This is a genomic window from Sphingomonas sp. 22176 (assembly GCF_052045505.1).
GTDB lineage: Bacteria > Pseudomonadota > Alphaproteobacteria > Sphingomonadales > Sphingomonadaceae > Sphingomonas.
In genome coordinates this window covers 839688-894522 of sequence record NZ_JBQEPL010000001.1, presented here as the reverse complement: position 1 = coordinate 894522, position 54835 = coordinate 839688, and the positions used below count along the sequence as shown (strand labels likewise).

The window sequence follows — 54835 nt, the reverse complement described above, 5'->3', positions numbered from 1 at the left end:
TCAGAACTTCAGCTTGACGCCCACCGCGTAGCGACGGCCCAGCGCGTCGTACGTCGACGGATAGGTGTTGCCACTGTTGAACGAGGTCGATCCGATCGTATTGCCGACGACCGGCGGCTTACGATCGAACAGGTTCGTCACCGTGAACGTGAAGTCGAAATTGTCGGTTGCCGCAAAGCGCGTCGCGAGATCGAAGTAATGCGCTGCCTTGATGTGGCGGAACTGCTGCGCGGGCGGATCGGTATCGTCGTTGTTGTCGTTCAGCAGCTCCTGAACGGCGAGCGGCTCATAGTCCATCTTGCCGATGTAACGCCACAGCAACGACAGATCGATCCGCGAGAAGCTGAGCGTCGTGCGCTGGTTAAAACTGAACTCTGGCTGGATCGAACCACGGAAGTTGATGCCAGCCCCCGGGCTGCCGCAGCTGTTCGAATAATAACCTACGCATTCGCGGATGACCGAAACCGGCGTGGCCTGGAACTTCGACGAGTGAGTCCAGTTACCCGAGAAGTTCAGGTCGAGTTTAGCGAAGTTCAAGTCGCGGCGATAATTGACCGTCAAGTCGACGCCATCCGTCCAGATGCGGCCCGAGTTGGAATAAGGCAGCGGGACAAAGGCAGAAGCCGTGCCGAACAGCGCGCCCGTGGCGGGGTTGCGACGGATCGCGGTGCAGGCGGGGTTGTTCGGGTTCAGGCCAGGATTGTTGGCAGTGAGGAAGCAGGCGTTCAGCGCATCACCGAACGAAGGCTGGCTGATCGCGTCGCGCACGCGGATATTGTAGTAATCCGCCGTGATGGTCAGACCCGGCACGAAGGTGGGGTTCAGCACCACGCCAGCCGTCCACGTCGTCGCCTTTTCAACGCCCAGGCGGAGATTGCCGCCGGTGCGATTGTTCGGCTGCGCCGAGGGTTCCGCTTCGATGCTGCCGATCGAGGAAGCCGGGGCACCCTGCGCTATACAGATCGCTCGAAGCTGCGCATTGTTCACCGGCGCCGCGCCCTGGCAGGGGTCGGTGGCGAAGTTGTCGAGGCCGGTCACCTGCGGGCTGAACAGCTCGCCGATGTTCGGTGCACGCGCGGCCTTCTGATAATTGCCGCGAACCTTTAGCCAGCTGGTCGGCTCCCAGTTACCGCCTGCCTTCCAGGTCCAGTTGGTGCCCGAGATCGAGTAATCCGAATAGCGCGCGCCGAGTTCAAGGGTCAGGTTATGAAAGAACGGCTTGTCCTGAACCAACGGAGCGATGAGCTCCGCAAAGGCTTCCTTGACGTTGTAGGTGCCACGTGAATCCGGGTTGGCAGCGCCTGCACCGAGCACTTCGTCCGGTGTCTGGCTCGAAAGATCGGAGCTGCTCTCGGCCACGTAGCGCCGGTATTCGCCGCCGATAGCGAAGCCGATTGCGTCGTTTGCACCGGGCACCGCGACCCCGACATCACCAGAGACGACTCCCCGAACGGTGGCGAGCGACGTCTTCGTGGCCGAGCTGGTCGGGATGTTCAGATAGGCGAACATCTGCGGCGTGATCGATCCGGCCGCACCGAACAGATTGATGGGCACGCAGTCCGAGGCGCCGTTGGCACAGCTCTGGGTGTTGTTCGCAAGCAACGCCGACTGCACGCGCGAGAACAGGCCCTGTCCTGTGCTGCGCGAGGTGTTCTCGCTCTCGCCGTAGCTGCCCGACAGATCGAAGTTGATCGTGTCGGTGATGTCGCCGCGAAGGCCGGCACGCAGCTGGAACAGCTGCGTCGTATACTCCGAAGTGCGCGAGCCGCCCTCGACGAAACGGCGGGACAGCGTGGCGCCGAACGTGTTCTGGCCAATAACCGGCGCCGCCGTCGACGAAGCTGCCGCGGCGCATGCCGCCGCATTTAGTCCGTTGGCGGCGCAAGCCGCGTTGCGAACAGCGGCGGGGAGGTACGGGTTGTTGTACGGGATCTGATAGGTGAGACCGAAGGTTCCCGAAGGCGCGATGATCGTCGACACCTTGGTCTTGGAGAACAGCCCTTCCGCATAGGCCTCGATCCCGTCCTTCACTTCGTACCGGCCGGTGCTGTACAGGCTATAGCGCTCGAACGGCGTCTGGAAGACGTTGTACGGATTGAAGTTGAAGAGCGCGAAGGTCGGATCCAGCGTACCCGAGGCCGGGTTGAACTGCTTGGTGCCGTTGCCGTCGCCCAGATTCAGGCGGATCGGAACGGTCGTGCCGGATCCTGCTTCTTTACCGCTCACCGAGTCGATCTGCGCAACCGAAATGGCGCGATCACCCTGATAGACTGGATTGGCTTTTTGATAGCCGAGGCTAAGGGTGACATTCCCGCGCCCGTCAGCAAGATTAGCGCCGGCCGTCAGGTCAACGCGGAAGACGTTACCGTCGCCACGCTCGGCGAGCTGCTCGGAAGCATTGACTTCCACACCCTTGAAATCCTTGCGGGTGACGAAGTTCACCACGCCTGAGACCGCGTCGGCGCCGTACGTAGTGGTGGCGCCGCCGGTCAGCACGTCTATCCGCTCAACCAGAGCGAGAGGAATGATGTTCAGGTTAACCTGCCCGTTGAAGTCCGCCGGCACAAGGCGCGAACCATTCAGCAGTACCAGGTTGCGCTGCGGGCCAAGGCCCCGAAGATCGACGAAGGAAGAACCGCCATTGCCGTTGTTCACCGACGAACCGATGCTAGGAACGACGCCCGGCAGCGACCGCAGCACTTCCTCGGCGACGTTGCTCTGGCGCAGGGACAGTTCCTGCTGCCCCACAACGTTAACGGGGCTGGAGGACGTGAGATTGGGATTGCGGATGAGCGTTCCCGTGACGACGATTTCGCTGCCGGTATCCGCAGCCTGGGCAGGCGCCGCATCGGCAGGTGCAACCGTCGCGTCACTGCGGGGCGCGGGCGCGTTCTGCGCCGCCGCCGGCATCGCTCCGAACGCGCTCGCGACGGCAACTGCGGACAACGCAATCCCACCACGCAACTTACTATACGTTCTTTTCATTGGATTCCCTCACTCTGCCCTTCCCGTTATTCATGGGTAAGGAATGCCTCCCCGCACCCAGCCGTAGGCGGGCTGGATGGAGATGAAGGGCAAGGAAGCAAGTAAGCTAGCAAAGTGTAAAGTTGCGATTGCAAAAGACCCACACGGTTTCCTGTGCATGTCTCTAAAACGCAACAGCTTTAATCAAATATGTCGCGCAGGTTTATGGGCAGGCAATAAAGTTTCTGTCGGCTTGGCATGTTGCCGAGAAACGGGGCACAACCGATTTCACCTTCGAAGCGCCTGACGCCGCCGCACTGCAATTCGCAACGCGAATCATGCAAACTCCGGGAGGTATCGATCCTTATATCGATCGGAACGGCATCGCCCCCGCGGCCAGTAGCGGGTCAATCCGCGCGCCGCGCCACATCATCCCCCAGTGCAAATGCGGCCCCGTCGCACGGCCGGTCGCGCCCACCGCACCGAGCAGCTGGCCCTGATGGACCATCACCCCCTCGCGCACGTCGATCCGCGACAGATGCAGGAACGCGCTCGACAGGCCCATGCCATGATCGAGCATCAGCAAATTGCCCTCCAGCGTGAACGGCGCCTCGGCAGCGAGGATCACCACACCGTCGGCGGGGGCTCGGACCGGCGTGCCGGTGGGCAGGGCAATGTCGATGCCGGAGTGATAGGCACCCGGCTCGCCCGCGTAGATACGCTGCGAACCGAACAACGTGGAAATGCGGCCCGTGGCCGGCCATGCGAAGTGTTGGCGCCAGCCTTGTGCCGCGGTCTGCAACGCACGCGCGGCCTTGATGCGGGTGAGTTCGGCGGGACGTCTCTCTTCGAACTCGGCGCTAGGCACCGGGTATTTGGGCAGACGGTCCAGCCGCGAGATGTTCCAGGCGCGCGGCGCAATCTGCAGTTCCTCGCGCGTCGTACGCCCGTCACTGGCCTTTGCCTCCAGCAGCGCGGTGGGCGGGGCATCGCGATCAAACGCGATCAGGAAGCGACGGTCGGCGGCGAAGGGGATCGGCTGGCCGTTGAACTGGAGCTCGGTCGTGTCGGGCGGCACCTGCCCTCGCGCGATTCCGCCCTGCTCGAAGCTGCCGTCCAGCGCGAAGGGATCCCCGCCCGCGCGTGCGGTGCGCGCCACCAGCGTCGTCGCCAGCATCGCCGCGGCGAAGCGCCGCCGGTCGATCATGCCTCGAGCAGCGCCTTGGTGGCCGCCTCGGGCGTGGCATAGGCTTCCTGCCGCGCCACGCTCCAGTAACGCAGCGAGTCGACGGGGATGCGCTCGCCGGTGACCGCGCACAGCACATGGTCGCCGGGCGAGAGGACGCGGAAGCCATTGGCCATATAGTGCAGCTTGGCGACGCGGGCGGTGTTGGACATCAGCATGGGCGGCGCCATTCCTGCTTTCGAGTGGGTTGGATGCGCCTCACAGCAGCGTCGGCTGTTCGGGCTTGGGCGGATCATAGGCCTTGCCCGCGCCGCGCTCAACCCGGGCATCCACCGATCCATCGGCGAAATGCAGCGTCACGGCCTGCGCGGCGCGCGCGTCCCCGGCCGAGGCAACGACTTTGCCGGTGCCGCGCCCCTCCACCCAAGCATAGCCCTTCTTGAGCGGCAGTTCGGGATCGAGCAGTTCCAGGTGTCGCCCCATCGCCGCCAGCCGCTCCGAGGCGGTGGCGAAGCGGCGTTCGAGCGTCGCCAGCTTGAGCCCCTCGGCGGGTCGGGCGAAACGCTGGCGAAGCGCGGCCAGCTCGCGATCGGCGGCGCGGTCGAGCGCGATGCCGCCCAGCCGCTGGCGCGCGGTTGTCAGCCTTTGTTCGAGCGCCGCCGGACGGAGCGCCGCGCCGGCGCGATCCAGGAGACCGCGCGCCACCGTCACCCGCCGTTCGAGCGCGAGGCCGAGCCGCGCCCCCGCGTCGTCGAGCCGCTGGCGCTGCGGCCCCAGCAGCGCGTCGCGGCGCGGCAGCACGCGGACCAGTGCCGCCAGCTGCTCGCCGGCACGCTGGTGATAGCGGCGCACGCAGCGTTCGGTACGATGCGCCAGCGTGGCGATGCCGTGACGGACATCCGCCAGCACCGGCACTGCGATTTCGGCGGCCGCCGTGGGGGTCGGCGCGCGCAGATCGGCGGCGAAATCGCACAAGGTGGTATCGGTCTCGTGGCCAACCGCCGAGATGATCGGAATCGAACATTCCGCCACCGCCCGCACCACGACTTCCTCGTTGAACGACCAGAGATCCTCGACCGAGCCGCCACCGCGCGCGACGATCACCAGGTCCGGACGCGGCACGGGACCGCCAGGCACAATCGCATCGAAGCCGCGCACCGCCCGCGCAATTTCCTGCGCCGACCCGTCGCCCTGCACCTTCACCGGCCAGACCAGCACATGGCTCGGAAAACGGTCCTCCAGCCGGTGCAGGATGTCCCGGATCACCGCGCCGGTGGGCGAGGTCACCACGCCGATCACCTTGGGCATATAGGGCAGCGGCTTCTTCCGCCGGGCATCGAACAGCCCCTCGCCCGCCAGTTTGGCCTTGAGCTTTTCGAGCAGCGCCATCAGCGCGCCCTCGCCGGCCAGCTCCATCCGCTCGATGACGATCTGGTATTTGGAGCGGCCGGGATAGATGGTGAGCTTGCCGGTGGCGATCACTTCCAGCCCGTCCTGCGGCTGAAAGGGCAGCGCCGAGGCAGCGCCGCGCCAGATCACGCCGTCGATCACCGCGTCCATGTCCTTCAGCGCGAGATAGGCGTGACCCGATGCGGCGCGCTTCCAGCCCGAAATCTCGCCGCGCAGCCGGACATGGCCGAACTCGCCCTCCACCATGCGCTTGAGCCGGCCGGAGAGTTCGCTGACGCTCACCGGCGCCGCGTTGTCCCCGGGCACCGCCTCGGCTACGAGCCGCGTCGATGAAGTCTCGAAAAGGGGGTCGGCCATGAACGTCCTGCTATTGGGTTCGGGGGGTCGCGAACATGCGCTCGCCTGGAAGCTCGCACAATCGCCGCTGCTGACGCAGCTCTTCGCCGCACCGGGCAATCCGGGCATAGCGGCGCATGCCACGCTCGTCGACCTCGCAGCCACCGATCCGGCGGCGGTGCTCGCCTTTGCGCAGGCGAACGGCATCAGCCTGGTCGTCGTCGGGCCCGAGGCGCCGCTGGTCGCAGGCGTGGGCGACGTGCTGCGCGACGCCGGCGTGCCCGTGTTCGGCCCCAACCGCCTGCCGGCGCAGCTGGAAGGATCGAAGGGCTTCACCAAGGATCTGTGCGCCCGCGCCAACATCCCCACGGCGGGCTATGTTCGCGTCCACGGGCTCGACGAGGCGCTGGCCGCGCTGGAGCCGTTCGGTCTGCCGGTGGTGGTGAAGGCCGACGGCCTCGCCGCGGGCAAGGGCGTCACCGTCGCGATGACCCGCGACGAGGCGATCGGTGCGCTGACCGCAATTTTCGCCGATACAGGCGCGAGCGCGGTGATCGAGGAGTTTCTCGACGGCGAGGAAGCCAGCCTGTTCGTCATCACCGACGGCACCAGCGCGGTGCCGTTCGGATCGGCGCAAGACCATAAGCGCGTCGGCGAAGGCGATGTTGGCCCCAATACCGGCGGCATGGGTGCCTATAGCCCCGCCCCGGTGCTCACCCCGGCGCTGGAACGCGAAGCGATGGAGCGGATCGTCAAGCCGACCATCGCCGCGCTGGCGGCCGAGGGCATCCCCTATTCGGGCGTGCTCTATGCCGGGCTGATGCTGACGAAGCACGGCCTCAAGCTGATCGAGTATAATGCCCGCTTCGGCGACCCCGAATGCCAGGTGCTGATGCTGCGGCTGGAGGACGACCTGCTCGAGCTGCTGCTGGCAACCGCGCGCGGCGAGCTTGCCGGATGCCCCGCCCCGCGCTTCCGCCCCGATACCGCACTGACCGTGGTGATGGCAGCGCGCGGCTATCCGGGCACGCCTGAGACAGGCGGCAGCATCGAGGGCATCGAAGCGGCGGAGACCGGCGGCGTGCAGGTGTTCCATGCGGGCACGAAGCGCCAGGGCGACACGCTGGTGGCGAGCGGCGGCCGAGTGCTCAACGTGACGGCGATCGGGCCGGACATCGCGACGGCGCAGGCTGCGGCCTATCGCGGCGTCGACGCGATCAACTTCCCCACCGGCTTCTGCCGGCGCGACATCGGCTGGCGCGAGTTGGCGCGCCGCATCTGATCCCTGCGCGGCGCGGCGGCACCTGCCGCCGCGTTCCGTGCGGGACGCGCGAACCGCCGTCGCCAGAGGCAATTGCGGTCGTTTGACGATGGTAGTGGAAAATGGTGCGCCCGGAACGATTCGAACGTCCGACCCTCAGATTCGTAGTCTGATGCTCTATCCAGCTGAGCTACGGGCGCATTGGAGGTGCGGCGCCTAACCGAGGTTCGCGGGTAGCGCAACCCCTTTTTGCACCCGCCCCTCAATTATCGCGATAGGGCAGCATATCCTCGTCGAACGAGCGCGGCTGGTTGAGCTGCCAGGTCTCGCCGTCCCAGCGATCTTCCTGGTCGTCATACTGGATCAGCGTGCCCTCGGGGCAGCCCAGCGAGGCCAGCTCGTCGCGGCAAAAGGCACGGCCGAGGTCGAGGTCGGTAAGGTCGACGTCGAGGATCGCGCAGGCGGGGCGCCACTGGCCGGCATCGTCGAGCGTCTCGATCAGCGTACCGCCGCCGCAGGTGCCGAGCCCGGCGATGCGCAGCTCGGCATCGAGGAACACGCCGTAGCGGCCCTCGCGCTCATGCGGATCCATGTCGCCGGGAAAGGCTACCGACACCGAATGCGTGTCGAGCGGCTCTGCCAGAAGGGCGTCGAGCCCGGGTAGGAACCGCTCGATCATCGCATCATCCTCGCAGGGTTGCGCCAAGCTTCGTCGCCGCCGCGACGACCTTGTCGGCCACTGCCTTCAGGTCCGCGTCGGTGAAGCTCTTTTCGCCCGGTTGGAGCGTGACTTCAATGGCCAACGACTTGTGCCCTTCCGGCACGCCCTGGCCGGTGAACAGGTCGAACAGCCGTGCGTCGACGATAATGCCCTTGTCGGCACCCTTCACCGCGCGGACGAGATCGCCCGCCGCGAGGGTGGTCGGAACCAGGAAGGCGAAGTCGCGGGTCACCGCCTGCAGCGCCGGAGGCGTGAAGGCCGGACGGGTGAAGCCGGCGGCCTTCTTCGCGGGCAGCGCGTCGAGATGGATTTCTACCGCCGCCACCGCACCGTCGAGGTCGAACGCCTTGAGCACGCTCGGATGGACCATGCCGAAGCTGGCGAGCACCGTCTTGGGGCCCAGCCGCAGCGTCGCCGACTGCCCGGGATGGTAGGCGGCACCCGCCTCGCCCATCACCTGCAAATTGGCGACCGGCGCACCGGCGGCCTCCAGCAGCGCCAGCGCTTCGGCCTTGGCGTCGAACGCAGTGAAGGGCTGGGCCTTGCCGGCCTGCCAGCCGCGCGCGGCCTTGGAGCCCGCCAGCACGACACCCAGCGTCAGCCGCTCCTTGTCCGCCAGATAGCGGCGGCCGACCTCGAACAGGCGGACGCTGGTGGCGCCGCGCTTGAGGTTGCGCTCCGCCGCCGCCAGCATGCCGGGCAGCAGCGAGGGGCGCATGACCTTCATGTCCTCGCTGATCGGATTCGCCAGCGTCCAGGCGCCGCCACCGAACACCTCCGCCTGCGACTCGGGCAGGAAGCTCCAGGTGATCGCCTCGTTGAGCCCCCGGGCGGCGGCAGTGCGGCGCATCCGGCGCTCGAGCTTCTGCTCGGGCGTAGCGGTGGGCGTCGCGACGCCGGGGGTGCGGGGCAGCGGCACCGACGGCACGTTGTCGATGCCGGCGATGCGGATCACTTCCTCGACGATGTCGGCGGGGCCGTCGATGTCGCGGCGCCAGCTCGGTGCGGTGACGCGGAGTGCGTCGAAGCCTGCGTCCAGCGCGACCGGATCGCCATTGCCGTCGAGCGGCTGCACGACGAAGCCGAGGCTTTCGAGGATCTCCACCTGCTGTTCCGCGGGAACGGCGAGGCCGCCCAGCGTTTCGGCCAGCTTGGGATCATAGCCGACGACCGCGCCGACCTTGGGCGGGGTGCCGCTGCGGGTGACCTCGCTGGGCGTACCGCCGCACAACGCCAGCACCAGCCGGGTGGCGATCGCAAGCCCTTCGTCCAGGAACGCCGGATCGACGCCGCGCTCGAATCGGGTGCGCGCATCGCTGGTCAGCAGCAGCTTCTGGCCGGTGCGGGCGATATGCTCGGGGTCGAAATAGGCGCACTCGATCAGCACGTCGCTGGTGTCGTCCGAACAGCCCGAATGCTCGCCGCCCATGATGCCGCCGATGTCGTGCACCGCCGCATCGTCGGCGATCACGGTCATCGAGTCGGTCAGCGTGTAACTCTTGCCGTTCAGCGCGAGCACGGTCTCGCCGTCCTTCGCCTTGCGCGCGACCAACCCGCCCGAGAGCTTCGCCATGTCATAGACGTGGAGCGGACGGCCGAGCCCGAACATCACGAAGTTGGTGATGTCGACCAGCGCGGAGATAGGCTTCTGGCCCACTGCCTTGAGACGCTGCTGCAGCCAGTCCGGCGACGGCCCGTTCTTCACGCCGCGCACGATCTGGCCATAGAAGGCCGGGCAGCCCGCAACATCGTCGGTGCGCACGTCCGGACCCGCGCCCTGCGGCACGATCGCCGGCAGGCTCGCCACCACCGCATCGAGCGGCTTGAGCGTGCCGAGGCCTCCTGCTGCGAGGTCGCGCGCGATGCCGCGCACGCCCATGCAGTCCTGGCGGTTGGGCGTGATCGACACGTCGATGACCGGATCGTCGAGGCCGGCATAGTCCGCATAGGCGGTGCCGACCGGCGCATCGGCGGGCAGCTCGATGATGCCGTCATGGTCCTCGCCGAGCTCGAGCTCCATCGTCGAGCACATCATGCCGTTCGATTCGACGCCACGGATCGCCGAGACCTTCAGCTGCATGCCGTTGGCCGGCACCACCGCGCCGGGAAGACCCAGCACGCCGACCAGCCCGGCCCGTGCATTGGGTGCGCCGCAGACGACCTGCAGCACGCCGTCGCCGGTCTCGACGCTCAGCACCTGCAGCTTGTCGGCCTGGGGGTGGCGCTCGGCGGTCAGCACGCGGGCGACGCGGAAGCCGTTCAGCCGCTCGGCGGGGTTCTCGACGCCCTCGACTTCGAGGCCGACACGAGTCAGCGCCTCGAGGATCTCCGTCAGCGACGCCTCGGTCTCCAGATGCTCCTTGAGCCAGCTCAGGGTGAACTTCATGCGCCGACTCCCCCGCTCAGCGTGGGCACGTCGAGCGCCGAGAAGCCGTAATGCTTGAGCCAGCGCAGATCGCCGTCGAAGAAGGGGCGCAAGTCGTCCATCCCATATTTGAGCATCGCCAGCCGGTCGACACCGGTGCCAAAGGCGAAGCCTTGCCATTCATCGGGATCGAGCCCGCAGGCCTCGATCACCCGCCGGTGCACCATGCCGCTGCCCAGCACTTCCATCCAGCCGCCGCCGGGCGCGTCGCCGCTGCCGCCGATCACGCGCTTGCCGTCCTTCCAGGTGAAGCCGACATCGACTTCGGCCGAAGGCTCGGTGAAGGGGAAATAGCTGGGGCGCAGGCGCAGCACGATGTCGTCGCGCTCGAAGAACGCCTTGAGGAAGGTCTCCAGCGTCCACTTCAGGTGGCCGAGGGTGATGCCCTTGTCGATCACCAGGCCTTCGATCTGGTGGAACATCGGCGTGTGCGTCGCATCCGAATCCGAACGATAGACGCGGCCCGGCGCGATGATGCGGATCGGCGGCTTCTGGCTGGTCATGGTGCGGATCTGCACGGGGCTGGTGTGCGTGCGCAGCACCATCGGCCGTTCATGCTCGCCGGCGATGTAGAAGGTGTCGTGCATCGCGCGCGCCGGATGCGTCTCCGGAATGTTGAGCGCGGTGAAATTGTGCCAGTCGTCCTCGACCTCGGGGCCGGTGGCGACCGCGAAGCCCAGATCGGCGAAGATCTCGGCGAGCTCGTCCATCACCTGGCTGACCGGGTGGACCGACCCCGGCGCGACGCCGTCGACCGGCAGCGTCATGTCCACCGTCTCGCTGGCGAGGCGCGCGTCGAGCGCGGCCTGTTCCATGGCGGTCTTGCGGGTGGCGAGCGCCTCGGTGACCGCTTCGCGCAAGGAATGGATGCGCGGGCCCTGTTCCTGGCGCTCTTCGGGGGTGAGCTTGCCGAGCGTCTTGAGCAGGCCGGTGATCGCGCCCTGCTTGCCGAGCGCCTGAACGCGCACCGCCTCCAGCGCATCGAGCGCGGTGGCGGCATCGATCGCGGCAAGCAGCTCGCCGCGCAGGGTATCGAGATCGGTGGTCATCGTTTTCCGTTCACTGTGCGAGATGGCTGGAACCCCAGACGGGGCCCTAGGTCAAGGCGTTTGAGGGACCGCTACACCCGGCTGCCGAGCAGCGCCGCCCCAAAGGCGACGAAGACGCCGCCGGTGACGCGGTTGAACATCCGCTGCCGCGATGCCGGTGCTAGCCATGCCGCGAGCGAACGGCCGCCCAGCGCATAGGCCGAGAACCAGAAGGCCTCGATCACCGCGAAGGTGGCAATGAGGATCGCCAGCTGCGGCAGGAACGGGCGGTGCACGTCGAGGAACTGCGGAAACAGCGCGGCGGCGAACACGATCAGCTTGGGGTTGGACAGCCCCGTGCCGAGCCCGGTCAGATAGCGCGCCCGCACCGTCTGGCGGGCGGGCGGCGGCGCATCGGCGTGGGCCTCCTCCACCGGCGCGCGCCAGGCCTTGATGCCCAGCCACAGCAGATAGGCGACACCTGCATAGCGCAGCACGTCGTACAGCCCCGGCGACGCCTTGAGCAGCGCCCCCAGCCCCGCTGCCGAGGCAATGAGGCAGAACAGGTTCGCGCTCATCAGCCCCGCGGTGGTCGGCAGCACGCGGGCGGCGCCCTCGCGGATGCTCTGCACCATCACGTGGAGCATGTTCGGCCCCGGCGTCATCGACACGAAAAACACGGCGGTGACGTAGAGCCACCAGGTCTTCATCGCCACGGGAACCTCTCCCCCGGTTGGAATGAAAAAGGGCGCCGAAGCCGCAGCTTCGACGCCCCTATATCAGCTTGCGCGCAGGTCCGCTCAGGCGGCCTGGGGCAGTGCCGCCTTCGCCTGCGCGATGATGGCGCTAAATGCCTCACCTTCGTGCATCGCGATGTCGGCCAGGACCTTCCGGTCCAGTTCGACGCCCGCCAGCTTCAGGCCGTGCATGAACTGCGAATAGGTCAGGCCTTCGGCGCGCACACCAGCGTTGATGCGCTGGATCCACAGGGCGCGGAAGCTGCGCTTCTTTACCTTGCGGTCGCGATAGGCGTACTGGCCGGCCTTTTCGACGGCCTGGCGCGCGATGCGGATGGTGTTCTTGCGACGGCCATAATAGCCCTTCGCCTGATCCAAAATCCGCTTATGCTTCGCCTTGGTGGTCGTACCACGCTTCACTCGTGCCATTTTTCAGGACTCCCTTACTTCAGGCCGTACGGCGCCCACGCGACAACGCGCGCGACGTCTGCATCGGCCAGCACGGAGGTGCCGCGATTGGTACGGATATACTTCGAATTGTGCGAGATCAGGCGGTGACGCTTGCCAGCGACGCCGTGCTTGACCTTGCCGGTGGCGGTGAACTTGAAGCGCTTCTTCACACCGCTCTTGGTCTTGAGCTTGGGCATTTTCGTCTCCTTTTGGTTCGACGATTGCAGACAGCCGCGGCAGCCCTATTAGCCGGACGGTCCCTCGATCGCGGAAAGGCGGCCCCTTAGCCGATGGTTTGGCGATATGCAACCACCGGGGAACCGCGGGACCGCAGGGGATTTTGAAGACCATGGCCGATCTCGACGTCCCCGTCCACGCCGCCGAGCAGGCACCCCCGCCGCCCCGACCGGCGCGCGCCATGGGCACGCCCCTCGCCGCGACGATCGCCGTCGTCACCAGCCTGGTGGGCCTTGTCGTCCTCGCCTGGGCGGTGCTGTTCGTCACCAAGGGGCGGTTCCTCAAGGGCACGTTCGAGTCGATCGCGAGCAGCAGCGTGCATCGCAAGGTACGCGTGGCGGGCGACTTCCAGCTCTATTTCGCGCCGTTCAACCTGAAATTCGTCGCCGAAGGTCTCAGCGTCGAGAACCCGGATTGGGCCGGCACCAGCCCCTTCTTCACCGCGAAGCGAATCGATGCGCGAATCGCCACCTTCTCGCTGCTCGCGGAGCAGAAACGGTTCCAGTGGCTCGGCCTCACCGACGGGCGAATCGACCTGCAATGGGATCGCGACGGCAAGCAGAATAGCTGGACCTTCGGCAGCGGCGGCGGCAAGCCGCTGACCATGCCGCTGATCCAGCGCGCACGAATCGCCGGCACCCAGATCCGCTATCTCGATCCGCGCCACCAGCTCGATGCGGCGATTCGGGTCGACACGGTGGCGGCCGAGGACAATCGCTTTGCCGACACGATCCGCTTCGACGGCAACGGCACCGCGCGCGGTGCCCGCTTCACGCTCGCGGGCGCGCTGCTCTCCTCCAACAAGACGCTGGCCGGCGGCGAGAACCGGCTGCGGCTCCATGCCGAGGGGATGCGCAGCCGGGTCGACATCGCAGGCACCCTGCCGGGCGCCACCGTGCTGGAAGGCGCCAAGCTCCACATGGACCTGCGCGGGCAGAACCTTGCCGACGTGTTCCTGATCGCCGGCATCGCCGTGCCCGATACGCGCACCTATCGCCTGACCTCGATCGTCACCAAGGCCGGCTACGAATGGCGCTTCACCGGGATGAAGGGCCGCTTCGGTGACAGCGATCTCGCCGGCAAGTTCACGGTGAAGCTCGGCGAGCCGCGCATGCTGGTGACCGCCGACCTGTTCACCCATGTACTCGACATCGTCGATGCCGGGCCGTTCATCGGCTACAACCCCAATGCGCTGGCCGCCCAAGGCGCGCAGGCCGCGGTGACCCAGGTCTCCGGCACCCCGCGCCTGCTGCCGGACGCGCCGCTGCGGATCGACGCGCTCAAGAATTTCGATGCCAAGGTGCAGTGGCAGGTCCGCACCGTGCGCGCGCCCAACCTGCCGGTGTCGAACATCGAGCTGGGCCTCGACCTCAATGACCGGCTGCTCAAGCTGAGCCCGCTCAACTTCAGCCTCGCGCGCGGCACGGTGACGTCCGACATCAGCATCGACGCGCGCAAGGCGCCGGTGTTCACCACCTACGATATCCGCCTTTCGCCGACACCGATGGGCGTGCTGCTGGCGGGCTTCGGCGCCGAGCAGTCCGGCACCACGGGTATGCTCAAGGCACGCATCCAGATGAGCGGCAGCGGCAACAGCGTGCGCGATTCGCTGGCCAGCGCCAACGGACGCATCGCGGTGATCCTGCCCAAGGGCGATTTCTGGACGCGCAACACCGAGCTCGCCGAGTTCGACATCGGCACCTTCGTCCAGAAGATGTTCGAGAAGAAGCTGAAGGAGCCGGTGCAGATCAATTGCGGGCTGATCGGCTTCACGGTGCGCGACGGCATCGCCGCGGCGGACCCGATCCTGATCGACACGCAGAAGAACGTGATGCTCGGCCGCGGCGGGTTCAGCTTCAAGAACGAGACGATCGACCTCGCCTTCCGCGCCGATTCGAAGCGGTTCAGCCTGTTCTCGGGCCAGTCGCCGGTGGGAATCGGCGGCTATTTCGCCAAGCCTGGGATCAGCGTGATCAGCCCGGAGCTGGTCGGCCGTGCCGGCGTAGGCTTGGGGCTGGGCGTCGTCGCCTCGCCGCTGACTGCCGTGCTGGCCTTCGTCGACTTCGGCGACGCCAAGGCAGCGGATTGCGGACCGGTGCTCTCGGGCGCCACCGCCGCCAGCCAGCGCGACGCGAAGGGCCGCCCGCGCGACGATGTCGGCCGCGGCACCACCGCAAAGTCGGAGAGCGGCAAGACGAATGCGGGCGAAGTGAAGAAGCAGCGCAAGAAGTTCCTCGGCATCTTCTGATCCGCTTGCGGGCATATCGAGGCAGGCGCAGGATCGGTGCGCGATGCTGCGCCTCCTGATCCTCTCCGCTGCGCTCGCCATGGCGGGCGACGTCCGACCGCCGCAGCGGGTAACGATCACGCCCGCCGCGCCGGGGGCGGAAGAACGTGTACCTGTCCATATCGGCGGGCGGGTCGAGGTCTCCGCTGCCGACTATCGCCATCAATGGCCGGGGATCTATTTCGAAGCGCGCTTTCGCGGTCCTCGGGTGGTGCTGCGGTTCGACGACGCGATCAACGAATGGCGCGCAAGCATCGACGGCGCTCCGCCCGTGACGATCGACCGCCCGGGCAAGGCCGATGTGACGATCGACGGCCTCGCGCCCGGCACGCACCGCATCCGGCTCGACAAGGTCACCGAAAGCGCCGCACCCGCGCGCTTCGGCGGCTTCTTCGTCGCGCACGGAGAGGGGTTGCCCGCTCCCCAGCCGCGCCGGCGGCAGATCGAGTTCATCGGCGATTCGTCGATGGCGGGCTATGGCGCGCGGGCCGATCGGATCGACTGCACCCAGGCGCAGGTCCGCGCCACCACCGACACGCCCGATGCCTTTGCCGCACTTGCTGCGCAGCATTTCGGGGCCGACTATCAGGTGAATGCGATCTCCGGCCGCGGGCTGATCCGCAACTTCGGCGGCACCGCGCCGCAGGGCACGATGGAGCAGCAATGGTCGCGCCGCCTGCCGGCCGAGCCCGCGCCCTACGATGATCCGCGCTGGCAGCCGCAGATCGTGATGCTCAAGCTGCAGGCCGATTTCGTCGGCTTCCACCCCGATGCGCGCTGGTCAACCCTGGACGCGCTCGTCGCCGACTATGCCGCGCACTACGGCCAGTTGCTCGCCCGGCTCCATAGCCGGTATCCGCGTGCGGTCTTCATCCTGTGGTGGTTCGACACCAGCGGTGCGCCGCCCGAGCAGGCCGCGATGCTGCGTACCGCCGAAACGCGGATCAGCACCGCAGCCCGGGCGGCCGGCGCGCGCGACATACTGTTCCTGCCCTTCCCCGCCGCGGAGTTCCGCGCAACCGCCTGCCACGGCCATTATGGCCTCGAAGCGCAGCGGCAGGTCGCCGACTGGCTGACACGGGCGATCGCGGCGCACCCGGGCTTCTGGGACGGCCGCTAGCCGGGGCTCAGTGGCCCCGGCAGTCCATCGCCTCGAGAATGTCGTCGATCCGCGCCGGGTCGCCCGCGGCGATCACCTCGCCCTTGCTGCCGGCATGGAGCGGATCGCCCTGCCAGTCGCACATCCGCCCGCCCGCGCCTTCGATCACCGGGACCAGCGCAGCGAAGTCGTGCAGCTTGAGCCCCGCCTCGACGACGATGTCGAGCCAGCCGCTCGCGACGCAGCCATAATTGTAGCAGTCGCCGCCCAGCACCGTGCTCATCACCTTGGCATCGAGATGCTCGAAGGCGTGCAGCTGGCCGTCGTCGAACAGCGCGGGCGAGGTGGTGGCGAGGATCGCTTGGTTCAGCTCGCGGCAGATGCGGGTACTGGCGGGCTTGCCGTTGAACAGCGTCTGGCGGCCGGTGACGCCCAGCCAGCGCTCGTTGATGATCGGCTGGTCGATCACGCCCAGCACCGGCCAGCCATTGTCGACCAGCGCGATCAGCGTGCCGAACACCGGCCGCCCGGCAATGAAGGCGCGGGTGCCGTCGATCGGATCGAGCACCCATTGCCGGCCGCTGGTGCCTTCGCGCACCCCGAATTCCTCGCCGATGATGCCGTCCATCGGCCGCTCGGCGATCAGCAGCTTGCGCATCGCCTCCTCGCCGGCGCGATCGGCGAGGGTGACGGGCGACTGGTCTTCCTTCGCCTCGACGCCGTGCTCGGCGCGGAAATAGGGGCGGATCGCGGCGCCGGCGGCGTCGGCGAGGCGGGCGGCAAGCGCGATGTCGGTTTGGGAAACGGCCATGTCCCAGCCCTACCGGCCCGAATTTGACTCGCCAAGGTCACAAACGCCTGCCACTTCGCGGAATATGCGTGGTTTCGCCGCTCTTCCCCTGCTCGGCCTCAGCTTTGTCGCCGTGCCTGCGCTGGCACAGGTGCGTGCGGTGCCGGCCCAGCCCGCCTCGGAGCAGGCGGCGCTGCGCGGCGTCGAGGTGTTCCTGGTCAACGAGGGCGAAGCGCCGATCGCCGATGCCGGCCCACGCCAGATCGAGATCACCGCCGCCGACGGCACCCGGCTGATGCTGGAGCGCACCCCCGGGCCGACGCCCACCATCGCCCCGCACGGCTTCGCCAAGGCGCGCTATGTGCCGGTGGGCGTCGCCGGGGTCGCGGTGCCGCCCGCTGCACAGCACAAGCCGGCCGAAATGCCCGAGCAGGAGACGGTGGTGCAGAGCTCGACCGGCAGCTCGAGCGGGCTGCTCGCCCGGTTCGAACCGCACGAGCCGATCTACGGCGCTTTCGGCACCGACGATGCGGGGGGCAAGGTGCAGGTCAGCTTCGCGGTCCGTCCCTTTGCCGAGAACGCCCCGCTCCAGCTCGGCAATCTCCGCTTCGCCTATACCCAGACGATGTTCTGGGCGGTTAACGAGCCCTCGGGCCCGTTCCGCTCGACCAACTACAGCCCCGAACTCTATGCCGATGTTCCCGTCGACGAGACGACGCGGGTAGCCCTAGGCTGGCGGCACGATTCGAACGGGCGCGGCGTCACCGATTCGGTCGACCTCAACCGCATCTTCGTGCGCGGCGAAAAGAGCTTCGACATGGGCGGCGACTGGCGGGTCGACGTCGCACCGCAGGCCTGGTTCTATGTCGGCAGCAGCGGCACCTTCCACGATATGAAGAACTATTACGGCTACACCGCGCTCGCCGCGTCGATCGCGCAGAAGGACGGCATCAAGCTTGCCCTGACCGCGCGCGGCAATGTGAAGACCGGGCACGGCGCGGCCGAAGCTTTCCTATCCTACCCGCTGCGCCGGCTGGGCGGGGGCCTGGGCATCTACCTCTTCGGACAGGCATTCACCGGCTATGGCGAAGCGCTAGACCGCTACAACGTCAACGACACGCATGCGCGCATCGGCATCGCCTTCACCCGCTAGCCGCCGCCCGCGCTGTGGCGTAGACACGGCCAACTATCCTGGGAGTTCGATATGCGCCTGAAGCTCGCCCTTGCCGCCCTTGCCCTGCCCTTCGCCGTGATGCCGGCCAATGCGTCGCTCACCACTGGCGCCAAGGCGCCCGTGTTCATTGCCAAGGGCGCGGTGGCCGGCAAGCCGATCACCGTCGACCTCAAGGCTGCGCTGAAGAAGGGGCCGGTCGTGCTCTACTTCTTCCCGGCCGCCTTCACCTCGGGCTGCAATGCGGAGGCCCATGCCTTCGCCGAGGCGCTGCCCGATTTCACCAAGGCCGGTGCGACCGTGATCGGCATGACCGCGGGCAATGTCGACCAGCTCGAGCAGTTCAGCAGCCAATATTGCGCGGGCAAGTTCGCCGTCGCCGCCGCGACGCCGGAGGTGGCAGCGGGCTATGACGTGGCAGCCAAGAAGCCCGACGGCACCGTCGCCAAGTTCACCAGCCGCACCAGCTATGTGATTGCGCCCGACGGCAAAGTGCTGTTCGCCCATTCGGATCCGAACCCCGCCGACCACATCCGACTCACCCTGGCCGCAGTGGAGAAGTACCGCGCGACTCACCGGAACTGACGCGCACCCACGACGATTTCAGCGCTTTCTTTCGCACCGATCCGGACGGTATTAATCCTCCGGATTGGTGCAAACCGGCCGTTTTCCGGCACCAAGCTCCTGAATTCTGCCTCCAATGTGGGGCGGCGCTGAAACGACCCGCCGCGAGGGCGTTCAGGATGAACGCAGCGGCAACTCAATATTAGCACTCTCTGCTTATTCCTTCTGCGCAACATAGCGGCCGTCATGCCGTGATTTGCACGGGGGTTAGGAGCGTATGCGCATCGCGCGTGCCATTCGTTCAGAGATGGATGGGGAGGAGGGCCGAGCGCTTTTCGAGCAGATCGGCGCGTTCCTTCTCGACCAGCGGCTGGCACCGACGCCGACCAACTATGCCTTTGCCCACCGGCTGTTCACCGAACCCGACGATGCGCTTGCCCGTGCGGTGGAGCTGATCACCGAACGCGGCGTGCGAATAACCCCGCGCGATATCCAGACGCTCACCGCCGACCACAGCCCGGAAGACCCGAACGACGGCCATGCCGACCTGAAGGCACGTACCGAAGGCCTGGTCGCGCGCACCCAGATGCAGGTCGAAGGCTTTGCCGACATGGTGACGGCGATGCGCGCCGAAACCGCCGATTTCGGCCGCGACCTGGCAGCGAGCGCCGAGGCGATGTCGAGCGCCGGCGATACGCCCCAGGCAAATGACGACGTCGTTCGCATCACCGCCGCGATGCTCCACCGGATCCGCGTTGCCGAGGAGAAGCTAGAAAGCACCACCCGCGAGGCGAACGACCTGCGCGAGAAGCTGGAAGAAGCGCGCGACAATGCCCGCCGCGATCCGCTCACCCAGCTCCCCAATCGCCGCGCCTTCGAGGAAGCCTTCGCCGCACAGGAGGCGACCGGCGGCGCCATGTGCATCGCGGTGTGCGACATCGATCACTTCAAATCGGTCAACGACCGCTTCGGCCACGCCGTGGGGGACCGCGTACTGCGTGTGATCGCCGACGCGCTGAGCCTGTGCTGTCGCGGGCACCTGGTGACGCGCTACGGCGGCGAGGAGTTTGCAATCCTCTTCACCAACGTGCCGCTCGATCAGGCACGCGCGGTGCTCGAACATGCCCGCGGCACCGTGCAGGCCAAGCGCTACAAGCTGCGCGACAACGATGCGCCGCTGGGCGAGATCACCTTCTCGGCCGGCCTGACGCCGGTGGAGCCGGGCGAGATGCACCAGACCGCATTCCACCGCGCCGACCGGCTGCTGTACCTGGCGAAGCATGAAGGTCGGAATCAGGTGAAGACCGGCAGCGCGAGCTATAGCGAATTTCGCCGCTGAGTGGTGAAATTCACCAGATCATTTCGCGAAATCCGCCTACTTAATCGCGGCAAATTAGACCATTCACAGGAATTACAGCCACTTAGTGAAGTTGGCACACTCCCTGCAAAATAGCTGGCATCGGCCGCCGGATGGTCTGCCAGCCGAACCACAGGGAGTAATTACCATGACCGCTCGTCTCGCTTCGTTGCACCAGACTGTCGCCATCAGCGCCGCCATCCTGCTCACCGCCGCGCTCGTCCTGTTCTCCACGCCCGTGATCCCGATCGCATGAACGCGCTCGCATCCATGGAGAAGATCAGCATGTTCCGCAGCTTTCTCATCGGCGTCGCGTCGTTCGGCATCACCAGCGTGATGATCCTCGGCAGCGGCCTGCAGGGCACCAGCCTCCTCGGCTGACCCTGCCGGCCGCCCCGGCGGTCCCTTTTTCCGGAACTTGGGCCCCTTGCGCCCGGTTCTTTCGGCACCCCTCCCCAAGACCCAGGAGCCGTGCCGATGTCCGAAACCCCTACCATAGATCGAGTCCGCGAGGATGCGCTTCCCGGTGAGGAGCGCACGCTAGATCCCAAACCCGAGTGGCAGCCGCGCTATCGCGGATCGGATCGGCTGAAGGACAAGGTGGCCATCGTCACCGGCGCCGACAGCGGGATCGGCCGCGCGGTCGCCGCGCTCTACGCCCGCGAAGGCGCCGATGTCGCCATCGTCTATCTGAACGAGCATCGCGATGCGGAGGACACCGCGGAAGCCGTCCGCGCCGAAGGCCGCCGCGCGATCACCATTGCGGGTGACGTGGGCGACAAGGCATTCTGCGAGGAAGCCGTGCAGAAGGTGATCGCCGAATTCGGCCGCATCGACGTGCTGGTCAACAATGCCGGCGAGCAGCACCCGGACAAGGACATCGTCGACATCACCGAGCAGCAGCTGCGCCGGACCTTCCAGACCAACATCTTCGGGATGTTCTTCATGGTCCAGGCCGCCTCGCCGCACCTCAAGCAGGGCGCCACGATCGTCAACTGCACCTCGGTGACGATGTACCAGGGCGAGCCCGAGTTGCTCGACTACAGCGCCACCAAGGGTGCGATCACCGCCTTCACCCGCAGCCTGTCGATGAACCTGATCGAAAAGGGCATCCGCGTGAACGCCGTGGCGCCCGGCCCCATCTGGACCCCGCTCAATCCCAGCGGCGGCGCTTCCCCCGAGAAGCTCGAGCATTTCGGCGAGGACGTGCCGATGGGCCGCCCGGGACAGCCCAACGAAGTCGCCCCCGCCTTCCTGTTCCTCGCCTGCGAGGATTCGAGCTACATGTCCGGCCAGGTACTCCACCCGAACGGCGGCACCGTCGTCAACGGATGAACGCGCACCGCGCCGGTCTCAGACCGGCGCGGTTTCGCCCACCAGCCCCGTCGGGGCTTCCTCGCCGCGCGAATAGACGCCGGTGAGCAGCCCGGCGGCGAGCACATGCCCCGCCATCGCCTTGACCAGCGCGCTGCGCCCGGGATTCTCGCCGATCTCGCAGCCGCCGCCCAGCGCGAACAGCTGGAAGGCGTAATTATGGGGACCATGCCCGGTCGGCGGATCGGGCGGCAGCCAGCCTTCACCGAGATAGCTGTTGCGGCCGACATCCTTGCCCTCGGCATCGCCAGCGCCATCGGCGCGGATCGCGCCTTCCTTCAGATCGCCGTCGATCGGCAGCCCCCAGACCACCGCATGGACCAGCGGCTGCGGCGCCGGCGCATCGGGATCCTCGACGATCAGCGCCAGGCATTCGGTGCCCTCGGGCACGTTGCTCCAGAAAAGCGGCGGCGACACGCCGTCACCGTCCGCGGTGAAGCGCTCGGGGAGGCGACCACCGTTCGCAAAGGCCGGGCTGGCGAGGTGCAACACCTCGAAGCTGCCGAGTTCAGGCTGGACGATCGCCAGCTTGTTGGCGCCCGCGCGCAGGCCTTTCAGCGCGCTTCCCAGCCAGTGCGGTATGTGTTCGAGCATCGCGGTCTCTCTCCCGTTTGGCAGCCAAACGCGCCTGAGCCCGCGATTATCCCGATCTTAGAGGTCGAGCTTCTCGTAATCGGCCGGCGGCGTGATTCCCTCCATCCGCTCGGCGAGCAGCTGGCGGAAGCTCGGGCGGCTCTTCATCCCGATATACCAGCGCTTGGCGAGCTCGTGGCTCTTCCAGTCGATGCCGCCCAGATAATCGGCGACCGAAATCTGCGCCGCCGCGGTGATGTCGGCAAGGCTCATCGTAGCCCCCGCCAGCCAGGTGCGGTGGTCGAGCAAATAATCGATATAGTCGAGATGCCCCACCGCCGCCTTCATCGCGTCGCGCAGCACCTTGGCGTCGGGCGGCTGGCGATAGACGATGCGCTTGATCATCCGCTCGTGGAGCAGCGGCGCGGTGATGTCGCTGTAGAAGTTATTGTCGAACCACACCACCAGCCGGCGAATCTCGGCGCGATCGACCGCCGAGCCGTTGAGCAGCGCGTTCTTGCCCACCGTTTCCTCGAAGAATTCGCAGATCACGGTGGAGTCGATGAGGGTCACATGGCGCTCGGCATCGATCATCACCGGGGTCTGGCCGGTGGGGTTGAGGTCGAGGAACTCGTCGCGCCGCAGCCACGGCGATTCGCGCACCGGCTCATAGGCGATGCCCTTCTCGCCCAGCAGGAGCCGGACCTTGCGCGAGAAAGGACAGAGCGGGAATTGAAGGAGCTGCCACATGGGGAAAGCCATAAGCAGCGGAAATGGGCCGGGGAAGACTCGTTGTAGCGCCAGGCACAATTCTATATTTTGAACAGCATCCTAGAATGGAGCCGCACCATGGCGCTCAGCATCAAGTCGTACGGGTCCAATCGACCCGCACCGCTGCCGATGCGGGCTCGGCGCTGATCGCCAAGCCGCCCTTCGTGATCGTGCCGTTCGGCGAGGATCACCTGCAGGTCGCCGCCGACGCGTTCGAACGCTTCGGCAAGGGCCGTCACCTCGCCCGTCTCAACTATGGCGACTGCATGGCCTATGCGGTCGCCGCCCTTGCGGACTGCCCGCTGCTCTTCAAGGGCGACGACTTCAGCCATACCGACATGGTCGCCGCCCTCGATTGAGGCTTACTCCGCCGCCACCGCCTCGACGGTGTCATTGATCGGATGCGGCAGCCGGGTGAGCATTTCCTTCGGCACCACCTGCCAGAACTTGCCGACTTCACGGTCCCAGTCCTCCAGTAGGCCCTTGGACCATTTGCTGTCGGTTTTCGCGGCATGCGCCTCCACCAGCGACCGGAGCTTGGTTTCCCAATGGCTGGAGGCCAGCCGGTTCCAGGTGATGTTCTCCGGGTTGGCGTGGCGTTCGAAGCTGCCGTCGACGTCGTAGACGAACGCCATGCCGCCGGTCATGCCCGCGCCGAAGTTCATGCCGACGCGGCCCAGCACCACCGCGGTGCCGCCGGTCATATACTCGCAGCCGTTCGCGCCGCAGCCTTCGACCACCACGTCGGCGCCCGAGTTGCGCACCGCGAAGCGCTCGCCCGCCTGGCCGGCGGCGAACAGCCGTCCCGAGGTCGCGCCATAGAGCACGGTGTTGCCGATGATCGTGTTGTTCCACGATTCAATCGGCGAGCTGACCATCGGCCGCACGACGATCACGCCGCCCGACAGGCCCTTGCCGACATAGTCGTTCGCGTCGCCGAAGACCTCGAGCGTGATGCCCTTGCACAGGAACGCCCCGAGCGACTGGCCGGCCGAGCCGCGCAGCCGCACACGGACATGCCCGTCCTGCAGCGCCGACATGCCGAACGTGTTGGTCACCTCGGACGAGAGCCGCGTGCCCACCGCACGGTGGGTGTTCCGCACCGAATAGGTCAGCTGCATCTTCTCGCCGCGCGCGAACACGGGGGCCGCATCCTTGATCATCTGCGCGTCGAGGCTATCCGGCACGTCATTGCGGAAGGTGCTCAGGCTGAAGCGCCGCTCGGCATCGTCCGCGTCCACCTTGGCGAGGATCGGGTTGAGGTCGAGATCGTCGAGATGCTCGGCGCCGCGGCTGACCTGGCGGAGCAGCTCGGTACGGCCGATCACTTCGTCCAGGCTCTTGAAGCCCAGCTTGGCGAGGATCTCGCGCACTTCCTCGGCGATGAAGGTCATCAGGTTGATGACCTTCTCCGGCGTGCCGACGAACTTGGCGCGCAGCTTCTCGTCCTGGGTGCAGACGCCCACCGGGCAGGTGTTCGAGTGGCACTGACGGACCATGATGCAGCCCATCGCCACCAGGCTCAGCGTGCCGATGCCATATTCCTCGGCGCCGAGAATCGCGGCGATCACGATGTCGCGACCGGTCTTCAGGCCACCATCGGTGCGCAGCTTGATGCGGCCGCGCAGGCCGTTGAGGGTGAGCGTCTGGTTCACCTCGGACAGCCCCATTTCCCAGGGCGTGCCGGCATATTTGATCGAGGTGAACGGCGACGCGCCGGTGCCCCCATTATGGCCGGCGACCAGGATCACGTCGGCATGCGCCTTGGCGACGCCCGCCGCGACGGTGCCGATACCGGCCGAGCTGACCAGCTTCACGCACACCCGCGCGCGCGGATTGATCTGCTTCAGATCGTAGATCAGCTGCGCCAGATCCTCGATCGAATAGATGTCGTGGTGCGGCGGCGGCGAGATCAGCGTCACGCCCGGCGTCGCATGGCGCAGCTTGGCGATGAACTCGGTGACCTTGAAGCCGGGCAGCTGCCCGCCCTCGCCGGGCTTGGCGCCCTGCGCCACCTTGATCTCGATCTCGTCGCAGGCGTTGAGATATTCCGCCGTCACGCCGAACCGGCCCGAGGCGACCTGCTTGATGCTCGAATTGGCGTTGTCGCCATTCTCATAGGGCTTGTAGCGCGCCGAATCCTCGCCGCCCTCGCCCGAGACGGCGCGCGCGCCGATCCGATTCATCGCGATCGCCAGCGTCTCGTGCGCCTCGGGGCTGAGCGCGCCCAGCGACATGCCGGGCGTGACGAAACGCTTGCGGATCTCGGTGATCGCCTCGACCTGGTCGATCGGCACGCCCGTCTCCGGGAAGTTGAACTCCAGGAGATCGCGCAGATATACCGGCGGCAGATCGCGCACCCCACGCGCAAAGGCGAGATAGCTCGAATAGCTGTCGTTCGACACTGCGGTCTGCAGCTGGTGCATCAGCTGTGCCGAATAGGCATGCGCCTCGCCGCCCGCACGCTGGCGGTAGAAGCCGCCGACCGGCAGCGTCGCGACGCCCGCATCATAGGCCGCCTCGTGGCGCATCATCGCCGAGAGGTGGAGCGAGGCATAGCCCTCGCCCGAGATCTTGGCCGGCATGCCGGGGAACAGATCGTTCACCAGCGCGCGGCTGAGGCCCACGGCTTCGAAGTTGTAGCCGCCGCGATAGGAGCTGATCACCGCGATGCCCATCTTCGACAGGATCTTGAGCAACCCTTCGTCCACGGCCTTGCGATGGCGCTTGAGGCAGTCGGCCAGGCTGATCTCGCCGAACAGGCCGCGCGCATGGCGATCGGCGATCGCGGCTTCGGCCAGATAGGCGTTCACCGTGGTCGCGCCGACGCCGATCAGCACCGCATAATAATGGGTGTCGAGGCACTCGGCGGTGCGGACGTTGACGCTGGCATAGGAGCGCAGGCCCCGGCGGACGAGATGCGTGTGCACCGCCGCCGCCGCCAGCACGCCGGCGATCGCCGCCTTGTCCGGGCCACTATGCTCGTCGGTGAGAAACAGCTCGGTGCAGCCGGCGCGAACCGCCTGCTCCGCCTCGTGGCGGATGCGCTTGATCGCGAGCTTCAGCGATTCCGGATCGCCGTCCGCCGCGAAGGTGCAGTCGATCTCGGCGGCATTGGTGCCGAAATGCGCGCGCAGGCGGTGCCAGTCGGCATTGGTCAGCACCGGGCTGTCCAGCACCAGCACCGGGCTCCCCGCCCCCTCGGTGTCGAGGATGTTGGCGAGATTGCCGAACCGCGTCTTGAGCGACATCACATAGCGCTCGCGCAACGGATCGATCGGCGGGTTGGTGACCTGGCTGAAATTCTGCCGGAAGAACTGGCTGATCAGCCGCGACTTGGACGAGATGACCGCGAGCGGTGTGTCGTCGCCCATCGAGCCGATCGCCTCCTTCGAGGTCTCGACCATCGGCGCGAGGATCAGCTCCATGTCCTCCAGCGTCTGGCCGGCCGCGACCTGGCGGCGCGACAGTTCGGCGCGCTCATAATAGGTCTCGGCGGGGGCCGCGGGCAGATCGTCGATCGACAGGAAGCCCTGCACCATCGAAGCATAATCGGCCTCGCCGGCGATCTGGTCCTTGATCGCGCGGTCGTGGAGCAGCTTGCCCTCGTCGAGGTCGACGGCGATCATCTCGCCCGGCCCGAGCCGGCCCTTGGCGACGACGTTCGCCTCCGGCACCGGCACCATGCCGGTTTCCGAACCGACGATCAGCAGACCGTCCGAGGTCTGGGTATAGCGCAGCGGGCGCAGCGCGTTGCGGTCCATGCCCGCCACCGCCCAGCGGCCATCGGTCATCGCCAGCGCGGCAGGGCCGTCCCACGGCTCCATCACGCTCGCGAGATACTGGTACATCGCGGCGTGCGCGGGCGGCGTATCCTCGTCCTGCTGCCAGGCTTCGGGCACCAGCATCAGCTTGGCGGTGGGCGCGTCGCGGCCGGAGCGGCAGATCGCCTCGAACACCGCGTCGAGCGCGGCGGTGTCCGACGCGCCGGCCGGGATCACCGGCTTGATGTCCTCGCTCTGCTCGCCGAACGCGATGCTCGCCATCTTGATCTCGTGGCTGCGCATCCAGTTCTGGTTGCCGCGGATCGTGTTGATCTCGCCGTTATGCGCCAGACAGCGGAACGGCTGCGCCAGCCACCATTGCGGGAAAGTATTGGTGGAATAGCGCTGGTGGAAGATCGCGACACGGCTCTCGAAGCGCGAATCGGTGAGGTCCGGATAGAAGTCGGACAGCGATTCGGCGAGGAACAGCCCCTTGTAGATGATCGAGCGGCACGACAGCGAGCAGATGTAGAAGCCGCCGACCTGGGCGGCGATCACCCGCTTCTCGATGCGGCGGCGGATCAGGTACAGCTGACGTTCGAACTCGGCAGCGTCCATCGCGTCGGGCTGCGGCCCGGCGATCATGATCTGCTCGATCTCGGGCCGCGTCGCCTGCGCCTTCATGCCGATCACCGAGACGTCGACCGGCACCTGGCGCCAGCCATAGATGGTGTAGCCGGCTTCGATGATCTCGCTCTCGACGATGGTGCGGCAGGTTTCCTGCGCCCCCAGATCGGTGCGCGGCAGGAAGATCATGCCGACGGCGAGGCGGTTCGGCAGCACGCGGTGCCCGCTGCCAACGATCTGCTCGTCGAAGAAGCGCAGCGGCAGGTCGACATGGATGCCGGCGCCGTCGCCGGTCTTGCCATCCGCATCCACGGCACCGCGGTGCCACACCGCCTTCAAAGCATCGATCGCCGACTGGACGACGCGGCGCGACGACTGGCCGTCGGTCGCCGCGACCATGCCCACGCCGCAGGCATCGCCTTCATATTCGGGGCGATACATGCCCTCGCGGGCGAGGCGCTCGCGCTCGGATTCCAGGGTCTTGGCCATCACTTCTTGTCCTGTTCTGCGGCGAGCTTCGCCACCATCGCCTGTGCGCGCTCCATCGTGCCGCGGATCGACTTTTCCATCACGGCGCGCTGCGCGGCGAGAATATCGGGATCCGCCATCACGGTCGGCGACTGTTCGGCGTAGAGCTTGCCCGAAGGCGTATCGAAAAAGGCGCTGACGTCGTTCAGCTGCGCGACGGTGAAGCGCCGCGCATAGGCCCGCGCCATGGCGTCGAGCATCGTCGGCATCGACTCCTTGGTGGTTGCGATCGCGTGTTTGAGCTCGTCGTCTACGAACGCGTCGAGCGCTGCTTTCGCCTGCGGATTCTTGGCGAACGCCGCCTGCATCTCCGGCGTCTGTGCCATCGCGTTGCGGAGGTTTTCCATCATCGGCCGCATCATCTGGTCGATCATCGCGTCGACCCGCTCGGGCGGCATCACCTTGGCGATCAGCGCCTTGGCGGCGGCAATCCGGGCAGGCTCGGGAGCCTGCGCGACGGGTGCGGTCTGCGCCGACGCTTCCGCCGGTGCGGCGACGGCGATCAGCAGAGCTGCTGCGAGCGTCTTCATGCGACGCTCGCTTCGCGCTTCGCCGCAGCCGGCGCCTTGGCGTGCGCCTTCATCCAGGCATGCATGTGCGCCGCCACGTCGCGGCCGTCGCGGATCGCCCAGACGACCAGGCTGGCGCCGCGGACGATGTCACCGGCGGCGAACACGCCGTCCATGCTGGTCATCATCGTCTTGCCGTCGGTACGCAGCGTACCCCAGCGAGTGACACCCAGTTCCTCGGCGCCGAACAGCTTGGGCAGGTCCTCGGGCTCGAACCCCAGTGCCTTGATGACGAGATCGGCGGGCATCTGCAGCGCGCCGCTGGGGTCGACTTCCGGTGCGCGGCGGCCCGAAGCGTCGGGCGCGCCGAGGCGCATCTTGGAAGCGCGGACGCCGCTCACCTGATCGGTGCCCTCGAACGCCTCGGGCGCGGAGAGCCACACGAACTCGACGCCTTCCTCTTCGGCATTGGCCACTTCGCGCTGCGAGCCCGGCATGTTAGCCCGGTCCCGGCGGTAGAGGCACTTAACCGAGGCCGCGCCCTGGCGGATCGCGGTGCGCACGCAGTCCATCGCCGTATCGCCGCCGCCGACGACCACGACATGCTTGCCGAGCGCGTTGAGGCTGCCATCGTCATAGGCAGGCACCGCGTCGCCGAAATTCTTGCGATTCGACGCGGTCAGATAATCCAGCGCATCGACCACGCCCTTGGCGCCGACGCCCGGAGCCTTGATCGCCCGCGCCTTGTAGACGCCGGTGGCGACCAGGATCGAATCGTGGCGCTGGCGGAGTTCGCCGAGCGTCGAGTCGCGACCGACCTCGAAATTGCGGTGGAAGACGATGCCCGCCTTCTCGAGCCGGTCGACGCGGCGCATCACCACGTCCTTCTCCAGCTTGAAGCCGGGGATGCCATAGGTGAGCAGCCCGCCCGAGCGATCGTAGCGGTCGTAGACGTGGACGTCATACCCGTAGCCACGCAGATATTCGGCGGCGGCGAGCCCCGCGGGCCCCGCACCGATGATGCCGACCGACTGGCCGCGGTCGCGCCCGACCTGGACCGGCTCCACCCAGCCCTCGGCCCAGGCGGTGTCGGTGATGAACTTCTCGACCGAGCCGATCGTCACCGCGCCGTGGCCGGAGAATTCGATCACGCAATTGCCTTCGCACAGCCGGTCCTGCGGGCAGATGCGGCCGCAGATCTCGGGCATAGTCGAGGTGCTGTTGGAGAGCTGATACGCCTCCTGCAGCCGCCCCTCGGCGGTCAGGCGCAGCCAGTCCGGGATGTGGTTGTGGAGCGGGCAGTGCACCGAACAATAGGGCACGCCGCACTGGCTGCAGCGCCCGGCCTGCGATTCCGCGTCGGGTATCGCATAGCGTTCCGCGATCTCGCGAAAGTCTTCCGCGCGCAGGGGGGCGGGGCGCTTGGCCGGATACGCCTGCGGGCGTCCGACGAATTTGAGCATGGGATCGTCAGCCATGCCGCTCCCCTACAGGAGAGCGACAGAGCGATAAAGACAGCAATGCTTACCTATATGGGTTCAGAACCCGATTTTTAGTCCTGCCAGCCTGAAAATACAGCCATGAAAGGTCCGATTCGGCCTTAACGCATAGATAGCCAAATCAGTGCAGCGGTTCCCGCAACAATACGATAGAGCGCAAAGGGGGTGAAGCCATGCTTGCTCACGATCCCGACGAACCACTTGATTACGGCAAGTGCGACTACGAACGCGACGACAAACCCGACGCCGATCTCGCCCCAGCCCACGCCGCTGGTCGCCAACATCTCGCGGTTCTTGAGCAGCTCGAGCGCGGTGGCGCCGAGCATCGTGGGGATGGCGAGGAAGAAGCTGAACTCGGCCGCCGTGCGCCGCTCGACGCCGAGCGACAGCGCACCCATGATCGTCGCGCCCGAACGGCTGACCCCCGGCACCATCGCCAGGCACTGGACGAAGCCGATGCCGAGCACGCGCACCACCGGGATTTCGGCAATGCCGTGGATTGTCGCGGACTTGACCAGCCGCTCGATCACCAGGATCGCGACGCCGCCGACGATCAGCGCCCAGGCGACCACCTTGGGCGCACCGAGCAGTGCCTCGATATGCTTGTGGAGCGCGAGGCCGATCACAGCGGCGGGAATGAAGGCGATCAGCAGGTTGCGCACGAACCGGATGGACACGGGGTTGAGCTTCAGCAACCCGTCCAGCACCGCCCAGAAGGTGCGCCAGTACAGCACCACCACCGCCAGGATCGCGCCCAGCTGGATGACGACGTTGAACATCGCCCAGCGCGCCGAATCATAGCCCATCAGCTCGCTGGCGAGGATCAGGTGCCCGGTCGAGGAGACCGGCAGGAACTCGGTAACGCCTTCAACGATGCCGAGCAGGATCGCCACCAGCAGCGTGGTCATGGACAGACTCCTTCAGGGGGTCGCGCCGGGCGACCCCCTGCAAGGCGCCGCCCGGCAGGGGGAATGGGATTAGGCGGTCGCGCGGAAGCGGCTGAAGCGGCCGGCCTGGCGGAAGCGCACCAGCCAGCTCGGCGCCACCGTCGCCATCGGCGTGGGCTGCACGCCCAGCGCGGCGAGGCCCTCGGCACCCGCCGGCACGACATTGTCGGCTTGCAGCATCGCGAACTGGTCGCGCGTGATCGGCGTGCCCGGCAGCGACGCCACCAGGCTGGCCAGCGAATCGGGGAGTTCCACGAAGTGCGGCTTGCGGCCGATCGCGCCGGCGATCCAGTGGAGCAGCGCCGACATGCTCAGCACGTCCGGTCCGCCCAGCGTGTAGGTCTTGCCGCCATGCGCCGCCGGATCGGCCAGCGCTGCGGTGATCGCCTGGGCGACATCGGTCACGAACACCGGCTGGAACTTGGTCTCGCCCCGCACCACCGGCACGATGTTGAGCGGCGCACCCGCGATCATACCGGCGAAGCGATTCACGAACGCATCCTCGCGACCGAACACGATCGACGGACGCAGGATCGTGGCACCCGGGAAGGCAGCGAGCACCGCCTGCTCGCCAGCCGCCTTGCTGCGGCCATAGGCCGAGGGCGAACCGGCATCGGCACCGAGCGCCGAGATATGGACCAGCGCGCCGGCACCGGCGGCCTTCGCCGCCTCGGCAACGTTGCGCGCGCCCTGGACATGGACCTTGTCGAAGTCGCCCGACAGGATCCCGACGAAGTTCACCACCGCGTCGCTGCCCTGCAATGCGCGGGCGAGCGTCTCGGGCTTGGTGATGTCGCCGACAACGAGCTGGGTCTGGCCCAGATTGCCCTGGGTCTTGAGGAACCAGGCATCGCGCGGCTTGCGCTCGACGACGCGGACGCGCGCGCCGGCGGCGAGCAGCTCCTGCGCTACGTAGCGGCCGAGGAAGCCCCCACCGCCGATCAGGGTTACCAGCCTGTCCTTCATCTTCCGCCTCACTGCCTGCGCGAACCTTGCGGCCCCAATGCCGTGGGAAGGGCTAAACGGCAAGCGCGACGCGAAGTCCAACATTTTTCGAAAAAAGGTCGTTGACAGCCCCGCCGATCCTCCCCTAGAGGCGCCGGCCTACCCCGTGCCCAGATGGCGGAATTGGTAGACGCACCAGCTTCAGGTGCTGGCGATCGCAAGGTCGTGGAGGTTCGAGTCCTCTTCTGGGCACCACTTCTTCCCTTTTGGGGAAGAAGGCCAAAATCTAGATCTACCAACGATGTGGCGCTGTAGTCTTGTGACTGGCAGCGCTTCGTCGCGTTCGGCGTACAGGCGACGCGATGGCCCCCGCACCATCAGGTGCGAGGGCCGACGCGAGGCTCAGCGGCGGGCTGCGGCGCTGGGGGTCGGTGCGGGTGCCGGAGGCGGCGGGACGGCCGCACCGGGGGCCGGTGCAGCGCCTGCCGAGGGCGGCGGGGCTACCGCGCCTGCGGGCGGCGGCGGCACTGCGCCAGGGGCGGGCGGCACCGCGCCCAGTGGCGGAGGCGGCGGGGCGCCGGCACCCGGAGGCGGGGGCGGGGCGCCCGGCCCACCCGGCGGCGGGGGGGGCGGCGGACCATGCGGGCCACCTGGCGGGGGCGGCGGGGCGCCAACCGCCTGCACATTACCCTGCCCGTCGACGAGATAGGAGGCGTGCAGCTGGCCATCGAGATACCGCCCCTGCACCGTCAGCGCCGCGCCGGACTGCACGTCGGCAGCCCCCCGGCCGGCATCGACCAGCGTCCGCCCCGAACCATCCTGCAGCACGAAGCGATCGCCATAGGTCTCGGCAACGCGCCCCTTCACGGTCACGATGCCGCTGCTCTGCGCGAGCCTCGCTACCGCGGTCGGCGCCGTCGGCGCCATTTCCACGGTCGGGCGGGTGAGCTGCACCGCGCCTGCGCCGCCCGCGGCACCCAGTGCCAGCAGCGCTGCGGCCGCCACGGCAAGGCGATTGCGCGGCAGGGTGTTCTTCCAGTCGGTCATTCCATCAACTCCTCTTGGGTGTTCGATGGCACCGGTCTAGCGAGTCGCACCCGACTCCCGCTGAACCTCGCGGTTCAGTTTGGGTTTAAGCGGGGGAGCTAGGCGACGAGCATGCGGATCCTGCTGGTAGAAGACGACCCCGATCTCGGCCCCGCCATCGCACGGGCGCTGCGAGCGGAGCATTGCGCCGTCGACCTCGCCGCTGACGGCATCGACGCGCAGCATCTCGGCGAGACCGAAGCCTATGACGCGGCGGTGCTCGACCTGGGACTGCCGGGCAGGACCGGCGCCGAGATCCTCACCGCGTGGCGGGCGAACGGGCGCGCGCTGCCGGTGCTGGTGCTCACCGCACGCGAGGCCTGGGCGGACAAGGTCACGGCGTTCAAGGCGGGTGCCGACGATTATCTGACAAAGCCGTTCCGCGTCGAGGAGCTGATGATGCGGCTGCGCGCGCTGGTCCGCCGCGCCGCGGGCCATGCCCAGACCCGGATCGAATGCGGCCCGCTCGCCTTCGAGAGCCAGACCGGCCAGTTCGAGCTGGACGGGCTGCCGCTCAAGCTCACCGCGTTCGAATGGCGGGTGCTGTCGCAGCTGATCCTGCGGCGCGAGGTGGTGATAGAGCGGCTGGAACTGCTCGAGCGCGTCTATGAGGGCGACGCTGATGTGGATTCGAACAGCCTCGAGGTCATCATTGGCCGGCTGCGCCGCAAGATCGGCGCCGAGCGGATCGAGACGGTGCGCGGCCGCGGCTATCGGCTGACCTGCGGCGAGCAACCGGCATGACGCGCGGGTCGCTGCGCGCGCGGATGATGCTGTTGTCGGCGCTGGTCACGCTGGTGGCGCTGGGGCTCGCGGGGTGGACCATGGCGGGCGTGCTCGATCGGGTGGTGACCGGCGGGGTCGACCAGCGACTCGATTCGCAACTCGCCGTGCTGGCCAGTGCGGTGCGCCGCGACGGCAGCGTCGATCGCGACCGGCTGGCGGCACGGCAGGGTGCGCTTGCCGCGGGTCCCGGCTGGCGCTGGCGGATCGAAGGTCCGCGCGAGACACTCGGCAGCGCCGATTTCCCGACGCTGCGGCCGCCCTTCCCCGGCCCTGCCGAGGCCGTGCGGGCAGCGGGGCCGCCGACACCGCTCGACGGCGAGGATGCCAAGGGCCGCATTCATGCCCGGCGGCTGGTGGTGGAAAGCAGCGCCGGCACGGTAACGCTGACCGCCGCCGCCCCCGGTCGCGTGATCGGTCGGCCGATCCGCGATGCGCTGGTGCCGCTCGCCAGCGTGATCGTGCTGCTTGCGGCGATCTTTGCGGCGGCGGCCTGGGTACAGCTGCGATTCGCGCTGCAGCCGCTGGCGGCATTGGTCTCCCAGATCGGTGCGATCCGGCGCGGCGAACGCGCGGCAGTGGACGAAGCCCAGCCCGCGGAGCTGCAACCGCTTGCCACCGAGCTCAACGCCCTCGCCGCCGCCAATGCCGCGACGCTGGCGGCTGCGCGGCAATCGGCGGCCAACCTCGCCCATGCGCTGAAGACGCCCGTAGCGACGCTGGCACTCACGGTAGCACCCGACACTCCCGAAGCCGCGCAGGTCCGCCGGATCGAAGGGGTGATCCGCCATACCCTCGCCCGTGCCCGCGCCGCTGCGGTGAACCGGCGGGCGAGCACCGCGATCGCGCCCGTCGCGCGCGATGTGGGCGCCGTGCTGGGTACGCTCTACCCCGCCACGGCCATGCGGCTGGAGATCGCGGCGGACGCGCGGATCGCGATCGACGCGCACGATCTCGCCGAGATCCTCGGCAATCTGCTCGACAATGCCGCACGGCATGCCCGCAGCAGAGTCGTCGTATCGAGCGCTGCCGAGGCGCCGGACCACATCACCCTGACGATCGACGATGACGGCCCCGGCATCCCTGCCGACCACCGCGAGCAGGTGCTCCAGCCGGGCGTGCGCCTCGACGAAGGCCCGGCGGGCGATGGGTTCGGGCTGGCCATCGTTCGCGATCTGGTGGCACTGTACGGCGGCACGATGGCGCTGGAGGGTAGCCCCTTGGGTGGCCTGCGCGTGCGGCTCACCTGCCCCGACGGCACGACCGCCTAGCGACCCTTCGGCGGCGCGGCGGTGGAGCTGCGCTTGACGATTTCATGCTCCAGCACCCGATCGCGACGGGTCCGCGTCTTGGCCGATGCACCGCGCGCTTCGTCCGCCACCAGTGCCAGCGCCTCGGCAGCGAGGCGGCGCACCGGCTGGTGGATCGTGGTGAGCGGTGGCCACAAGGTCACCGCCGCCGTCGTATCGTCGAAGCCGACCACGGTGAGCTGGCTCGGCACGTCGAGCTGGCGGCGATGCGCGACCGAGACGATCGCGGCCGCCATGTCGTCGTTGCTGGCGAACACGGCGGTGGGCGGCGCAGGGCCATCGAGCAGCTGCTCGCCGGCGGCCAGCCCCGAGGCATAGCTGAAATCGCCCTGCACCAGCTGCACTCCGGCATCGGGGAAGTCGCGCATCGCATCCTCCACCCCGGCGCGGCGCTCGGCGCTCGCCGCCTGGTCGGGATTGCCGACGACGAAGCCCAGGCGGCGATGGCCGAGATCGAGCAGATGGCGCGTCATCTCATAGGCGGCGCGGCGGTCGTCGATCCGGACGCAGGTGGCGCCGGGCACATGATAGGCGCCGATCGCGGCGATCGGCACGCCGGCGTTCTTGAGCGTCCGCAGCACCACCGGCGCCTCGCCGAGCGGCGGGGCGAGCAGGATGCCGGACAGGCCCGAGGCCGCAAAGCGCGCCAGCTCCGCCTCGGCCGGCGGCCGCCCGCCCTCGCCCTTGAGGAGCACCAGTCGCGCGCCCCAGGTCGAGGCTTCCTCGAACACGCCGGTGAGCAGCTCGCTCATGAAGGCGGCGCTGGGATTGGAATAGACCACGCCGATGCGCAGCTCCGCCGAGGTGACCAGGCTGCGCGCGGCGACATTGGGGACATAGCTGAGCTCGGCGATCGCCTGCTCCACCGCCTCGCGCGTCGCGGCGCTCACCCCGCTGCGGCCGTTGATCACCCGCGACACGGTCATGGCGGAGACGCCCGCCTTCGCCGCCACGTCGATGATCGTCGCCCCCTGCACCGGCTTGCCCGCCTTCGCCACGTTTCTCTCCCTGCCCCCGGATTCGGCAGGACGTACGCGATGCGGGCGGATCGGAAAAGCCGCGATGCGGTGCCGGCTTGTGCCGACGCAGGCCGCAGCTATGCAGGCCCTCACGAAGGAGAGGGTTCCGATGCGCCACGTCCTGTTGCTCGATTTGAACGATGATCCGGAAGCGATCGCCGCCTATCGCCACTGGCACCGCCCGGGCGGGCCGCCCGCCGCCGTCACCCAGTCGATCCGCGACGCCGGCATCGAGGCGATGGAGATTTGGCACGCCGGCGACCGGCTGGTGATGGTGATGGAGACCGGCCCGAGCTTCGATCCGGAGGCCAAGCGCGCGCGCGACGCCGCCGATCCCGACGTCCAGGCCTGGGAAACGCTGATGGACGGCTTCCAGCGCCGGCTCGCCTTTGCCGCACCCGGCGTGAAATGGGTGCCCACCGAACAGATCTTCGCGCTCGCCGATCAGCCCTGACCGGCGAGCCCGCGGTCAGAAGGCGACAATCGCCTTCAGCACATGATCGGCCTCTTCGATCAGCGCGGGCAGGCGCTGGGGAAGGTCGTCGGCATCGACGCTGTGGGTGTGGAGCTTGTCGGTGGGCACGTCGCCCGAGCGGATCGCGGCGATTACCCGCTGGAAGTCGCTGGCGAGCGCGTTGCGGCTGGCGATCAGCACCGCCTCACGCTTGTGGAATTCGGGGTCGGCGAAGCTGAGGTCGCCGGGCGCCACGCCGACCAGCAGCAGCGCGCCGCCATGGCCGACGAAATCCAGGCTGCGACGCATCGCCGGCAGCGAGCCGGTGGCGTCGATCACCACGTCGAACCCGTCGCCGTTGGTGCGGGCCGCCAGCCGTTCCGCCAGACCTTCGTCAGCGACTTCGCCGTCGAGGCCGAGCTGTTCGCGCGCAAAGGCGAGCCGCTGGGCGCGCTGGTCGACCAGGGTGACGTCGAAGCCGTCGAGCCGCGCGAACAGCGCGCTGGCGATGCCGATCGGGCCGGCGCCGACCACCAGCATCCGCCCCTCGCCGTCTTTGGGCACGCGCGACACGGCGTGGGCGCCGATCGCGAGGAACTCGATCATCGCCGCCTGGTCGACGCTCAGCCCCTCGGCATCGATCACCGCGCTGGCCGGGACCACCAGCAGATCGGCCATGCCGCCGTCGCTGTGGACGCCGAGCACGCGGATATTGACGCAGGCATTGGGCTTGCCCTTGCGGCAAGCGACGCAGTGGCCGCAGGCAAGGTACGGGTTGATCGCCACGGTCTGGCCGAGCGCTAGTGTGGTACCCTCTCCCAGCGCGACCACTTCGCCGCCGAGCTCATGCCCCATCACGCGCGGATATTGCAGGAAGGGGTGGCGACCGGCGAAGATATGATAGTCGGTGCCGCACAGGCCGACGCGGTGGATGCGGATCAGCACCTCGCCCGGGCCAGGCGTGGGGGCCTCGCGCTGGATCTGGGTCAGCTCGAACGGCGCGTTGCAGAGGATGGTACGCATGGCATGGTCTCCTGTCCAAGCCCTGCCATGACCGTTCGCATATATGCAAGCCGGTTTTCCTAAGCGCTAAATTCCAGGGCGTAGGCGCGGACCGCGTTGCCGCCGAATACCGCCGCTTCTGCTGCCGGGCAATCGCGCGCGACATAGTGGGCGATGAGGTCCTGCGTGTCGGCATAGCGGCCGGCCAGTTCGCAGACCGGCCAGTCCGAGCCCCAGAGGATGCGATCGGGGCCGAAGCAGGCGAAGACATGGTCGAGATAGCGCTCGAAATCGCCCTGCTGCCAGTCGCGCGCGGCCTCGGTGATCAGGCCGGAGACCTTGCAGAACAGGTTCGGGTAGCGCGCGGCGGCGGCGATCTGGTCGGCCCAGGGCTGCCAGGCGCCCGCGGCGATGTTCGGCTTGGCGGCATGGTCTAAGATCAGCCGGCCCTCGCCGACGCGATCGAGAAAGGCGGGCACGCTGCCGAGCTGCGCAGCGTTGACCAGCACGTCGTAGCTCAGCCCCGCCGCGAGCACCGCGCGAACCCCCGCGACGAACGCATCGCCCAGCAGGAAATCGGCATCGGCCTCATCCTGCACGACATGGCGATAGCCGAGGATCGGCCCCGCCGGCCGCGCGGCGATCCGGTCGGCGATGTCGGGCGCGCGCAGGTCGATCCAGCCGACCACGCCGGCGATCCGCGGCTGGCGGGCGGCGCAATCGAGAAGGAAAGCGGTTTCCGCCTCGCTTTGCCGGGCCTGTACCGCGATGGCATGATCGATGCCGGAGGCCTGCATCTCGCGGGCGAGATCGTCGGGACCGAAGTCCCGCGCGATGGCGCTGCCGGTTTCGATCCAGCCAAACGCTTCGGGGGTATAGTGCCAGAGGTGGTGGTGGGCATCGATCCGCATGCCCCTGCATAGCCCACCACGGCGCGTTTCGGGAAGCGCTGCGGCCGGCGCGGCAAGGCTTTGTTTTGAAGGGCTTGCAACCGCTGCCCCGCAATCCGGTTAGTCCAGCGAGCGGCCTCGCCCGCACCTTCTGTCCCGGAGACCGTCCATGGCGAACAGCCAATCCCCCCGCACTGCCGTTATTACCGGCGCCTCGAGCGGCATCGGCCGCGCCACCGCCGAGCTTTTCGCCGAAAACGGCTGGCGGCTGGTGCTTGCAGCGCGCGACGCCGAGGCGCTGGAGGCGCTCGCCACGGACCTGCGCGCGCGCGGCGCGGCGATCGCGGTCGTGCCGACCGATATCGGCGACAATGCCGCGGTGCTGGCGCTCGCCGAGGCGGCGCAGGCGTTCGGCGGTACCATCGACCTGTGGTTCGCCAATGTCGGCGTGGGCGCGGTCGGGCGGTTCGAGGAGGTGCCGATCGAGGCGCACGAGCAGGTGCTGCGCACCAACCTGCTCGGCCATCTCTATGAGGCGCATGCGGTGCTGCCGATTTTCCAGCGCCAGGGCCGGGGCGTGTTCGTCAACATGATCTCGATGGTCGGCTTCGCCGCCGCGCCGCTGGCCGCCGCCTATTCGGCGAGCAAGTTCGGGCTGAAAGGTCTGTCCGAGGCATTGCGGGCCGAACAGGCAGCGCATCCGCACATCCATATCTGCGATGTCTATCCGGCGCTGGTCGACACCCCCGCGCTCGACCATCCGGCCAACTATACCGGCAAGGCGATCCATCCGCCGCTGCCGCTGGTCGATCCTCGGCGGGTGGCGGCGGCAGTGGTGCGCCTCGCCGATCATCCGCGCGCGACGACGATCGTGGGCGCGCAGACCTGGCCCGCGCGGATCGGCCATGCGCTGGCGCCGACGCTGAGCCTCAAGATCATCGACCGCTGGTTCGAGGGCTATTTCGCCCAGGCGCGGCCGGCGGCAGTGACGTCGGGCAACCTGTTCCAGCCGCCGGGCGACCGGCCCCGCATCAACGGCGGCTTCCGCAAGCCGGTGACGCGCCGACTGCCGTTGCTGCTGGCCGGCGGGACATTGCTGGCGCTGGGCGGTGCCGCGCTGCTCCGCCGTGCATCGCGGACGGAACCAAGCTAGGCTATGTTCGTCGCCTGGACGTTGAGAGAGGAATGCCGATGACGACCAATCCGACGCGCGACCGTACCGACACCGAACGCCACGCCCACCAGGTCGACACGCAGGGTGCCCCGCCGCGCGACGGGCGCGTGGATGCGCTGGCCGGCGAGGACCCGGACGGCATCCCGATGACGGGGGAGGAAGACCCGTTCGTCGAAGCGGAGCAATTGCCCGCCGCAACCGGCGACGACGCGGAAGCGGAAGCGCATCCGTCGTAGCGACCCTTAGCCCCTCCCCTTCAGGGGAGGGGTTGGGGTGGGGCAGTGTCTCACCGAGACCAACCCACGTTCTGGAATCCCTCCACCCCAACCCCTCCTCCAAGGAGGAGGGGCTTAAGAATAGGTCACAGCACCACATCCACCGCGTGGATCGCCACGCCAACCAGCCCGCCGACCACGGTGCCGTTGATCCGGATATATTGCAGATCCCGCCCCACCGCATTCTCCAGCCGCGAGGTGACCGTCTGCGCATCCCAGCCGCGGATCGTGTCGGAGACCAGCCGGACGATGCCGTCGCCATAGTCCGACGCCGCCCCCACCGCGGCGCGCCGCACGAAGCGGTTGATCGTCCGCGCGAGCCTGGCGTCGGTCTGCAGCGTGCCGCCGAACTGGCGCAGCGCCTCGCCCATCCGACCGCCAAGCGCCCGCTCGGGATCGCGCGCCAGCCGCAGCATCGCCGCGCGGCTCTGCTCCCACAGCCCCTCCACCCAGCGCTGGAAGCCTTCGTTCTCGAGCATCTCGAGCTTGAAGCTCTCCACTTTCGCCTGCAGCTCGGGATCGTTCTGGAGACGGTCGGCAAGGCTCTCCAGCCCCTCCTCCACCTTGGCGCGGACGGGGTGCTCGGGATTCTCCGCCATCTCGTCGATCAGCTTCTTCAGCCCCTCGATGATCTTGGTCGCCAGCGTCTCGTCGAGTCCCGTCCAGCGCATCACCGATCCGGCGCGGGCATGGACCATCTCGCGGATCAGATGCTCGTTCGCCTCCAAGATGCGCGCGGCGCCTCGGATCAACGAATCGAGCAGCGGCAAATGGCGTCCATTGGCGATCGCCGCCGCCAGTGCCTGGCCGAACAACGGCGCGACATCGATCGCGCGCAGCCGGGAAGCGACGGCACCCTTCACCATCCCGCCCAGCCGCTCCTGATCGAGCGATTCGAGGATGTTCGCCGCCAGCCGCGAGGCACCCGCGCCGATCCGGCCGGTGCCATGCGACGGCGACGCGAGCCAGCGCCCCGCCGCGCCCGCCACGTCGAGCCGCTGCATCCGCCGCGCCACCACGCGCGGGATCAGGAAATTGGCGCGGAGGAACTGGCCGAGCGTGTCGGCAATGCGATCCTTGTTGCGCGGGATGATCGCAGTGTGCGGGATCGGCAGGTGGAGCGGGTGGCGGAACAGCGCGGTCACCGCGAACCAGTCGGCCAGCCCGCCCACCATCGCCGCCTCGGCAAAGGCGCGCACGAACGGCAGCGCGGGGTGCAGCCCCTGGAAATGGCGGGCGGCGAGGAACAGCGCCGCCATCGCCAGCAGCAGCCCGGTCGCGACCATCCGCATCCGGCGCAGGCCGGCGGGCGGAGGGTCTTGGCGGAGTCTGGGGGTAAGGCTCATGACCGGTGCAACGCTGCGAAGGCCCCGCGCGCTCCGCTCAGCCCTCGCGATGGACCGCGAAGGGGCCGTTGGCCTGGTTCACCGGCATCAGCTCCAGCGTGTTGACCGCGAAGTGCGGGGGCAGCGTCGCCACCCACAGCATCGTCTCGGCAATATCCTCGGCGGTCATCGGATTGACGCCCGCATAGACCTTGTCCGATGCATCCTGGCTACCGGTGCGGACCAGGGTGAACTCGGTCTCGACCATGCCCGGCTCGATCGAAGTGACGCGCACGCCGGTGCCGATCAGGTCGGCGCGCAGGTTGAGCGTGAACTGGCGGACGAACGCCTTGGTCGCGCCGTACACATTGCCGCCCGGATAGGGATAGGTCGCCGCGACCGACGACAGGTTGATGATGCCGCCCTTGCGCGCAACCAGGCCCGGCAGCAGCTTGTGCGTGATCGAGACCAGCGCCGTCACATTGGTGTCGATCATCGTGCGCCAGTTATCGAGCGAGGCCTTTTGTGCCGGCTCCAGCCCCAGCGCGAGGCCGGCATTGTTGATCAGCAGGTCGATCTCGGAAAAAGGCGCGGGCAGGCTGTCCAGCGCGGCGTCGCGCGCGGCTTCGTCGCGGATGTCGAAGGCGAGGGTGTGGACGCGCTCGCCGACGAGCTTCTCCAGTCGATCGGCGCGGCGGCCGGTCGCCACCACGTGCCAGCCAGCATCGGCAAAGGCGCGGACCGAAGCTTCGCCGATCCCGGCAGTGGCGCCGGTGATGAGTACGGTAGGCATGGCAACTCCTGGAATGACGTTTCGTTTGTCTATACGCGCACGCAGGCGGTTTGGATCAGCTTTTTGCGAGGGGCGCCGCAACCACGCCGTAGCCGGGGAGAACGACCGGCCGCTCGGAACTCCGCCCATGCTCGTGCAGTTTCGATCCCTAGCAACGGAGTATATGGCATGGCCGCGCAGCAGCTGGAAATCGACGACACCACCCTGTTCGACAATCTCGACGATCGCCAGCTCGAGTTCGGCGGCGAGGTCGACGGCGACGCGTATCAGTTCGCGGTGCAGTACAGCGTCCTCGAGGCACTGAGCGGCAGCCAGCCCGACGGCGATGCCGAAGAGACCTTCCGCCGCTATCGGGGCGCGATCCTGCAAGCCGCCCTCGCCGCGCTCGCCAACGGCCCCGACCGGCCGATCATCGTGATCAGCGAAAGCGACCTCGACCGCGAGGTCCGCGCATGACCGAGGCACGCTGGGGCGACGGCGCCAAGAACCCGCCGATCGACTGGGCGATGAGCGCGGCGCTGGAGAATGTCGTGCGCGGCGGCGGCGACATCGCCGAGGTCACCAATCTGGGCGACGCAGTGCGCGCATGGCGCGAGCTGGACCCCGACCACCGCGCGCATGCCGTGCTGATCCTGGACCATCCGGTGCACATGGATGGCGCGGCGGCCAATCGCTTCGAAGGCGAAGGCATCGCGGCGCTCGCCGAGCGGCTTGCCGATTAAAGCGGCGTCCGTGTCCATCTCCCTCTCCCGCTTGCGGGAGAGGGCCGGGGTGAGGGTGAGTCGAGCGAAGGATAGGGCCGCATCCGCCCCACACACCCTCACCCTTCCGCCGCCTGACGGCGGCTCCCTCCCTCTCCCGCAGGCGGGAGAGGGAAAGCACGGCCGGTATGCATGGACCCAGTGGGCTGAAAGTGAGTGGGAAGACGGCGTCGAGAAAGACTAGATTTTCAACAGGGACGAGACCTCGGAGAGGTGTTCGATTCCCATTTCTCGGCCAAGCGCGATCCCGAGCGGCAGAACCCAAAACGGCGAGTCTGAATCAAATGGCGCAGGCGAATTGCTGAGATTGTAAAGCGTCTTCGCGCAAATTTCCTCAAAGGAATATTGAGCCTTCAACGCTTTGTCGTGGCGCTTTTCGGCCTGGAGCATCTTCTGCCGAACATCTTGAAACAGCGCATGGGCCGTTTCCCATTTCCCACGATTTGAGGCGGTCTCAATCAATCGACGAAGGGTGTCTCGATCTTGGCATAAACCTTCAAAAACGCCCAACATCTCTAGCATGGCAGTAATGATGTCGGTTGGATGGGTTCGCATCCGCCGATCATACTGGAAAGAGCGACGTCCGCTACAGGGGCGTGAGCGCATCCCGCTTTGTGACTCTCCGGCCCGGATCGCTAACAACAGAGGGGATCGAGCCGCTTCCGCGAACACTGCGAAGGGGCGGGTAAAAGCCGAAACCGACTTCAACCGCCCCCCTCGCTGGTACGGTACCCCCTGGCCGGCCGCCCGCCACGCTCCCGATCAGACGTCGAGATTCGCCACGCTGAGCGCATTCTCCTGGATGAAGTCGCGGCGCGGTTCGACCACGTCGCCCATCAGCTGGGTGAAGATCGCGTCGGCCACGTCGGCTTGGTCCACCGCCACCTGCAGCATCGAACGGTTCTGCGGATCGAGCGTGGTCTCCCACAGCTGCTCCGCGTTCATCTCGCCGAGACCCTTGTAGCGCTGGATCGCCAGGCCCTTGCGCCCGAAGGCGAGGATGGCGTCGAGCAGCTGCGACGGGCGCGACACCAGGCTCTCGCCCTTGCCGACCGCGACCGGCGCCTCGTCCTCGGGCACCGGCGCGTCCACGTCGGTCGCAAGGCCCTTGTTGGAGACGAGCTTCGAGGGCGTGAGATACGCCGCCGCCTGCTCGCTCGCCAGCGTGTGCAGCTTGCGCGCCTCGGCCGAGACGAGGAAGTTCGCCTCGACGATGTGGTGGTCGGTCACGCCGCGCCACAGCCGCTCGAAATGATAGCCGCCATCCTCGGTGATGCGCGCGCTCCACCGGGCTTCGGTATCGGCGGCGTCGAGGCGGTGGACGACCGTCTTCAGCTCCTCCGCATGCCGCTCGCGGCTCACCGACGGGTCGAGCGCGCCGCCCAGCGCCAGCGATTCGATGATCATCGGGTCGTAGCGACGCGGCACGTAGCGCATGAGGGTACGCATGCGGCGGGCATGCTCGACCAGCGTACGCAGATCCTCGCCCGAGCGCTGGCTGCCATTGGTGTCGAGCACCGTGCCGCCCACGCCGGCATCGACCAGATACTGGTCGAGCGCGGCATCGTCCTTCAGATACACCTCGGACCGGCCCTTGGTCGCCTTATACAGCGGCGGCTGCGCGATATAGAGGTGCCCGTTGGTGATGATCTCGGGCATCTGGCGGTAGAAGAAGGTCAGCAGCAGCGTGCGGATGTGCGCGCCGTCCACGTCTGCGTCGGTCATGATGACGATCTTGTGGTAGCGCAGCTTCTCGATGTTGAAATCGTCGCGGATGCCGGTGCCGAGCGCGGTGATGATCGTGCCGATTTCGCGGCTGGCGAGCATCCGGTCGAAGCGCGCGCGCTCGACGTTGAGGATCTTGCCGCGCAGTGGCAGGATCGCCTGGAAGTGGCGGTCGCGGCCCTGCTTGGCCGATCCGCCGGCCGAGTCACCCTCGACGAAGAAGAGTTCGGACTTGGCGGGATCGCGCTCCTGGCAGTCGGCGAGCTTGCCGGGCAGGCTCGCGATGTCCATCACGCCCTTGCGCCGGGTGAGCTCGCGGGCGCGCTTGGCGGCCTCGCGCGCGGCGGCGGCGTCGATCACCTTCTGGATGATCTGCTTCGCGACGGCGGGATTTTCCTCCAGCCACTCGGCCAGCTTGTCGGCCATCAGGCTTTCGAGCGGCTGGCGGACTTCGGAGGAGACCAGCTTGTCCTTGGTCTGGCTGCTGAACTTGGGGTCCGGCAGCTTGACCGAGACGATCGCGGTAAGCCCCTCGCGCATGTCGTCGCCGGTGAGGGAGACCTTCTCCTTCTTCAGCATCCCCGACTTGTCGGCATAGTTGTTGAGCGTGCGGGTCAGCGCCGCGCGGAAGGCCGCGAGGTGGGTACCTCCGTCGCGCTGCGGGATGTTGTTGGTGAAGGCGAGGACATTCTCGTAATAGCTGTCGTTCCACTCCAGCGCGACGTCGATCGTCACGTCGTCGCGGGTGCCGCTGATCGCCACCGGTTCGGGCATCAGCGCAACCTTGTTGCGATCGAGATACTGGACGAACGCAGCGATGCCGCCTTCGTAGAACAGGTCGATTTCCTTCACTTCCTCGTGCCGCGCGTCGCGCAGCTTCAGGCGCACGCCCGAATTGAGGAAGGCGAGCTCGCGGTAACGGTGCTCAAGCTTCTCGAAGTCGTACTCGGTGATCTTGAACGTCGTCGGGCTGGCGAGGAAGGTGACGCGCGTTCCCTTCTTGCCGTTCGCCGGGCCGATCACCTTGAGCGGCGCTTCGGCATCGCCGTGGCGGAAGCGCATGTAATGCTCCTCGCCGTCGCGCCAGATGTTGAGATCGAGCCACTCGCTGAGCGCGTTCACCACGGACACGCCCACGCCGTGCAGACCGCCCGAGACCTTGTAGGCATTGGTATCCGAGGTGTTCTCGAACTTGCCCCCCGCGTGGAGCTGGGTCATGATCACTTCGGCGGCGGACACGCCCTCTTCCGAGTGGATGCCGGTCGGGATGCCGCGGCCGTTATCCTCGACCGAAACCGATCCGTCCGGATTGAGCGTGATCAGGATCAGGTCGCAATGCCCGGCCAGCGCCTCGTCGATCGCGTTGTCGGAAACCTCGAACACCATGTGGTGGAGGCCCGAACCGTCGTCGGTGTCGCCGATATACATGCCGGGGCGCTTGCGGACCGCGTCGAGGCCCTTGAGAACCTTGATGGAATCTGCGCCGTACTCGTTCGCGTTGGGATCGTTCGTCTTCGGAGTGTCTGCCATGCCGAGGATATAGGGATTCGGGCCACGAAACGAAAGCAAAATGGGCAGTTGCGCGCCTCGCAATCGGGGGCGGCGATCCCATATCGGCCGCCATGGCGCTCGGCAGCTGGCTCACCCCCGATCCTTGCGGGATCTACCTTCCGGAAGCGGATGCGTGGATCGACCCGTCCAAGCCGGTCGCGCGGGCGGTCATCACCCATGGCCATGCCGATCACGCCCGCGGCGGGCATGGCGAAGTATGGGCGACGCCGGGCACGCTGGCGATCATGGCGGCGCGCTACGGGCCGCAGAACGGGCGGCCGGTCGGCTATGGCGAGAGCATCACGCTCGGCCCGATCGAGGTGGGCTTCGTCCCCGCCGGCCACGTGCTGGGCTCGGCGCAAGTGGTGCTGGATCATGCCCGCGAGCGCATCGTGGTGTCGGGCGACTACAAGCGCCGCCCCGATCCCACCTGCACGCCCTTCCAGCCGGTGAAGTGCGACGTGTTCATCACCGAGGCGACCTTCGGCCTGCCGGTGTTCCGCCATCCCGAGACCACCGACGAGATTGATAAGCTGCTGACCGCGCTGCGCACCGAGCCCGAGCGCTGCGTGCTGGTCGGCGCCTATGCGCTCGGCAAGGCGCAGCGGGTGATCGCCGAGCTGCGGGCGATGGGCTTCGACGATCCGATCTATCTCCACGGCGCGCTCCAGGCGCTGTGCGACCTCTATGTCGAGCACGGCGTGGCGCTGGGCGAGCTGCGCCCCGCCACGGGTCTGCCCAAGAAGGAACTGGAGGGGCGGATCATCCTCTGCCCGCCGGGCGCGCTCAACGATCGCTGGTCGCGGCGGCTGCCCGATCCGATCACCGCGATGGCGAGCGGCTGGATGCGGGTACGCCAGCGTGCCCGCCAGCGCAATGTCGAGCTGCCGCTGATCCTCTCCGACCATGCCGATTGGGACGAGCTGACCCGCACCATCGAGGAACTGACCCCGCGCGAAGTGTGGGTGACACATGGCCGCGAGGATGCGCTGGTACATTGGTGCAGGCTCCGGCAGATACGCGCCCGCGCGCTCGATCTTTCCGGGTTCGAGGACGAAGACGATTGAAGGAGTTTTGGTGATGGCGAAGGGCAAGACCTGGGCCTGGGTAGGCGGCCTGCTGGGCGGCGCGGTGGTCGCCGGTGCGGCGGCCTATTACGCGTTCGAGAAGGCGAGCGAACAGCCCCCCCTTCACGCTGGTGGAAAAGGACGGCGCCTTCGAGATCCGCGACTATCCCGAGCTGGTGGTGGCGGAAACCCGCGCGATCGGCACCCGCGAGGCGGCGCTGAACGCGGGCTTCTCGCGATTGGCTGATTATATCTTCGCCAAGCGCCGCGGCGACAATGGCGGCAGCGGCGGCGAGAAGATTGCGATGACCGCCCCGGTGCTCAGCACCAAGCAGGACGCCAGTTGGCGGACGCAGTTCGTGATGCCGTCCAAGTTCACCCTCTCTACGCTGCCCAAGCCCTCGGACAATGTCGACCTCGCCACCCGCCCGGCCCGGCGCGTGGCGGTGCTGCGCTTCGCGGGCTCGCCCGACGATGCGGCGCTGGAGAAGCGCGAGGCCGAGCTGCGCAGCTGGCTGGCGGCCAAGGGGTTGAGCGGCGGCGCGGTGGAATATGCCTTCTACAACTCGCCCTTCATCCCCGGCCCCTTGCGCCGCAACGAAGTGCTGATCGCGCTGTAACCTTTGGGGGTGGGAGGCGACGCTTACCGCCACCCCAACCGTCATCCCGGCGAAAGCCGGGATCCATTCGCCTCTCGCTTGCAGCAAGAGCCGATACGCAGACCTCAATGGATCCCGGCTTTCGCCGGGATGACGACTGTTGGGCTGCCACAGCCCCCACTTCTGCCGCGATCTTGCCGCGGACCTTGCCTAACGAGACCCGATGACGATTCGCTCCCTCCTCGCCGGCGCCGCAGCCTTCGCTTCGTTCCTGGCTCCCGCCGCCGCGCAGGCCCAGGCCCGTGACCCGTTCGGCGAGTGCCTCCGCGCCCGGACCAACCGCGCCGATCGCGACGTGCTGATCCGCTGGGTGTTCGCCGCCGTCGCGCAGAGCGCCGCGGTGCGCGACATGGTGAAGGTGGACGAGGGCCGCCGCGTCCAGACCAGCCAGCAGGCGGGCCAGCTGATCACCCGCCTGGTCACCCGCGACTGCCGCGCCGAGGCGATGGAGCGGATGAAGCGCGATCCCGGCGCGCTGCAGAACAGCTTCACCGCGCTCGGCCGCGTCGCGCTGATGGATCTGGCGCAGGATCCCAACGTGGTCGGCACCCTCGCAGGGGTGCTGCAGTATACCGACATGGGCAGCATCACGATGATGCTGATGGAAGGCGGCCTGCACCCCGGCGGCTGAGCCCGCTCAGCGTGCGAAGCGAACCCGGGCGACGACCGGATAATGGTCGCTCGGGTAGACCTCGCCCCGATGCGAATCGATCGTGGCGATCCGCTCGACGGTGAAGCCGCGCGTCAGGATCCAGTCGATGCGGTTCTCGCCCTTGCCGGTGAAGCCATGGAAGGTGAAGCCGGGCCCCGTGCGCGGCGCCCCGCCCAGCCAGGCATCCGCCAGCGTCGCGGTCAGCGCCCGGTGCGCGCCCGAGCTGTCGACCGTGTTGAAGTCGCCGGTCAGGATCACCGGCAGGTCCTTCGGCCCCGCAGCGATGCGCGCCGCCAGCAGCTTCGCCGCCTGCTCCCGCGCGCCTTCGTCCTGGTCGCGATGCGGGAAATGGGTGTCGTAGAAGCGGAACTTGCGGCCGTCCTTGGTCTCGAACGTCGCCCAGTTGACCATCCGCGGCAGATCGGTGCCCCAGCTCATGCTGCCCGGCTTCTCCGGCGTCTCGGACAGCCAGAACTGGCCCTGCTCGACGATCCGGAGACGGTCGCGCCGGTAGAAGATGCCCATATGCTCGTTGGCATGGCCGCCATAGCGGTCGGTGCCGAACCAAGCATATTGCGGCAGCGCCTTCACCACATCGTCGCCCTGGCGCTGGAACAGCTCCTGCGTGCCGATCAGGTCCGGGTCCGCCGCGCGGATCGTCGCGAAGGTGAGGTCGCGGCGCTTTTCCCACAGGTTGGGGCCGTCGTCCGAACTCGGCATGCGGATGTTGAGGCTCATCACCGTCAGCTCGGGCGCACTCTGCGCCAGCGCCGGTACGCACGCCAGCATCGCGGCAAGCGCCGCCACCATACCCCAAACACGCATGCTCAACCCGCTCCTTCGAGTGCCTTTTGCCGCCGGCGTTGCACCGAGCTGCCAATGCCCATCGCCTCGCGATATTTCGCGACCGTGCGACGGGCGATATCGAAGCCCTTCGCATTGAGCATTTCCACGAGCGTATCGTCCGAAAGAATTTTCTTCGGGTCCTCGGCAGCGATCAGCGCCTTGATTGCGCTCTTCACCGCCTCGGCCGACACCGCCTCGCCGCCATCCGCCGACTGGATCGCGCTAGTGAAGAAGTATTTCAGTTCGAAGAGACCGCGGGCGCAGCTGAGATATTTGTTGCTGGTGACCCGGCTCACGGTTGATTCGTGCATCTCGATCGCATCGGCCACCTGGCGCAGCGTCAGCGGGCGGAGATGCGCCACGCCCTTCAGGAAGAAGCCTTCCTGCTGCTTCACGATCTCGCTCGCCACCTTGATGATGGTGCGCTGGCGCTGGTCGAGCGCCTTGACCAGCCAGTTGGCGCTGGCGAGCATGTCGGTCAGCCAGGCCTTGCTCGCCTTGTCCTGCTTGCCCCCCGAAACCTCGGCATAATAGGCCCGGTTGACCAGCAGCCGCGGCAGCGTCGCCGCGTTGATCTCCACCGCCCAGCCGGTGCCGCGCCGCGCGACGAAGATGTCAGGCGTCACCGCCGGCACCGGATCGCCGCCATAGCGGCAGCCGGGCTTGGGATCGTAATTGCGCAGCTCGCGGATCATGTCGGCGAGATCCTCGTCGTCGACATTGCAGATCCGCCGCAGCCGGCCGAGATCGCCGCGCGCGACCAGCTCCAGATTGTCGATCAGCCGCGCCATGCACGGATCATAGCGATCCGCCTCCTTGGCCTGGAGCGCGAGGCATTCGGCAAGGTCGCGCGCGCCGACGCCGGTGGGATCGAAGGTCTGGATCACCGCCAGCACCGCCTCGACTCGCGCAAGCGGCACGCCCAGCCGTTCGGCGATCTCGCGCAGCGGCACGGTGAGATAGCCGCACTCGTCGATCTGGTCGATCAGATGCTGGGCGATGAACAGGTCCGGACCCGAGACGCTCGAACCCGCCTGCGCCAGCAGATGATCGGCGAGGCTGAGGTCACTGGTAGTGAGGCTGTCGAGGTCCGGCCCGTCCTCGGACCCGCCGCCGCTCACGCCATTGATGCCGAGCCCGCCATCCAGTCCGCCGATAGAATCGCTCGCCGAGTCATGGTGGAACGCCTCAACCGCGAGATCCACGTCCAGCGCCGCCTCCCCGCTCGCCTCACCACCGCCGAGGATCAGCTCGCTCGCGTCGGCCGGGCCGTCGCGCGGCTCGAACTCGTCGCCGCTGTCGGCGGGCTCCGACGGGCCGCCATCGTCCCCGCCCTGCGCATCGAGCAGCGGATTGCGCTCGACCTCCTCGGCGATGAAGGTCTCAATCTCCAGGTTGGACAGCGCCAGCAGCTTGATCGCCTGCTGGAGCTGCGGCGTCATCACCAGCGATTGCGACTGGCGCAGATCGAGGCGTGGCGCGAGACTCATCGCATCAGAGCGAGAAGCTCTCGCCGAGATAGAGGCGGCGGACATTCTCGTCGCGCACCAGATCGTCGGGCGAGCCGGCGAACAGCACGCGGCCGTCATAGATGATATAGCCGCGATCGACGATTTCGAGCGTCTCGCGGACATTGTGGTCGGTGATCAGCACGCCGATGCCGCGCTGCCTGAGCTGCTTCACCAGGTCGCGAATGTCGCTGATCGAGATCGGATCGATGCCCGCGAACGGCTCGTCGAGCAGGATGATCGTCGGGTTGGCCGCCAGCGCGCGGGCGATTTCGGCGCGGCGCCGCTCGCCGCCCGACAGCGCCATCGCCGCCGAGCCGCGCAGCCGGGTAAGGCCGAATTCATCGAGCAGCTCGTCGAGCCGCGCCTGGCGCGCGTCGCGATCCGGCTCAGCCAGCTCGAGCACGGCGAGGATGTTCTTCTCGACGCTGAGGCCGCGGAAGATCGAGGTTTCCTGCGGCAGATAGCCGAGGCCGAGGATCGCGCGGCGATACATCGGCAGGCGCGTGATGTCCTCACCGTCCAGCATGATGCGGCCGCTGTCGGGCTTCACCAGGCCCATCACCGAATAGAAGCAGGTTGTCTTGCCCGCGCCGTTGGGGCCGAGTAGGCCCACCACTTCACCGCGCCCCACCGAGACCGAAACGTCGGTCAGCACCGCGCGCTTGTCATAGGACTTGGCGATCGAGACGACCGCAAGGCCGCGATCGGGCAGCGGCACGGGATCCGGGGCGGAGCTTTCGGGGGCGGCGATGGCGACGTCGTTCATGACGGCTCCTGCAAGATGGATGCGGTTAGGATCCCCGCCAAGCGCGTGGCCGCTTGGCAAGGTTCCTGCATGATAACGCGCCCGAAGGGAAGTCCATGCACGGCGTACCGTGGCATTGCCCGGCTTACTGCTTCGGCGCGTCGCGATTGGGGACGGTGAAGCGGCCGGTCACGCGACCACCGGAACTCTGCGTCGCCGGGCCGGCCGTTCCGCCGCCGAAGGTCGCACGGCTGGTGTCGAGATTGATCGTCAGCCGCGGCCCCGCCGCATTGGCGACGTTCGATCCCGCCTGCTGCAGCGTGACGTTGCCGATCATCGTGATGATCCGCCGATCGACATCGTACACTGCATAGCTGGAGCGCGCGGTCTGGTTCGGTCGGGTGACGGTGACGCCGCCGGTGGCATCGAGCCGCGACGCCTGCGGCGAGCCGCCCAGCGCGTTGCCCGAATATGCGACCGTGACGCGCGCTGCCCGCAACGTCATGTCCGACTGCTTGATCACGACATTGCCGGTCAGGATCGCGCGATTGGCCTTGTCGTCCAGCTGGATGCTGTCCGAGGCGACGTCGATCGGCGCGTTCGAATCGTGACGGGCCTGCGCAGCGGCGGGCACGGCGGCGAGCAGCAGCGGCAGCCCGAAGGCGAGCGGGGCGAGAGCGCGGGTCATCAGGGCCTCCTTGCCGGCTTCGGCGTCATCCGCAAGTGCGCATTGCCTTCGAGGGTGATCAGCCGCTTGTCGAGATCGGCGCGCAGGCGATTGGCGCGGAAGGTGCCGGTGGGGGTGTTGCCCGTCACGGCGCCGCCGCTTTCCAGCTGCCGCGTCTTCAGGTCGATCGTCGCGTCGTTGGTGTTGAGGATATAGCCGTCGCTCGTCTGGAAGCGAATCGGCCCGTCGATCATCATCTGATCGGTATTGAGATTGTAGCGCCCGTGATTCGCCACCAGCGTGGCGGGGCCGTCGGTCAGGCTCAGCCGCGCATTGAGCTGGTTCAGCTGCACGATCGGCTCGGCCGAGCTCTTTTGCACGGCGGAGCCCGCATGCAGTTCGAACTGGCGGCCCTTGGAATCCTCGCCGCGATAATCGGCGGCGACGATCTTCAGCCGCTCGGGCGACATCGCCACCTTGTTCTTGTCGAGCACGAAGCTGACGTCGCCCCCCATGAACAGCGGCGCGCTGACCAGGAACGCGGCAAGCGCGCCGATCAGGATCGGCAGCAGCACCAGCGCGACGCGCACGCCGCGATCATGGCCGCTGCCGGGATGGGCCCAGGCGCGGTTCTGCGTGGTCAGACGGGCGGCGATCTCAGACATAGGCTCCCTTGTGGGGAGCCGAAACGGCCGAGACAACCACTCGATCCGTGCGCTCACGCATGGGCGAAGATATCCACCTCGGGCCAGCCCGCGATGTCCAGCTCGGCGCGCCAGGGCAGGAAGTCGAAACAGGCCTGCGCCATTTCCATCCGGCCTTCGCGCTCGAGTCGCTTGTCCAGCTCGACCTTCATCGCGTGGAGGAAGCGCACGTCGGACGCTGCATATTCGCGCTGCGCGTCGGACAGGTCCGGACCGCCCCAGTCGGACGACTGCTGCTGCTTGGAGATGTCGGCTGCGACCAGCTCGCGCGCCAGATCCTTGAGCCCGTGGCGATCGGTATAGGTGCGCACCAGCCGCGACGCGATCTTGGTGCAATAGACCGGCCCGGCGGTGACGCCGAGATAGAAGCGGATCGCCGCCAGATCGAAGCGGGCGAAGTGATAGAGCTTCAGCCGCTCCGGATCGGCAAGCACCGCGCGCAGGTTCGGCGCCGCATAGTTGGATTGCGGGCCGAAGCGCACCAGATGCTCGTCGCCCGAGCCGTCCGAAAGCTGGACGAGGCACAGCCGGTCGCGCGGGGTGATCAGCCCCATCGTCTCGGTGTCGACGGCGATCGAGGCACCGGGTGCGAATACGCCTTCCGGCAGATCTTCTTCGTGGAAATGGACGGTCATCGCGTCCGCGTAGCGGGGTTGGCGCCGCACCTCAATGCTTTGCCGTGCCTGCACGGCTTTGCAATTTGCGATTCGAGGCGATACAGAGCCGCTTCCAGCCCGCTCACTGGATCCAACTGGCCGCGAAAACAGCACGCTTCACGCCCGGGAAGCGCCTGCGGCGTGGCACGGCGGACACTTTCCTGCCGCAAAGCGGCCTTGCGCGCGATTTTCGTTCGCGCACCCGATTTTTTTGGGGTATGACCTGCAGTGTGGCACTACGTTAGTGCCGTAAGACCTGCGTTTTTCGTCCGGCGCTCGGTTTTGATTGGTAGTTTGAGGGCGAACCGGGAAGACGAACAGGGCATGAGTTTCGATAGAGGACGTCGCGGCGAGCGCGGTGGGCGCGGCAGAGACAAGCGCGATGGTTTCGGCGACGATAACTTCGGCGGCGGCAGCAGCTTCGGCGGCGGCGGGTTCGAAGATCGCGGCGGCTTCGGTGGCGGCAATCGTGGCGGCTTCGGCGGCGGCGGTGGCGGCGGCTTCCGCAGCGGTGGCGGCTTCGGCGGCGGCGGTGGTGGCGGCTTCGGCGGCGGCGGCGGCGGTGGTTTCCGCGGCGGCGGCGGCGGCGGTGGCGGCATGCCCCCCCAGGTGATCGGCGAAGGCACCGGCGTGGTGAAGTTCTTCAACGCGCAGAAGGGCTTCGGCTTCATCGTTCGCGATGATGGCGGCGAAGACGTGTTCGTGCACATCTCGGCCGTCGAACAGGCAGGCCTGACTGCGCTGGCGGAAGGCCAGCCGCTCGGCTTCACGCTCGTCGATCGCGGTGGCCGCATCTCGGCGACCACGCTGAAGATCGACGGCGAGCCGATGGCAGTCACCGAGCGCGCACCGCGTGACGATGCACAGGGTGGTGGCGGCTTCGGCGGCGATCGCGGTGCACCGCGTGGCGGCCCGCAGCGCCAGCTGACCGGCGAGAAGGCGACCGGCACGGTCAAGTTCTTCAACGCGATGAAGGGCTTCGGCTTCATCCAGCGCGATGACGGACAGCCCGATGCGTTCGTGCACATCTCGGCCGTCGAGCGCGCCGGCATGCCGACGCTCAACGAAGGCGACCGGCTCGAGTTCGAGCTGGAGGTCGATCGTCGCGGCAAGTACGCGGCGGTGAACCTTTCGCCGCAGCAGTAAGCCGCAAGGCTACTGACGGATCGAAGAGGCCGGGCGGCAACGCTCGGCCTTTTTGTTTGTAAAAACGGCGGCGGGGGATTCGCACGTGCAGATTGCGGTACTGACCTTCGACGGGTTCAACGAGCTGGACAGCTTCGTCGCAGCCGCGATCCTCAATCGGATGCGCGCGCAGGGTTGGGCGGCGCACATCACCTGCCCAAGCGAAGAAGTGACCTCGCTCAACGGCGTGACGGTTCGCCGCCAGCGCCCGCTGTCCTTCGCCGCGGAAGCCGATGCCGTGATCATCGGCAGCGGCAGCAAGACGCGCGAGATCGCCGCGGATGCCGATCTGCTCGCCCAGCTCCAGCTCGACCCGACGCGGCAGCTGATCGGCGCGCAATGCTCGGGCACGCTGCTGCTCGCCAGGCTCGGCCTGATCGGCACCCTGCCCGCCTGCACCGATCTCACCACCAAGCCCTGGGTGATCGAAACCGG

General features: G+C 67.6%; 53 protein-coding genes and 2 tRNA genes (1 of these 55 running past the window's edge). 22 read left to right on the top strand and 33 right to left on the bottom strand.

Annotation, left to right across the window (positions count from 1 at the left end; all coding sequences use genetic code 11):
* From ACTJKY_RS04215 to xseA, 4 genes are all read right to left on the bottom strand, one after another.
* A complete protein-coding gene (locus tag ACTJKY_RS04215) occupies positions 1–2946 on the bottom strand; it encodes a TonB-dependent receptor domain-containing protein (protein ID WP_440844400.1) in 2946 nt (981 codons plus the stop codon).
* Between the two features lie 382 nt (positions 2947–3328).
* The gene (locus ACTJKY_RS04210) at positions 3329–4171 is read right to left on the bottom strand and encodes a M23 family metallopeptidase (protein ID WP_440844398.1); all 843 of its coding nucleotides are present in this window, start codon (positions 4169–4171) and stop codon (positions 3329–3331) included.
* Positions 4168–4368 carry a DUF2093 domain-containing protein gene (locus tag ACTJKY_RS04205; RefSeq protein ID WP_066721469.1) on the bottom strand — a complete coding sequence of 67 codons (201 nt, stop codon included), beginning with the start codon at positions 4366–4368 and terminating at the stop codon, positions 4168–4170. The genes ACTJKY_RS04210 and ACTJKY_RS04205 overlap by 4 nt, the downstream gene beginning before the upstream one ends.
* Positions 4369–4408: 40 nt before the next feature.
* A complete protein-coding gene (gene xseA, locus ACTJKY_RS04200) occupies positions 4409–5917 on the bottom strand; it encodes an exodeoxyribonuclease VII large subunit (protein WP_440844397.1) in 1509 nt (502 codons plus the stop codon).
* On the opposite strand from xseA, the gene purD reads away from it, so the two are divergent.
* Positions 5916–7178: a phosphoribosylamine--glycine ligase gene (gene purD, locus ACTJKY_RS04195; protein WP_440844395.1), complete on the top strand. Its 1263-nt coding sequence runs from the start codon at positions 5916–5918 to the stop codon at positions 7176–7178. The genes xseA and purD overlap by 2 nt on opposite strands.
* A 102-nt stretch (positions 7179–7280) precedes the next feature.
* On the opposite strand, the gene ACTJKY_RS04190 is transcribed toward purD, so the two are convergent.
* From ACTJKY_RS04190 to rpmI, 7 genes are all read right to left on the bottom strand, one after another.
* Positions 7281–7357, bottom strand: a tRNA-Arg gene (locus tag ACTJKY_RS04190).
* 62 nt (positions 7358–7419) lie between these two features.
* Positions 7420–7836: a hypothetical protein gene (locus ACTJKY_RS04185; RefSeq protein WP_440844393.1), complete on the bottom strand. Its 417-nt coding sequence runs from the start codon at positions 7834–7836 to the stop codon at positions 7420–7422.
* Between the two features lie 4 nt (positions 7837–7840).
* Entirely contained in the window at positions 7841–10264 is a 2424-nt protein-coding gene (gene pheT / locus ACTJKY_RS04180; RefSeq protein ID WP_440844391.1) for a phenylalanine--tRNA ligase subunit beta, read from the bottom strand.
* Positions 10261–11352 (bottom strand): phenylalanine--tRNA ligase subunit alpha, encoded by a 1092-nt coding sequence (pheS, locus tag ACTJKY_RS04175; protein ID WP_440844390.1) that lies wholly within the window; start codon positions 11350–11352, stop codon positions 10261–10263. The genes pheT and pheS overlap by 4 nt, the downstream gene beginning before the upstream one ends.
* A 71-nt stretch (positions 11353–11423) precedes the next feature.
* On the bottom strand, positions 11424–12041 hold the full coding sequence (locus tag ACTJKY_RS04170) for a LysE family translocator (protein ID WP_440845219.1): 618 nt from the start codon (positions 12039–12041) through the stop codon (positions 11424–11426).
* 90 nt (positions 12042–12131) lie between these two features.
* On the bottom strand, positions 12132–12497 hold the full coding sequence (rplT, locus tag ACTJKY_RS04165; RefSeq protein WP_066721145.1) for a 50S ribosomal protein L20: 366 nt from the start codon (positions 12495–12497) through the stop codon (positions 12132–12134).
* 14 nt (positions 12498–12511) lie between these two features.
* Entirely contained in the window at positions 12512–12715 is a 204-nt protein-coding gene (rpmI, locus tag ACTJKY_RS04160) for a 50S ribosomal protein L35 (protein WP_093298324.1), read from the bottom strand.
* Positions 12716–12867: 152 nt separating this feature from the next.
* Between rpmI and ACTJKY_RS04155 the strand changes: the two genes are divergently transcribed.
* Both ACTJKY_RS04155 and ACTJKY_RS04150 read left to right on the top strand, forming a co-directional pair.
* On the top strand, positions 12868–15003 hold the full coding sequence (locus ACTJKY_RS04155; RefSeq protein WP_440844388.1) for an AsmA family protein: 2136 nt from the start codon (positions 12868–12870) through the stop codon (positions 15001–15003).
* A gap of 43 nt (positions 15004–15046) precedes the next feature.
* Entirely contained in the window at positions 15047–16162 is a 1116-nt protein-coding gene (locus tag ACTJKY_RS04150) for a GDSL-type esterase/lipase family protein (RefSeq protein ID WP_440844386.1), read from the top strand.
* Positions 16163–16169: 7 nt separating this feature from the next.
* Here the strand turns inward: ACTJKY_RS04150 and hisN are convergent, their stop codons facing one another.
* Positions 16170–16952 (bottom strand): histidinol-phosphatase, encoded by a 783-nt coding sequence (gene hisN, locus ACTJKY_RS04145; protein ID WP_440844384.1) that lies wholly within the window; start codon positions 16950–16952, stop codon positions 16170–16172.
* Between the two features lie 64 nt (positions 16953–17016).
* Between hisN and ACTJKY_RS04140 the strand changes: the two genes are divergently transcribed.
* The 5 genes from ACTJKY_RS04140 (at position 17017) to ACTJKY_RS04120 (ending at position 21358) form a co-directional block, all read left to right on the top strand.
* Entirely contained in the window at positions 17017–18084 is a 1068-nt protein-coding gene (locus tag ACTJKY_RS04140) for a phospholipase A (RefSeq protein ID WP_440844382.1), read from the top strand.
* A gap of 51 nt (positions 18085–18135) precedes the next feature.
* Positions 18136–18687 (top strand): peroxiredoxin, encoded by a 552-nt coding sequence (locus ACTJKY_RS04135; protein WP_440844380.1) that lies wholly within the window; start codon positions 18136–18138, stop codon positions 18685–18687.
* A gap of 256 nt (positions 18688–18943) precedes the next feature.
* Complete coding sequence (locus tag ACTJKY_RS04130; RefSeq protein ID WP_440844378.1) at positions 18944–20005, top strand: GGDEF domain-containing protein; 1062 nt, start codon at positions 18944–18946, stop codon at positions 20003–20005.
* A gap of 270 nt (positions 20006–20275) precedes the next feature.
* Positions 20276–20404 carry a hypothetical protein gene (locus ACTJKY_RS04125; protein WP_440844376.1) on the top strand — a complete coding sequence of 43 codons (129 nt, stop codon included), beginning with the start codon at positions 20276–20278 and terminating at the stop codon, positions 20402–20404.
* Between the two features lie 96 nt (positions 20405–20500).
* Positions 20501–21358 (top strand): glucose 1-dehydrogenase, encoded by an 858-nt coding sequence (locus tag ACTJKY_RS04120; protein ID WP_440844375.1) that lies wholly within the window; start codon positions 20501–20503, stop codon positions 21356–21358.
* A gap of 18 nt (positions 21359–21376) precedes the next feature.
* On the opposite strand, the gene ACTJKY_RS04115 is transcribed toward ACTJKY_RS04120, so the two are convergent.
* Positions 21377–21991 carry a YbhB/YbcL family Raf kinase inhibitor-like protein gene (locus tag ACTJKY_RS04115; RefSeq protein ID WP_440844373.1) on the bottom strand — a complete coding sequence of 205 codons (615 nt, stop codon included), beginning with the start codon at positions 21989–21991 and terminating at the stop codon, positions 21377–21379.
* Positions 21992–22048: 57 nt separating this feature from the next.
* Positions 22049–22720: a glutathione S-transferase family protein gene (locus tag ACTJKY_RS04110; protein WP_093298336.1), complete on the bottom strand. Its 672-nt coding sequence runs from the start codon at positions 22718–22720 to the stop codon at positions 22049–22051.
* An 86-nt stretch (positions 22721–22806) separates the two neighbouring features.
* Here ACTJKY_RS04110 and ACTJKY_RS04105 point away from each other — a divergent pair, with 86 nt between their 5' ends.
* Positions 22807–23100: a type II toxin-antitoxin system VapC family toxin gene (locus tag ACTJKY_RS04105; protein ID WP_440844371.1), complete on the top strand. Its 294-nt coding sequence runs from the start codon at positions 22807–22809 to the stop codon at positions 23098–23100.
* A gap of 3 nt (positions 23101–23103) precedes the next feature.
* On the opposite strand, the gene gltB is transcribed toward ACTJKY_RS04105, so the two are convergent.
* The 5 genes from gltB to ACTJKY_RS04080 form a co-directional block, all read right to left on the bottom strand.
* Positions 23104–27621 (bottom strand): glutamate synthase large subunit, encoded by a 4518-nt coding sequence (gene gltB / locus ACTJKY_RS04100; RefSeq protein ID WP_440844369.1) that lies wholly within the window; start codon positions 27619–27621, stop codon positions 23104–23106.
* Positions 27621–28190 carry a DUF2059 domain-containing protein gene (locus tag ACTJKY_RS04095; protein WP_440844368.1) on the bottom strand — a complete coding sequence of 190 codons (570 nt, stop codon included), beginning with the start codon at positions 28188–28190 and terminating at the stop codon, positions 27621–27623. The genes gltB and ACTJKY_RS04095 overlap by 1 nt, the downstream gene beginning before the upstream one ends.
* Positions 28187–29647: an NAD(P)-dependent oxidoreductase gene (locus ACTJKY_RS04090; RefSeq protein WP_440844366.1), complete on the bottom strand. Its 1461-nt coding sequence runs from the start codon at positions 29645–29647 to the stop codon at positions 28187–28189. Before ACTJKY_RS04090 ends, ACTJKY_RS04095 begins: the two co-directional genes overlap by 4 nt.
* Before the next feature lie 122 nt (positions 29648–29769).
* Entirely contained in the window at positions 29770–30576 is an 807-nt protein-coding gene (locus ACTJKY_RS04085; RefSeq protein ID WP_440844364.1) for an undecaprenyl-diphosphate phosphatase, read from the bottom strand.
* Positions 30577–30645: 69 nt separating this feature from the next.
* A complete protein-coding gene (locus ACTJKY_RS04080; RefSeq protein ID WP_440844363.1) occupies positions 30646–31581 on the bottom strand; it encodes a complex I NDUFA9 subunit family protein in 936 nt (311 codons plus the stop codon).
* Between the two features lie 147 nt (positions 31582–31728).
* Here ACTJKY_RS04080 and ACTJKY_RS04075 point away from each other — a divergent pair.
* A tRNA-Leu gene (locus ACTJKY_RS04075) sits at positions 31729–31815 on the top strand.
* 147 nt (positions 31816–31962) lie between these two features.
* Here the strand turns inward: ACTJKY_RS04075 and ACTJKY_RS04070 are convergent.
* Positions 31963–32607: a hypothetical protein gene (locus ACTJKY_RS04070; protein WP_440844361.1), complete on the bottom strand. Its 645-nt coding sequence runs from the start codon at positions 32605–32607 to the stop codon at positions 31963–31965.
* 111 nt (positions 32608–32718) lie between these two features.
* Between ACTJKY_RS04070 and ACTJKY_RS04065 the strand changes: the two genes are divergently transcribed.
* Entirely contained in the window at positions 32719–33390 is a 672-nt protein-coding gene (locus ACTJKY_RS04065; RefSeq protein ID WP_440844360.1) for a response regulator, read from the top strand.
* Positions 33387–34700, top strand: a complete 1314-nt coding sequence (locus ACTJKY_RS04060; RefSeq protein ID WP_440844358.1) for an ATP-binding protein — start codon at positions 33387–33389, stop codon at positions 34698–34700. Before ACTJKY_RS04065 ends, ACTJKY_RS04060 begins: the two co-directional genes overlap by 4 nt.
* Here ACTJKY_RS04060 and ACTJKY_RS04055 read toward each other — a convergent pair.
* Positions 34697–35737 (bottom strand): LacI family DNA-binding transcriptional regulator, encoded by a 1041-nt coding sequence (locus ACTJKY_RS04055; RefSeq protein ID WP_440844356.1) that lies wholly within the window; start codon positions 35735–35737, stop codon positions 34697–34699. The two genes, ACTJKY_RS04060 and ACTJKY_RS04055, sit on opposite strands and share 4 nt — an antisense overlap.
* Positions 35738–35867: 130 nt before the next feature.
* On the opposite strand from ACTJKY_RS04055, the gene ACTJKY_RS04050 reads away from it, so the two are divergent.
* A complete protein-coding gene (locus ACTJKY_RS04050) occupies positions 35868–36212 on the top strand; it encodes an L-rhamnose mutarotase (protein WP_440844354.1) in 345 nt (114 codons plus the stop codon).
* Between the two features lie 15 nt (positions 36213–36227).
* Here the strand turns inward: ACTJKY_RS04050 and ACTJKY_RS04045 are convergent, their stop codons facing one another.
* Entirely contained in the window at positions 36228–37235 is a 1008-nt protein-coding gene (locus ACTJKY_RS04045) for a zinc-binding alcohol dehydrogenase family protein (protein ID WP_440844353.1), read from the bottom strand.
* Positions 37236–37294: 59 nt separating this feature from the next.
* On the bottom strand, positions 37295–38125 hold the full coding sequence (locus ACTJKY_RS04040; protein ID WP_440844351.1) for an amidohydrolase family protein: 831 nt from the start codon (positions 38123–38125) through the stop codon (positions 37295–37297).
* A gap of 148 nt (positions 38126–38273) precedes the next feature.
* On the opposite strand from ACTJKY_RS04040, the gene ACTJKY_RS04035 reads away from it, so the two are divergent.
* Positions 38274–39257, top strand: coding sequence for an SDR family oxidoreductase (locus ACTJKY_RS04035; RefSeq protein ID WP_440844350.1), 984 nt, complete (start codon positions 38274–38276; stop codon positions 39255–39257).
* 38 nt (positions 39258–39295) lie between these two features.
* Positions 39296–39514 (top strand): hypothetical protein, encoded by a 219-nt coding sequence (locus ACTJKY_RS04030; RefSeq protein ID WP_440844348.1) that lies wholly within the window; start codon positions 39296–39298, stop codon positions 39512–39514.
* A gap of 125 nt (positions 39515–39639) precedes the next feature.
* On the opposite strand, the gene ACTJKY_RS04025 is transcribed toward ACTJKY_RS04030, so the two are convergent.
* Positions 39640–40899, bottom strand: coding sequence for a DUF445 domain-containing protein (locus tag ACTJKY_RS04025; protein ID WP_440844347.1), 1260 nt, complete (start codon positions 40897–40899; stop codon positions 39640–39642).
* Between the two features lie 37 nt (positions 40900–40936).
* A complete protein-coding gene (locus ACTJKY_RS04020; RefSeq protein ID WP_440844345.1) occupies positions 40937–41671 on the bottom strand; it encodes an SDR family NAD(P)-dependent oxidoreductase in 735 nt (244 codons plus the stop codon).
* 168 nt (positions 41672–41839) lie between these two features.
* On the opposite strand from ACTJKY_RS04020, the gene ACTJKY_RS04015 reads away from it, so the two are divergent.
* Both ACTJKY_RS04015 and ACTJKY_RS04010 read left to right on the top strand, forming a co-directional pair.
* On the top strand, positions 41840–42127 hold the full coding sequence (locus ACTJKY_RS04015) for a DUF1488 family protein (RefSeq protein WP_440844344.1): 288 nt from the start codon (positions 41840–41842) through the stop codon (positions 42125–42127).
* Complete coding sequence (locus ACTJKY_RS04010) at positions 42124–42393, top strand: hypothetical protein (RefSeq protein ID WP_440844342.1); 270 nt, start codon at positions 42124–42126, stop codon at positions 42391–42393. Before ACTJKY_RS04015 ends, ACTJKY_RS04010 begins: the two co-directional genes overlap by 4 nt.
* 219 nt (positions 42394–42612) lie before the next feature.
* Here ACTJKY_RS04010 and ACTJKY_RS04005 read toward each other — a convergent pair whose 3' ends face one another.
* Positions 42613–43140 (bottom strand): hypothetical protein, encoded by a 528-nt coding sequence (locus ACTJKY_RS04005; protein WP_440844340.1) that lies wholly within the window; start codon positions 43138–43140, stop codon positions 42613–42615.
* Between the two features lie 54 nt (positions 43141–43194).
* Positions 43195–45687: a DNA topoisomerase (ATP-hydrolyzing) subunit B gene (gyrB, locus tag ACTJKY_RS04000; RefSeq protein WP_440844339.1), complete on the bottom strand. Its 2493-nt coding sequence runs from the start codon at positions 45685–45687 to the stop codon at positions 43195–43197.
* Between the two features lie 92 nt (positions 45688–45779).
* Between gyrB and ACTJKY_RS03995 the strand changes: the two genes are divergently transcribed.
* The 3 genes from ACTJKY_RS03995 (at position 45780) to ACTJKY_RS03985 (ending at position 48065) form a co-directional block, all read left to right on the top strand.
* On the top strand, positions 45780–46775 hold the full coding sequence (locus ACTJKY_RS03995) for a ligase-associated DNA damage response exonuclease (RefSeq protein WP_440844337.1): 996 nt from the start codon (positions 45780–45782) through the stop codon (positions 46773–46775).
* A gap of 131 nt (positions 46776–46906) precedes the next feature.
* On the top strand, positions 46907–47395 hold the full coding sequence (locus tag ACTJKY_RS03990; protein WP_440844335.1) for an SOUL family heme-binding protein: 489 nt from the start codon (positions 46907–46909) through the stop codon (positions 47393–47395).
* Positions 47396–47597: 202 nt separating this feature from the next.
* Positions 47598–48065, top strand: a complete 468-nt coding sequence (locus ACTJKY_RS03985; RefSeq protein ID WP_440844334.1) for a hypothetical protein — start codon at positions 47598–47600, stop codon at positions 48063–48065.
* Positions 48066–48071: 6 nt separating this feature from the next.
* Here ACTJKY_RS03985 and ACTJKY_RS03980 read toward each other — a convergent pair whose 3' ends face one another.
* From ACTJKY_RS03980 to ACTJKY_RS03955, 6 genes are all read right to left on the bottom strand, one after another.
* Positions 48072–48911, bottom strand: coding sequence for an endonuclease/exonuclease/phosphatase family protein (locus ACTJKY_RS03980; RefSeq protein WP_440844332.1), 840 nt, complete (start codon positions 48909–48911; stop codon positions 48072–48074).
* Positions 48912–48913: 2 nt separating this feature from the next.
* The gene (rpoN, locus tag ACTJKY_RS03975; RefSeq protein WP_440844331.1) at positions 48914–50422 is read right to left on the bottom strand and encodes an RNA polymerase factor sigma-54; all 1509 of its coding nucleotides are present in this window, start codon (positions 50420–50422) and stop codon (positions 48914–48916) included.
* Between the two features lie 4 nt (positions 50423–50426).
* A complete protein-coding gene (gene lptB, locus ACTJKY_RS03970) occupies positions 50427–51209 on the bottom strand; it encodes an LPS export ABC transporter ATP-binding protein (protein ID WP_440844329.1) in 783 nt (260 codons plus the stop codon).
* Positions 51210–51333: 124 nt separating this feature from the next.
* Positions 51334–51876, bottom strand: a complete 543-nt coding sequence (locus tag ACTJKY_RS03965) for an LptA/OstA family protein (RefSeq protein ID WP_440844328.1) — start codon at positions 51874–51876, stop codon at positions 51334–51336.
* Positions 51876–52520 (bottom strand): LPS export ABC transporter periplasmic protein LptC, encoded by a 645-nt coding sequence (gene lptC / locus ACTJKY_RS03960; RefSeq protein WP_440844326.1) that lies wholly within the window; start codon positions 52518–52520, stop codon positions 51876–51878. Before lptC ends, ACTJKY_RS03965 begins: the two co-directional genes overlap by 1 nt.
* A gap of 53 nt (positions 52521–52573) precedes the next feature.
* Positions 52574–53194, bottom strand: coding sequence for a ribonuclease D (locus tag ACTJKY_RS03955; RefSeq protein WP_440845217.1), 621 nt, complete (start codon positions 53192–53194; stop codon positions 52574–52576).
* 345 nt (positions 53195–53539) lie between these two features.
* Here ACTJKY_RS03955 and ACTJKY_RS03950 point away from each other — a divergent pair, with 345 nt between their 5' ends.
* Complete coding sequence (locus ACTJKY_RS03950) at positions 53540–54361, top strand: cold-shock protein (RefSeq protein ID WP_440844324.1); 822 nt, start codon at positions 53540–53542, stop codon at positions 54359–54361.
* 85 nt (positions 54362–54446) lie between these two features.
* Positions 54447–54835, top strand: the 5' portion of a protein-coding gene (locus ACTJKY_RS03945; protein WP_440844322.1) for a DJ-1/PfpI family protein. The gene runs 247 nt beyond the window's last position; 389 of the gene's 636 nt are visible here — the first part of the coding sequence; its start codon is at positions 54447–54449; the stop codon falls past the right edge of the window.

What these genes read in the sequence shown, in the direction of transcription:
- ACTJKY_RS04210 (WP_440844398.1), bottom strand. Translation starts at nt 4,171, where the DNA reads ATGATCGACCGGCGGCGCTTCGCCGCGGCGATGCTGGCGACGACGCTG.
- ACTJKY_RS04205 (WP_066721469.1), bottom strand. Translation starts at nt 4,368, where the DNA reads ATGCTGATGTCCAACACCGCCCGCGTCGCCAAGCTGCACTATATGGCC.
- purD (WP_440844395.1), top strand. Translation starts at nt 5,916, where the DNA reads ATGAACGTCCTGCTATTGGGTTCGGGGGGTCGCGAACATGCGCTCGCC.
- xseA (WP_440844397.1), bottom strand. Translation starts at nt 5,917, where the DNA reads ATGGCCGACCCCCTTTTCGAGACTTCATCGACGCGGCTCGTAGCCGAG.
- ACTJKY_RS04185 (WP_440844393.1), bottom strand. Translation starts at nt 7,836, where the DNA reads ATGATCGAGCGGTTCCTACCCGGGCTCGACGCCCTTCTGGCAGAGCCG.
- pheT (WP_440844391.1), bottom strand. Translation starts at nt 10,264, where the DNA reads ATGAAGTTCACCCTGAGCTGGCTCAAGGAGCATCTGGAGACCGAGGCG.
- pheS (WP_440844390.1), bottom strand. Translation starts at nt 11,352, where the DNA reads ATGACCACCGATCTCGATACCCTGCGCGGCGAGCTGCTTGCCGCGATC.
- ACTJKY_RS04170 (WP_440845219.1), bottom strand. Translation starts at nt 12,041, where the DNA reads ATGAAGACCTGGTGGCTCTACGTCACCGCCGTGTTTTTCGTGTCGATG.
- rplT (WP_066721145.1), bottom strand. Translation starts at nt 12,497, where the DNA reads ATGGCACGAGTGAAGCGTGGTACGACCACCAAGGCGAAGCATAAGCGG.
- rpmI (WP_093298324.1), bottom strand. Translation starts at nt 12,715, where the DNA reads ATGCCCAAGCTCAAGACCAAGAGCGGTGTGAAGAAGCGCTTCAAGTTC.
- ACTJKY_RS04155 (WP_440844388.1), top strand. Translation starts at nt 12,868, where the DNA reads ATGGCCGATCTCGACGTCCCCGTCCACGCCGCCGAGCAGGCACCCCCG.
- ACTJKY_RS04150 (WP_440844386.1), top strand. Translation starts at nt 15,047, where the DNA reads ATGCTGCGCCTCCTGATCCTCTCCGCTGCGCTCGCCATGGCGGGCGAC.
- hisN (WP_440844384.1), bottom strand. Translation starts at nt 16,952, where the DNA reads ATGGCCGTTTCCCAAACCGACATCGCGCTTGCCGCCCGCCTCGCCGAC.
- ACTJKY_RS04140 (WP_440844382.1), top strand. Translation starts at nt 17,017, where the DNA reads ATGCGTGGTTTCGCCGCTCTTCCCCTGCTCGGCCTCAGCTTTGTCGCC.
- ACTJKY_RS04135 (WP_440844380.1), top strand. Translation starts at nt 18,136, where the DNA reads ATGCGCCTGAAGCTCGCCCTTGCCGCCCTTGCCCTGCCCTTCGCCGTG.
- ACTJKY_RS04130 (WP_440844378.1), top strand. Translation starts at nt 18,944, where the DNA reads ATGCGCATCGCGCGTGCCATTCGTTCAGAGATGGATGGGGAGGAGGGC.
- ACTJKY_RS04125 (WP_440844376.1), top strand. Translation starts at nt 20,276, where the DNA reads ATGAACGCGCTCGCATCCATGGAGAAGATCAGCATGTTCCGCAGCTTT.
- ACTJKY_RS04120 (WP_440844375.1), top strand. Translation starts at nt 20,501, where the DNA reads ATGTCCGAAACCCCTACCATAGATCGAGTCCGCGAGGATGCGCTTCCC.
- ACTJKY_RS04115 (WP_440844373.1), bottom strand. Translation starts at nt 21,991, where the DNA reads ATGCTCGAACACATACCGCACTGGCTGGGAAGCGCGCTGAAAGGCCTG.
- ACTJKY_RS04110 (WP_093298336.1), bottom strand. Translation starts at nt 22,720, where the DNA reads ATGTGGCAGCTCCTTCAATTCCCGCTCTGTCCTTTCTCGCGCAAGGTC.
- ACTJKY_RS04105 (WP_440844371.1), top strand. Translation starts at nt 22,807, where the DNA reads ATGGAGCCGCACCATGGCGCTCAGCATCAAGTCGTACGGGTCCAATCG.
- gltB (WP_440844369.1), bottom strand. Translation starts at nt 27,621, where the DNA reads ATGGCCAAGACCCTGGAATCCGAGCGCGAGCGCCTCGCCCGCGAGGGC.
- ACTJKY_RS04095 (WP_440844368.1), bottom strand. Translation starts at nt 28,190, where the DNA reads ATGAAGACGCTCGCAGCAGCTCTGCTGATCGCCGTCGCCGCACCGGCG.
- ACTJKY_RS04090 (WP_440844366.1), bottom strand. Translation starts at nt 29,647, where the DNA reads ATGGCTGACGATCCCATGCTCAAATTCGTCGGACGCCCGCAGGCGTAT.
- ACTJKY_RS04085 (WP_440844364.1), bottom strand. Translation starts at nt 30,576, where the DNA reads ATGACCACGCTGCTGGTGGCGATCCTGCTCGGCATCGTTGAAGGCGTT.
- ACTJKY_RS04080 (WP_440844363.1), bottom strand. Translation starts at nt 31,581, where the DNA reads ATGAAGGACAGGCTGGTAACCCTGATCGGCGGTGGGGGCTTCCTCGGC.
- ACTJKY_RS04070 (WP_440844361.1), bottom strand. Translation starts at nt 32,607, where the DNA reads ATGACCGACTGGAAGAACACCCTGCCGCGCAATCGCCTTGCCGTGGCG.
- ACTJKY_RS04065 (WP_440844360.1), top strand. Translation starts at nt 32,719, where the DNA reads ATGCGGATCCTGCTGGTAGAAGACGACCCCGATCTCGGCCCCGCCATC.
- ACTJKY_RS04060 (WP_440844358.1), top strand. Translation starts at nt 33,387, where the DNA reads ATGACGCGCGGGTCGCTGCGCGCGCGGATGATGCTGTTGTCGGCGCTG.
- ACTJKY_RS04050 (WP_440844354.1), top strand. Translation starts at nt 35,868, where the DNA reads ATGCGCCACGTCCTGTTGCTCGATTTGAACGATGATCCGGAAGCGATC.
- ACTJKY_RS04045 (WP_440844353.1), bottom strand. Translation starts at nt 37,235, where the DNA reads ATGCGTACCATCCTCTGCAACGCGCCGTTCGAGCTGACCCAGATCCAG.
- ACTJKY_RS04040 (WP_440844351.1), bottom strand. Translation starts at nt 38,125, where the DNA reads ATGCGGATCGATGCCCACCACCACCTCTGGCACTATACCCCCGAAGCG.
- ACTJKY_RS04035 (WP_440844350.1), top strand. Translation starts at nt 38,274, where the DNA reads ATGGCGAACAGCCAATCCCCCCGCACTGCCGTTATTACCGGCGCCTCG.
- ACTJKY_RS04030 (WP_440844348.1), top strand. Translation starts at nt 39,296, where the DNA reads ATGACGACCAATCCGACGCGCGACCGTACCGACACCGAACGCCACGCC.
- ACTJKY_RS04025 (WP_440844347.1), bottom strand. Translation starts at nt 40,899, where the DNA reads ATGAGCCTTACCCCCAGACTCCGCCAAGACCCTCCGCCCGCCGGCCTG.
- ACTJKY_RS04020 (WP_440844345.1), bottom strand. Translation starts at nt 41,671, where the DNA reads ATGCCTACCGTACTCATCACCGGCGCCACTGCCGGGATCGGCGAAGCT.
- ACTJKY_RS04015 (WP_440844344.1), top strand. Translation starts at nt 41,840, where the DNA reads ATGGCCGCGCAGCAGCTGGAAATCGACGACACCACCCTGTTCGACAAT.
- ACTJKY_RS04010 (WP_440844342.1), top strand. Translation starts at nt 42,124, where the DNA reads ATGACCGAGGCACGCTGGGGCGACGGCGCCAAGAACCCGCCGATCGAC.
- gyrB (WP_440844339.1), bottom strand. Translation starts at nt 45,687, where the DNA reads ATGGCAGACACTCCGAAGACGAACGATCCCAACGCGAACGAGTACGGC.
- ACTJKY_RS03995 (WP_440844337.1), top strand. Translation starts at nt 45,780, where the DNA reads ATGGCGCTCGGCAGCTGGCTCACCCCCGATCCTTGCGGGATCTACCTT.
- ACTJKY_RS03985 (WP_440844334.1), top strand. Translation starts at nt 47,598, where the DNA reads ATGACGATTCGCTCCCTCCTCGCCGGCGCCGCAGCCTTCGCTTCGTTC.
- ACTJKY_RS03980 (WP_440844332.1), bottom strand. Translation starts at nt 48,911, where the DNA reads ATGCGTGTTTGGGGTATGGTGGCGGCGCTTGCCGCGATGCTGGCGTGC.
- rpoN (WP_440844331.1), bottom strand. Translation starts at nt 50,422, where the DNA reads ATGAGTCTCGCGCCACGCCTCGATCTGCGCCAGTCGCAATCGCTGGTG.
- lptB (WP_440844329.1), bottom strand. Translation starts at nt 51,209, where the DNA reads ATGAACGACGTCGCCATCGCCGCCCCCGAAAGCTCCGCCCCGGATCCC.
- ACTJKY_RS03965 (WP_440844328.1), bottom strand. Translation starts at nt 51,876, where the DNA reads ATGACCCGCGCTCTCGCCCCGCTCGCCTTCGGGCTGCCGCTGCTGCTC.
- lptC (WP_440844326.1), bottom strand. Translation starts at nt 52,520, where the DNA reads ATGTCTGAGATCGCCGCCCGTCTGACCACGCAGAACCGCGCCTGGGCC.
- ACTJKY_RS03955 (WP_440845217.1), bottom strand. Translation starts at nt 53,194, where the DNA reads ATGACCGTCCATTTCCACGAAGAAGATCTGCCGGAAGGCGTATTCGCA.
- ACTJKY_RS03950 (WP_440844324.1), top strand. Translation starts at nt 53,540, where the DNA reads ATGAGTTTCGATAGAGGACGTCGCGGCGAGCGCGGTGGGCGCGGCAGA.